Annotated in this window: 53 protein-coding genes (1 of these 53 cut by a window edge); 30 read left to right on the top strand and 23 right to left on the bottom strand. The window is 65.2% G+C overall.

Features of this window, described 5'->3' with window-relative positions; translation table 11 throughout:
- Together recQ and BLEFHOIH_RS12945 are read right to left on the bottom strand one after the other, a co-directional pair.
- Nucleotides 1-1,456, bottom strand: partial view of a DNA helicase RecQ gene (gene recQ / locus BLEFHOIH_RS12950; RefSeq protein WP_088346065.1) — the 5' portion only. The gene continues 401 nt to the left of window position 1, outside the view; only the first 1,456 of its 1,857 coding nucleotides appear in the window; its start codon is at nt 1,454-1,456; its stop codon lies off the left edge, out of view.
- A 415-nt stretch (nt 1,457-1,871) separates the two neighbouring features.
- Nucleotides 1,872-2,240, bottom strand: a complete 369-nt coding sequence (locus BLEFHOIH_RS12945; protein ID WP_088346062.1) for a hypothetical protein — start codon at nt 2,238-2,240, stop codon at nt 1,872-1,874.
- Between the two features lie 185 nt (nt 2,241-2,425).
- Between BLEFHOIH_RS12945 and BLEFHOIH_RS12940 the strand changes: the two genes are divergently transcribed.
- Both BLEFHOIH_RS12940 and BLEFHOIH_RS12935 read left to right on the top strand, forming a co-directional pair.
- Nucleotides 2,426-3,667, top strand: coding sequence for a CoA transferase (locus BLEFHOIH_RS12940; RefSeq protein ID WP_088346060.1), 1,242 nt, complete (start codon nt 2,426-2,428; stop codon nt 3,665-3,667).
- A gap of 77 nt (nt 3,668-3,744) precedes the next feature.
- Nucleotides 3,745-4,728 (top strand): alpha/beta hydrolase, encoded by a 984-nt coding sequence (locus BLEFHOIH_RS12935; RefSeq protein ID WP_088346058.1) that lies wholly within the window; start codon nt 3,745-3,747, stop codon nt 4,726-4,728.
- A 396-nt stretch (nt 4,729-5,124) separates the two neighbouring features.
- Here BLEFHOIH_RS12935 and BLEFHOIH_RS12930 read toward each other — a convergent pair whose 3' ends face one another.
- Entirely contained in the window at nt 5,125-5,535 is a 411-nt protein-coding gene (locus tag BLEFHOIH_RS12930) for a VOC family protein (protein ID WP_088346056.1), read from the bottom strand.
- Nucleotides 5,536-5,634: 99 nt separating this feature from the next.
- On the opposite strand from BLEFHOIH_RS12930, the gene BLEFHOIH_RS12925 reads away from it, so the two are divergent.
- From BLEFHOIH_RS12925 to BLEFHOIH_RS12915, 3 genes are all read left to right on the top strand, one after another.
- On the top strand, nt 5,635-6,615 hold the full coding sequence (locus BLEFHOIH_RS12925) for a CAP domain-containing protein (RefSeq protein WP_088346054.1): 981 nt from the start codon (nt 5,635-5,637) through the stop codon (nt 6,613-6,615).
- Nucleotides 6,616-6,969: 354 nt separating this feature from the next.
- Entirely contained in the window at nt 6,970-7,260 is a 291-nt protein-coding gene (gene infA / locus BLEFHOIH_RS12920; protein WP_088346053.1) for a translation initiation factor IF-1, read from the top strand.
- A gap of 130 nt (nt 7,261-7,390) precedes the next feature.
- Nucleotides 7,391-8,026, top strand: a complete 636-nt coding sequence (locus BLEFHOIH_RS12915; RefSeq protein ID WP_088346052.1) for a hemolysin III family protein — start codon at nt 7,391-7,393, stop codon at nt 8,024-8,026.
- A 104-nt stretch (nt 8,027-8,130) separates the two neighbouring features.
- On the opposite strand, the gene BLEFHOIH_RS12910 is transcribed toward BLEFHOIH_RS12915, so the two are convergent.
- Both BLEFHOIH_RS12910 and BLEFHOIH_RS12905 read right to left on the bottom strand, forming a co-directional pair.
- The gene (locus BLEFHOIH_RS12910) at nt 8,131-8,388 is read right to left on the bottom strand and encodes a hypothetical protein (protein WP_088346050.1); all 258 of its coding nucleotides are present in this window, start codon (nt 8,386-8,388) and stop codon (nt 8,131-8,133) included.
- A gap of 202 nt (nt 8,389-8,590) precedes the next feature.
- Entirely contained in the window at nt 8,591-8,989 is a 399-nt protein-coding gene (locus tag BLEFHOIH_RS12905) for a DUF5330 domain-containing protein (RefSeq protein ID WP_125461691.1), read from the bottom strand.
- 250 nt (nt 8,990-9,239) lie between these two features.
- Here BLEFHOIH_RS12905 and BLEFHOIH_RS12900 point away from each other — a divergent pair, with 250 nt between their 5' ends.
- The gene (locus BLEFHOIH_RS12900) at nt 9,240-10,001 is read left to right on the top strand and encodes a peptidoglycan-binding domain-containing protein (RefSeq protein ID WP_088346046.1); all 762 of its coding nucleotides are present in this window, start codon (nt 9,240-9,242) and stop codon (nt 9,999-10,001) included.
- 142 nt (nt 10,002-10,143) lie between these two features.
- Here the strand turns inward: BLEFHOIH_RS12900 and BLEFHOIH_RS12895 are convergent, their stop codons facing one another.
- The 9 genes from BLEFHOIH_RS12895 to BLEFHOIH_RS12855 form a co-directional block, all read right to left on the bottom strand.
- On the bottom strand, nt 10,144-10,413 hold the full coding sequence (locus tag BLEFHOIH_RS12895) for a SemiSWEET transporter (RefSeq protein ID WP_245296994.1): 270 nt from the start codon (nt 10,411-10,413) through the stop codon (nt 10,144-10,146).
- A gap of 213 nt (nt 10,414-10,626) precedes the next feature.
- Nucleotides 10,627-11,037, bottom strand: coding sequence for a hypothetical protein (locus tag BLEFHOIH_RS12890; protein ID WP_125461690.1), 411 nt, complete (start codon nt 11,035-11,037; stop codon nt 10,627-10,629).
- Between the two features lie 59 nt (nt 11,038-11,096).
- Complete coding sequence (locus tag BLEFHOIH_RS12885; RefSeq protein ID WP_176427228.1) at nt 11,097-11,804, bottom strand: hypothetical protein; 708 nt, start codon at nt 11,802-11,804, stop codon at nt 11,097-11,099.
- Nucleotides 11,805-11,993: 189 nt separating this feature from the next.
- Nucleotides 11,994-12,590 carry a hypothetical protein gene (locus BLEFHOIH_RS12880; RefSeq protein ID WP_125461689.1) on the bottom strand — a complete coding sequence of 199 codons (597 nt, stop codon included), beginning with the start codon at nt 12,588-12,590 and terminating at the stop codon, nt 11,994-11,996.
- Nucleotides 12,591-12,675: 85 nt separating this feature from the next.
- Nucleotides 12,676-13,956, bottom strand: coding sequence for a CsgG/HfaB family protein (locus BLEFHOIH_RS12875; protein WP_245296993.1), 1,281 nt, complete (start codon nt 13,954-13,956; stop codon nt 12,676-12,678).
- A 109-nt stretch (nt 13,957-14,065) separates the two neighbouring features.
- Nucleotides 14,066-14,482 (bottom strand): curli assembly protein CsgF, encoded by a 417-nt coding sequence (locus BLEFHOIH_RS12870; RefSeq protein WP_088346035.1) that lies wholly within the window; start codon nt 14,480-14,482, stop codon nt 14,066-14,068.
- A 330-nt stretch (nt 14,483-14,812) separates the two neighbouring features.
- Nucleotides 14,813-15,190 (bottom strand): hypothetical protein, encoded by a 378-nt coding sequence (locus tag BLEFHOIH_RS12865; protein ID WP_088346033.1) that lies wholly within the window; start codon nt 15,188-15,190, stop codon nt 14,813-14,815.
- Nucleotides 15,191-15,303: 113 nt separating this feature from the next.
- The gene (gene mdoH / locus BLEFHOIH_RS12860; RefSeq protein ID WP_088346031.1) at nt 15,304-17,511 is read right to left on the bottom strand and encodes a glucans biosynthesis glucosyltransferase MdoH; all 2,208 of its coding nucleotides are present in this window, start codon (nt 17,509-17,511) and stop codon (nt 15,304-15,306) included.
- Nucleotides 17,512-17,522: 11 nt separating this feature from the next.
- Nucleotides 17,523-19,079, bottom strand: a complete 1,557-nt coding sequence (locus BLEFHOIH_RS12855; RefSeq protein WP_088346029.1) for a glucan biosynthesis protein G — start codon at nt 19,077-19,079, stop codon at nt 17,523-17,525.
- A 688-nt stretch (nt 19,080-19,767) separates the two neighbouring features.
- Here BLEFHOIH_RS12855 and BLEFHOIH_RS12850 point away from each other — a divergent pair.
- The 11 genes from BLEFHOIH_RS12850 (at nt 19,768) to BLEFHOIH_RS12800 (ending at nt 31,754) form a co-directional block, all read left to right on the top strand.
- Nucleotides 19,768-21,849: a protein-disulfide reductase DsbD domain-containing protein gene (locus tag BLEFHOIH_RS12850; RefSeq protein ID WP_170937138.1), complete on the top strand. Its 2,082-nt coding sequence runs from the start codon at nt 19,768-19,770 to the stop codon at nt 21,847-21,849.
- 2 nt (nt 21,850-21,851) lie between these two features.
- Nucleotides 21,852-22,499 (top strand): thioredoxin family protein, encoded by a 648-nt coding sequence (locus tag BLEFHOIH_RS12845; RefSeq protein ID WP_088346025.1) that lies wholly within the window; start codon nt 21,852-21,854, stop codon nt 22,497-22,499.
- A gap of 1,001 nt (nt 22,500-23,500) precedes the next feature.
- Nucleotides 23,501-23,680: a Flp family type IVb pilin gene (locus tag BLEFHOIH_RS12840; protein WP_088346023.1), complete on the top strand. Its 180-nt coding sequence runs from the start codon at nt 23,501-23,503 to the stop codon at nt 23,678-23,680.
- Between the two features lie 54 nt (nt 23,681-23,734).
- Nucleotides 23,735-24,613, top strand: coding sequence for a Flp pilus assembly protein CpaB (gene cpaB, locus BLEFHOIH_RS12835; RefSeq protein ID WP_088346021.1), 879 nt, complete (start codon nt 23,735-23,737; stop codon nt 24,611-24,613).
- An 85-nt stretch (nt 24,614-24,698) separates the two neighbouring features.
- Nucleotides 24,699-26,174: a type II and III secretion system protein family protein gene (locus BLEFHOIH_RS12830; RefSeq protein WP_088346019.1), complete on the top strand. Its 1,476-nt coding sequence runs from the start codon at nt 24,699-24,701 to the stop codon at nt 26,172-26,174.
- Nucleotides 26,174-26,515: a hypothetical protein gene (locus BLEFHOIH_RS12825; RefSeq protein ID WP_088346017.1), complete on the top strand. Its 342-nt coding sequence runs from the start codon at nt 26,174-26,176 to the stop codon at nt 26,513-26,515. The genes BLEFHOIH_RS12830 and BLEFHOIH_RS12825 overlap by 1 nt, the downstream gene beginning before the upstream one ends.
- A 142-nt stretch (nt 26,516-26,657) precedes the next feature.
- Nucleotides 26,658-27,821: a CobQ/CobB/MinD/ParA nucleotide binding domain-containing protein gene (locus tag BLEFHOIH_RS12820; RefSeq protein ID WP_088346015.1), complete on the top strand. Its 1,164-nt coding sequence runs from the start codon at nt 26,658-26,660 to the stop codon at nt 27,819-27,821.
- Nucleotides 27,822-27,938: 117 nt separating this feature from the next.
- Complete coding sequence (locus BLEFHOIH_RS12815) at nt 27,939-29,255, top strand: CpaF family protein (RefSeq protein ID WP_088346260.1); 1,317 nt, start codon at nt 27,939-27,941, stop codon at nt 29,253-29,255.
- Nucleotides 29,252-30,208, top strand: a complete 957-nt coding sequence (locus BLEFHOIH_RS12810) for a type II secretion system F family protein (protein WP_088346014.1) — start codon at nt 29,252-29,254, stop codon at nt 30,206-30,208. Before BLEFHOIH_RS12815 ends, BLEFHOIH_RS12810 begins: the two co-directional genes overlap by 4 nt.
- Complete coding sequence (locus tag BLEFHOIH_RS12805) at nt 30,208-31,212, top strand: type II secretion system F family protein (protein ID WP_088346013.1); 1,005 nt, start codon at nt 30,208-30,210, stop codon at nt 31,210-31,212. Before BLEFHOIH_RS12810 ends, BLEFHOIH_RS12805 begins: the two co-directional genes overlap by 1 nt.
- A 23-nt stretch (nt 31,213-31,235) precedes the next feature.
- On the top strand, nt 31,236-31,754 hold the full coding sequence (locus BLEFHOIH_RS12800; protein WP_088346012.1) for a tetratricopeptide repeat protein: 519 nt from the start codon (nt 31,236-31,238) through the stop codon (nt 31,752-31,754).
- 382 nt (nt 31,755-32,136) lie between these two features.
- Here the strand turns inward: BLEFHOIH_RS12800 and BLEFHOIH_RS12795 are convergent, their stop codons facing one another.
- The gene (locus BLEFHOIH_RS12795; protein WP_125461687.1) at nt 32,137-33,492 is read right to left on the bottom strand and encodes a DUF1134 domain-containing protein; all 1,356 of its coding nucleotides are present in this window, start codon (nt 33,490-33,492) and stop codon (nt 32,137-32,139) included.
- Between the two features lie 364 nt (nt 33,493-33,856).
- On the opposite strand from BLEFHOIH_RS12795, the gene BLEFHOIH_RS12790 reads away from it, so the two are divergent.
- Nucleotides 33,857-34,327 (top strand): HPP family protein, encoded by a 471-nt coding sequence (locus BLEFHOIH_RS12790; protein WP_088346010.1) that lies wholly within the window; start codon nt 33,857-33,859, stop codon nt 34,325-34,327.
- Here BLEFHOIH_RS12790 and BLEFHOIH_RS12785 read toward each other — a convergent pair.
- Together BLEFHOIH_RS12785 and ribA are read right to left on the bottom strand one after the other, a co-directional pair.
- Nucleotides 34,309-35,838, bottom strand: a complete 1,530-nt coding sequence (locus BLEFHOIH_RS12785; RefSeq protein ID WP_088346009.1) for a glucan biosynthesis protein — start codon at nt 35,836-35,838, stop codon at nt 34,309-34,311. The two genes, BLEFHOIH_RS12790 and BLEFHOIH_RS12785, sit on opposite strands and share 19 nt — an antisense overlap.
- An 83-nt stretch (nt 35,839-35,921) precedes the next feature.
- Nucleotides 35,922-37,028: a GTP cyclohydrolase II RibA gene (gene ribA, locus BLEFHOIH_RS12780; RefSeq protein ID WP_245296992.1), complete on the bottom strand. Its 1,107-nt coding sequence runs from the start codon at nt 37,026-37,028 to the stop codon at nt 35,922-35,924.
- A 124-nt stretch (nt 37,029-37,152) separates the two neighbouring features.
- Here ribA and BLEFHOIH_RS12775 point away from each other — a divergent pair, with 124 nt between their 5' ends.
- From BLEFHOIH_RS12775 to BLEFHOIH_RS12760, 4 genes are all read left to right on the top strand, one after another.
- Entirely contained in the window at nt 37,153-37,833 is a 681-nt protein-coding gene (locus BLEFHOIH_RS12775; RefSeq protein ID WP_088346007.1) for a RibD family protein, read from the top strand.
- Between the two features lie 29 nt (nt 37,834-37,862).
- Complete coding sequence (locus BLEFHOIH_RS12770) at nt 37,863-38,408, top strand: cytochrome b (RefSeq protein WP_088346258.1); 546 nt, start codon at nt 37,863-37,865, stop codon at nt 38,406-38,408.
- Between the two features lie 91 nt (nt 38,409-38,499).
- Nucleotides 38,500-40,125, top strand: coding sequence for a CTP synthase (locus BLEFHOIH_RS12765; RefSeq protein WP_088346006.1), 1,626 nt, complete (start codon nt 38,500-38,502; stop codon nt 40,123-40,125).
- Between the two features lie 555 nt (nt 40,126-40,680).
- Complete coding sequence (locus tag BLEFHOIH_RS12760; protein ID WP_088346005.1) at nt 40,681-41,157, top strand: DapH/DapD/GlmU-related protein; 477 nt, start codon at nt 40,681-40,683, stop codon at nt 41,155-41,157.
- A 25-nt stretch (nt 41,158-41,182) separates the two neighbouring features.
- Here the strand turns inward: BLEFHOIH_RS12760 and BLEFHOIH_RS12755 are convergent, their stop codons facing one another.
- Nucleotides 41,183-42,421: a hypothetical protein gene (locus tag BLEFHOIH_RS12755; RefSeq protein ID WP_088346003.1), complete on the bottom strand. Its 1,239-nt coding sequence runs from the start codon at nt 42,419-42,421 to the stop codon at nt 41,183-41,185.
- 166 nt (nt 42,422-42,587) lie between these two features.
- Between BLEFHOIH_RS12755 and BLEFHOIH_RS12750 the strand changes: the two genes are divergently transcribed.
- The 4 genes from BLEFHOIH_RS12750 to BLEFHOIH_RS12735 all read left to right on the top strand — a co-directional run bounded on the left by BLEFHOIH_RS12750 (nt 42,588) and on the right by BLEFHOIH_RS12735 (nt 45,889).
- A complete protein-coding gene (locus BLEFHOIH_RS12750; protein ID WP_088346001.1) occupies nt 42,588-43,772 on the top strand; it encodes an isovaleryl-CoA dehydrogenase in 1,185 nt (394 codons plus the stop codon).
- Between the two features lie 248 nt (nt 43,773-44,020).
- Complete coding sequence (locus tag BLEFHOIH_RS12745; RefSeq protein WP_088345999.1) at nt 44,021-45,172, top strand: SH3 domain-containing protein; 1,152 nt, start codon at nt 44,021-44,023, stop codon at nt 45,170-45,172.
- Between the two features lie 62 nt (nt 45,173-45,234).
- Nucleotides 45,235-45,495 (top strand): hypothetical protein, encoded by a 261-nt coding sequence (locus tag BLEFHOIH_RS12740; protein WP_125461685.1) that lies wholly within the window; start codon nt 45,235-45,237, stop codon nt 45,493-45,495.
- Nucleotides 45,476-45,889, top strand: a complete 414-nt coding sequence (locus tag BLEFHOIH_RS12735) for a type II toxin-antitoxin system VapC family toxin (RefSeq protein ID WP_088345995.1) — start codon at nt 45,476-45,478, stop codon at nt 45,887-45,889. Before BLEFHOIH_RS12740 ends, BLEFHOIH_RS12735 begins: the two co-directional genes overlap by 20 nt.
- Nucleotides 45,890-45,893: 4 nt before the next feature.
- Here BLEFHOIH_RS12735 and BLEFHOIH_RS12730 read toward each other — a convergent pair whose 3' ends face one another.
- Both BLEFHOIH_RS12730 and BLEFHOIH_RS12725 read right to left on the bottom strand, forming a co-directional pair.
- Nucleotides 45,894-46,253, bottom strand: coding sequence for a DUF1304 domain-containing protein (locus tag BLEFHOIH_RS12730; protein WP_088345993.1), 360 nt, complete (start codon nt 46,251-46,253; stop codon nt 45,894-45,896).
- Between the two features lie 25 nt (nt 46,254-46,278).
- A complete protein-coding gene (locus BLEFHOIH_RS12725; RefSeq protein WP_088345990.1) occupies nt 46,279-47,811 on the bottom strand; it encodes an acyl-CoA carboxylase subunit beta in 1,533 nt (510 codons plus the stop codon).
- 325 nt (nt 47,812-48,136) lie between these two features.
- Here BLEFHOIH_RS12725 and BLEFHOIH_RS12720 point away from each other — a divergent pair, with 325 nt between their 5' ends.
- Nucleotides 48,137-49,108: an alpha/beta hydrolase gene (locus BLEFHOIH_RS12720; RefSeq protein WP_088345988.1), complete on the top strand. Its 972-nt coding sequence runs from the start codon at nt 48,137-48,139 to the stop codon at nt 49,106-49,108.
- A gap of 15 nt (nt 49,109-49,123) precedes the next feature.
- Here BLEFHOIH_RS12720 and BLEFHOIH_RS12715 read toward each other — a convergent pair whose 3' ends face one another.
- Nucleotides 49,124-49,357: a DUF2093 domain-containing protein gene (locus BLEFHOIH_RS12715; RefSeq protein ID WP_088345985.1), complete on the bottom strand. Its 234-nt coding sequence runs from the start codon at nt 49,355-49,357 to the stop codon at nt 49,124-49,126.
- Between the two features lie 169 nt (nt 49,358-49,526).
- Nucleotides 49,527-51,122, bottom strand: a complete 1,596-nt coding sequence (gene xseA / locus BLEFHOIH_RS12710) for an exodeoxyribonuclease VII large subunit (protein ID WP_088345983.1) — start codon at nt 51,120-51,122, stop codon at nt 49,527-49,529.
- 116 nt (nt 51,123-51,238) lie between these two features.
- Between xseA and purD the strand changes: the two genes are divergently transcribed.
- Genes purD through BLEFHOIH_RS12695 form a run of 3 tightly spaced genes read left to right on the top strand, consistent with a single transcriptional unit; the run spans nt 51,239 to nt 54,348 of the window.
- The gene (gene purD, locus BLEFHOIH_RS12705; RefSeq protein WP_088345981.1) at nt 51,239-52,534 is read left to right on the top strand and encodes a phosphoribosylamine--glycine ligase; all 1,296 of its coding nucleotides are present in this window, start codon (nt 51,239-51,241) and stop codon (nt 52,532-52,534) included.
- A complete protein-coding gene (locus BLEFHOIH_RS12700) occupies nt 52,515-53,441 on the top strand; it encodes an alpha/beta hydrolase (protein WP_088345979.1) in 927 nt (308 codons plus the stop codon). The genes purD and BLEFHOIH_RS12700 overlap by 20 nt, the downstream gene beginning before the upstream one ends.
- A 37-nt stretch (nt 53,442-53,478) precedes the next feature.
- Nucleotides 53,479-54,348, top strand: a complete 870-nt coding sequence (locus tag BLEFHOIH_RS12695) for a patatin-like phospholipase family protein (RefSeq protein ID WP_170937136.1) — start codon at nt 53,479-53,481, stop codon at nt 54,346-54,348.
- Between the two features lie 378 nt (nt 54,349-54,726).
- Here BLEFHOIH_RS12695 and BLEFHOIH_RS12690 read toward each other — a convergent pair whose 3' ends face one another.
- Nucleotides 54,727-55,173: a nucleoside deaminase gene (locus BLEFHOIH_RS12690; protein WP_245297001.1), complete on the bottom strand. Its 447-nt coding sequence runs from the start codon at nt 55,171-55,173 to the stop codon at nt 54,727-54,729.
- Between the last annotated feature and the right edge of the window lie 122 nt (nt 55,174-55,295).

The raw sequence follows: 55,295 nt of genomic DNA, 5'->3' as shown, positions 1-55,295 counted from the left end.
AGCGGCCATAGCCCGCCACGTCCATCGACACCACGCCTGCCCCGTAAAGCTGGCGGAAAATCGAGCGCCATTCGTTCTGCGAGCGGTCGCGGCCGACGCCGAAGGTCGGCAGGCGGTCGTGGTTGAACTGCCTTGTCTTGTCGGTTTCCTCTCCGCGCAGGATGGCGATCAGATGTTCGGTGCCGAAACGCTCGCCGGTGCGCAGGATGGCCGACATCGCCTTCTGCGCCTCGATGGTGGCGTCGACGACCTCGATGCCCTCGATGCAGAGATCGCAATTGCCGCAAGGCTGCGTCGTCTCGCCGAAATAGGAGAGCAGGGTCTGACGGCGGCAGCGCGGCGCTTCGCAGAGCGCGATCAAGGCGTTGAGCCGCTGCTTCTCGATGCGCTGCTGCTCTTCCGAGGCGTCGCTCTCCTCGATCTGCACCCGGCGCAGGCGCATATCGTCGAGCCCGTACAGCGTCATGGTGTCGGCGGGGAGGCCGTCGCGGCCGGCGCGGCCGATCTCCTGGTAATAGCTCTCCATGCTTTTCGGCAGATTGGCGTGCATGACGAAGCGCACGTCGGGCTTGTCGATGCCCATGCCGAAGGCGACGGTCGCCGCCATGACGATGCCGTCCTCCTGCAAGAACTGGTCCTGGCTGCGCGAGCGTTCGCCCTGCTCCATGCCGGCATGGTAGTGCTGCGACTTGATGCCTTTCTCGCGCAGGAAGGCGGAGAGATCCTCGGTCTGGCGGCGCGAGGCGCAATAGATGATGCCGCATTCGCCGCCTTGCGCCTTGACGAAATCGAGGATCTGCTTCTTCGCATTGGCCTTGGGGCGCATGGCGAGGCGCAGATTGGGGCGGTCGAAGCCATGCACGAATTGCCGGGGCTCGCGGCTGAACAGCCTCGCCTGGATTTCGGCGCGGGTCGCCGCGTCCGCCGTGGCCGTCAGCGCGATGCGCTGGACATTGCCCAGCGCATTGGCGGCCTCGCCGATGGCCATATATTCGGGGCGGAAATCATGCCCCCATTGCGAGACGCAATGCGCCTCGTCGATGGCGATCAAGCTGACATTGCAGCGGGCGAGCAGGTTGCGCGTCTCCGGGATGGCCAGCCGCTCCGGCGCGAGATAGAGGATGCGCAAGCTGCCATTGGCGAGCCGCGTCAGCGCCTCGCGATTCTCGCCGGACTCGTTGCCGGAGGACAGACTCGCGGCGGCGACGCCATAATTCTGAAGCTGCGCCACCTGGTTGCGCATCAGCGCGATCAGCGGCGAGACGACGAGCGTGACACCCTCGCGCAGCAGCGCCGGAAGCTGATAGCACAGCGACTTGCCGCCGCCGGTCGGCATGACGGCGAGCACATCGCGCCCAGACAGCACGGCGTCGATGATCTCCCACTGTCCCGGCCGGAACGCCTTGAAGCCGAAAGTGGCATGAAGCTGGGCTTCTGCTTGGTTCAAATCCGCCATTGGCACGCTGGTTTGGCCGAGTCGAGGGGGCGAGGAGAATCATGTCTAGCCGAGCCCGCGCCGCCGGGCCAGCCGCGAGGCTATCCGGGTGATTACGGGCTGTGGACAAACCGGGCGGCGGGATGCTTGCCAGGTGATCGAGGCAGGAGCAAGCCGGGCGCGGTGTCACGGTCAGGCCGCATCATTCCAACCCTTGCCATGGAGACCTTTGCAAACCGCCAAACCCAATTCCATCGCCCCGGTCGTCAGACCCGTGGCCTACTCGCCTCTCCGCGAGCATGGTGCTGGTTGTTGGGCCATTGGGTCCCGGTCCGGCCTGACGGCCGCCCGGGACGACGGGAGGAGAGGCGTAGGCGCTGGATGAAAGGGGCCGCGAATTGCGCCAAGCCCCAAACTCCGTCTCACCTCACCGCGCCTAGTCGCGCGAGGCGAGGCAGGGGTCGAGGATGATCCGGTCCGGCCCGGCGATCTGCATGCCGCCGCCGAAGCGCACCACATCTCCCGCCGCCATGCCGTTGGTGCTGTAGGTGACGCAGGTCACCGTCATGCCCGGCGCCCTGCACATCACCAGGAAGGCCAGCACGCCGTCGAACGTCACCTCGCTCAAGGCCCCCTCGATGGCCAGATCGATGCGGATATCCCCCGAGGGCGCCTTCTTCGACCAGTCCGCGATGGTCTCGCAGGTTGCCGTCAAATCGGGCGCCTGGTCGCCATAGGCGAAAGGCGTGTTCCTCAGCTCGACCTCGGCGGCGAGGGCCGCGCCTGCAGCGATCAGGGTCTGCACGCCAATCAGCGCCGCTCGGAATGCGGATGCTAATTTCAATATCTGCCTCATGTTTTTGGGGATTTTCCGTTTACTAGGGCATCATCAGCCAAATGGCCAGCGCCGTGCCGGCGGCCGCGCCGCGCTTGGACCGGGGCCGCGAATTTGCGTAGAGTTCGCCAAAGCCAGCAGATTTGAGCCTCCTCATGCATGCCAAAACACCGCCCTTCGGCGCGCTCGACGGCCTCACCGTGATCGACGTTACCGTGATGCTGGCCGGTCCTTACGCCAGCATGATGCTGGCCGATCAGGGCGCGCGCGTGATCAAGATCGAGCCGCCGGGCGGCGAGGATGCGCGCCGCGTCGGGCCGTATCTCGGCGGCGCGCTGCCGCCGGAGCAAGGCGGCTACGGCGCCTATTTCGCCTCGATCAACCGCAACAAGGACTCGGTCGTCATCGATCTGAAGCAGGAAGCGGGCAAGGACGTGCTGCGCCGGCTGGCGGCGAAAGCCGATGTGCTGATCGACAATTATCGCGGCGGCGTCATGGAGCGGCTGGGGCTGTCATACGAGTCGCTCGCCGAGGCCAATCCGCGCCTTGTCTATGCCGCACTGCGCGGCTTCGGCGACAGGCGCAGCGGCGAGAGCCCCTATGCCGCCTGGCCCGCCTACGATCCGGTCTCGCAGGCGATGGGCGGCATCATGGGCATCACCGGCGCGACAGCCGGCGGGCCGCCGACCAAGATCGGGCCGGGCGTCGGCGACATCATGCCGGCGATGTTTTTGGCCTTCGGCATCGCGGCGGCGTGCTGGCGGGCGCAGCGGACAGGGCGCGGCCAGTTTCTCGACATCGCGATGGTCGACGGCGTGCTGGCGGTGTGCGAGCGGATCGTCTTCCAGTACAGCGCGACCGGCATCGCGCCGAAGCCGGAGGGGAGCGGCCATCCCCTGCTCTGCCCGTTCGGCCTGTTCCCGGCCAAGGACGGCTTCGTCAGCCTCGGCATCCCGAAGGACGAGTTCTGGGCGCCGTTCGTGCGGCTGATGGACCGCCCGGAGCTGGCCGGCGATCCGCGCTATGCGACCAACGCCGCCCGGCTCGAGAGGCGCGACGAGGTCAACGCGCTGATCGGCGCATGGACGGCGGCACGGACCAAGGCCGAGCTGGCGGCGGCGTTCGGCGGCAAGATCCCGTTCGGCCCGGTGCTGCAGGCGGACGACATTTTCGCCGACCCGCATTTCGCCGCACGGACCATGCTGGCCGAGGTCGAGATGCCCGGCGCGGATCGCCCGCTGACCGTCGCCAACACGCCCTTGCGCCTGTCCGAGACGCCGGGCGGCGTCCGCCGCCGCGCGCCGCTGACCGGCGAGGATACCGATAAGGTGCTGGCGGAATTCGGCTTCGACACGGGCGAGATCGCGCGTTTGCGGGAAAGCGGCGCGGTCGGGTGATCGAGCGCCAATCCGGTGGACACGGCCGAACTCCGCCCGCACACTCTCGGTAAAATGTCGACCGGGAGGAGGCGCCGATGAGCGAAGTCAAGCACCGCACGATCGAAACCAACGGTTTGCGGATGCATATTGCCGAGCAGGGCGAAGGCCCGCTGGTCATCCTCTGCCACGGCTTTCCCGAGAGCTGGTATTCCTGGCGGCATCAGATGCGGGCGCTCGCGGAGGCCGGCTTCCGCGCCGTCGCCCCCGACATGCGCGGCTATGGCCAGACCGAAGCGCCCGCCGAGATCGAGAAATACACCCTTTTGCATCTGACCGGCGACATTGTCGGCCTCGCCGACGCGCTCGGCGCCAAGACCGCCGTGATCGTGGGGCATGACTGGGGCGCGCCGGTCGCCTGGCACTGCGCGCTGCTCCGGCCGGACCTCTTCCGCGCGGTGATCGGCCTCAGCGTGCCGTTCATCCCGCGCCGGCCGAACCCTCCGACATCGACCATGCCGCAGGACGAGGCCTCGCTGTTCTACCAGCTCTATTTCCAGACGCCGGGCGTCGCCGAGGCGGAATTTTCCCGCGACCCGCGCGCCACGCTGCGGCGCGTCCTCTATTCCGGCTCGGGCGACATTCCGCGCCGGAGCGGCTCGCCGAGCGGCCTGTCGGGGATGGTGCCGCGCGACGGCGGCTTCCTGACCCGCACCAAGGACCCGGAAGTCCTGCCCGCATGGCTGAGCGAGGCCGACCTGGACTTCTACGCCGCCGAATTCGCCCGCACTGGCTTTCGCGGCGGCCTGAACTGGTACCGCAATATCGACCGGAGCTGGGAGCTGCTGGCGCCCTTCGCCGGGGCCAAGGTGAGCGTGCCCGCGCTCTACATCACCGGCGAGCGCGATCTCGTCGTGCAGTTTCGCGGCATGGACCGGCTGATCCCGAATCTGAAGCTGTTCGTGCCGCAATTGCGCGAGACCATTATGCTGCCCGGCTGCGGCCACTGGACTCAGCAGGAGCGCCCCGCCGAGGTGAACGCCGCGATGCTTGAGTTTTTGCGGGGGTTGCCTGGGGTTTAGCGCCCATCCGGCGAGGCTCCGCCCAACCCACGGCACGACCGTCCCCTCTCCCATGGGGAGAGGGCTAGGGTGAGGGGGTAATGCCTATCGGTTCTTTGCCGGCTCTCAAGCACTCCGAGACACCGCAGCGCATCATCCAAACTCCGTCGCCCCGGCCGAAGAGCCGAAGCCCACTCGCCTCGCCTCTTGCCGCAGCGCTCGCGGATATATGATTGGGTCCCGGCTCACCGCTGCGCGGTGTCCGGGACGACGGGGAGAGGGTGTGCCGCGCGAGGGTGCGAATGAGCGGGCCTGCCCTGCCGATTGTTTGTAACCCCCTCCCCCAGCCGGGAGCGATCCGTCGCGCGTCGAGGGCGGAGGGTCATTGCATTGGTCGGCCGGCGGCAGGCTCGCCCATCAATCCAGCCCCCAGATGCGGGGCTCGGCGAATTCCAGGGCGTTGCCTGCCGGGTCGCGGAAATAGATCGAGCGGCCGCCCTGGGGCCATTCGAAATCAGCCTCGATGGCGACGCCCGCCGCGCCGAGGCGCTCGCGCCAGCGCTCGATCTCGGCGCCGCTGGCCCGAAAACACAGATGCCCCGGTCCGGTCGCGCCATGCGGCGGCACGGGCAGCGCGCCGGGTGGCGGGGCAAGGCTCGTCTCGGCCGGGTTGAAGATCAGCAACACCTGGCCGCCGCAGCGGAAGAACACATGCCGGCTGCCGGCGCGGGCGATGCGCTCGAGCCCCAGAACATCGCCATAAAACCGCTCCGCCGCGTCCAGATCGCCGGCATAGAGGATGGTTTCCAAAATTGCGGTGGGTTTCATCGCGCGGCTCCTTTGCAGCCTCCCGGCTTTGGCGCTATTTGCGCTGAGGCAAAAACCTGTCAGACCGTGACGCGCCGTCAACCTTGGGAGTGAACCCGCATGCCGAAGCCGCGCCGGATCAGCCTAACCGAGATCGCGGGGCTTTGCTGCGCGCTTGTCCTGGCCGCCGCTCTCGCGCGCCCCGCCGCCGCCCAGGACGCCGCGCTCGGCATCGACGCCGCCCGCCAGCGCGCGCTCGAACTGGTCAACGAATCGCGCCGCGCGCAGAAATTGCCGCCGCTGGCGCTGGAGCCCAAGCTCAATCAGGCCGCTATGCGCCACGCGCTCGACATGCTGAAGCGTAATTTCTATGCCCATAACACGCCGGAGGGCAAGACGCCCGCCGACCGCTATCAGGCCGTCGGCGGCAGCAAATGGATGCTGACGGCGGAAAACATCGCCCGCTGCGAGACCTGCCGCCCGCCCGTCACCGACGCCGTGCTGCGCCGGCTCCAGGACGGCTGGATGAACAGCCCCGGCCACCGCGCCAATATCCTGCGCAAGGGCCTGACGACATTCGGCTACGGCATCGTCATGGACGCCAAGGGCGGCATGTACGCGGTGCAGAATTTCGCCGGACCCGGCACCTCGGATGATGCGAAGGGCCCGGCCGATGGCGGCAAGGCGATCCCGCAGGAGGAGCAGGCGCAATTGGCGCTCGAGGCGATCAACAAGGAGCGCGGCAAGGCGGGCCGCGCGCCGCTGAAATTCAGCCAGGCACTGACCCAGGCGGCGCGCGCGCTGGCGCCGCCGTCTTCCGTCTCCACCTTCGGCCAGCAGAAGCCGCCGCCCTTGTTCGACCTGATGCCGGATTCCGAGCGGGAAAATTGGGATGGGCTGGCCATGGTCGCGGCGATCTGCGGCGGCTGCGGCCTCGCCCCGGCGGCGGCCGATGTCGGCCGCTTCACCGCCCAGTGGTTCCGCAATCCCAGCTATTCGGAGACGCTGCTCGATGCCGAGAGCACCCATCTCGGCTTTACCGTCTCGGCCAATGGCGAGGGCAAGAAAGTCGGCATCGGTTTACTCGGCAAAGCCAACTGAGCGCGCTTGACTTCGCCTCCCGCCGCGACCAATTCTCCGGGTGACATTTAGCCCGGCGGCTTCGCGCATTCGGAGCCGCCCGCCCGCCAAAACGGTGGGCGGTTGCTGCTCCGGCGCCGAAAGGATGGCGGCGCACGGCTATTTGTGCATATTAGCGGTGCGGAAATCTGCATAAAGAGCGCGTATTGTCGGCGCATGGCCGGCGGCGCCCAGCGTATAATGTCGGGCGGATCGCCAGAGGGTGCGGACCGGACGCTGGTTGAGCGTTGGGCCGCTTTGCCCGAGCCCGCCGGGAGCCTGTCGCCTGGACATGTCCATGAGGCGCCTCCTGCTGGTCCTAACACAGGAGACGTGATGGCTAAGGAAGAATTGCTGGAATTTGAAGGCGCAGTGACCGACGTTTTGCCGGATGGGCGGTTCCGCGTTCAGCTCGACAACGGACATGAGATCGTCGCCTACACCGCCGGCCGCATGAAGCGGAACCGGATCAAGACCATTGCCGGCGACCGGGTGACGGTCGAGATGACGCCCTATGATCTGGAAAAGGGGCGCGTGGTATTCCGGCACAAGACCGAATCGGGCCCGCGCCCGGGCGGCGCGCGGCCGCAGCGCAGCGGCGGCGGCGGACCTCCCCGGCGTCGGTAATATCGTCGCGCTTGGCTTGAGCCGGAATTGGGCCGCCGGTGGGCTTTGCGCGGTTTTGGATGAGAACGGCGTCGTGCCGTGAGGATGATCACGCGATTTTGGGGGAAATCGCCGATGGCGGAGCGGCCCTGTGTTCCCGGCCTATTCAAGACGCGAACGCGCCGCCGATGCCGTTGTGCATGTGGCGGGAATTGCCTTCGGCATTGCCGGCACCGCCGCGCTGATGCTCGCGGCGCTCGGCCAATTGTCCACGCGCGATGTCACCGGCCTGCTGATCTATAGCGCCGGCATGATCGTGATGTTTTCGGCGTCGGCGGCCTATCACATGGTCGATCGGCCCCGGCTGAAAGGATGGCTGCGGCGCGCCGATCACGCCGCCATCTTCGTCATGATCGCCGGCAGCTACACGCCCTTCGCGCTCAGCAAAATCGGCGGGCAGACGGGGCTTTTGCTGCTGCTGGTGGTGTGGACGGTGGCGGTGCTGGGCGTTGCGGTGAAATTGCTGTTTCCGCGCAGGCTGGACAAGATTTCGGTCGCGCTCTATCTCGCCCAGGGCTGGATGATCGTCTTCGCCATGGGCCCGCTGCTCGAGGCCCTGCCCGACACCAGCTTCCTGCTGCTGGTCATCGGCGGCGGCATCTACAGCGCGGGGGTGATCTTCCATCTGATGGAGCGGATGCCGTTCCACAATGTGGTCTGGCACGTCTTCGTGCTCTGCGGCGCCATTGTGCAATATGCCTCGATCTACGGCGCCGTGATCCCCTAGATCACATGGATCAATCCAAAATCATGACCAGTGATCTCGGTCTTATATTCAGAGAGGGCTGACGGGCGGTAAACCCGTATCGCCTTTACCTCATCCCGCTCTCATCAAGGCGAGGTGCGCCGGATGGCGCGGCCGAAGGCGCCGGGCAGGCGCTTTTCGACGCTGGCGAACACGGCGTTCAGCCTTGGATGTTCGAGCCGGGCCCGCCGGATGCGGCGCGCGGCGGTATCGCTGACCGAAATCAGCAGCGCGCAGCCCGCCAGCAGGAAAATCGCCGCGCCGAAGGGGATCGGCGTCGGGAGGATGATGAGACCGATGAGAATGAGCAGGATGGCGACGCCAATGAGAGCCAGCCTTATCATTCAGATCCTATCCTCAGCCTATGTGAGTTTTGCCGCGTCATTGCGCCATTATCGGCATGGATTATGAACGCGGGCGGTCGATTTCCCCAGCCTCAGCGGCTCTTTAGCGGCCGCTGTCTAAAAATATAGCATAATTGGCGGCGAAGGCTCACGGAGAATCCTCCGAAATCCGCTCCCCGGCACAAGCTGCGGCTTCCGGGGCTCAGATCCGGCCCGGACCGCGCCAGCGCGGACGCAGATCCTCGCTGGTCAGCGTGTCGCCGTTGAGGCTCGAGGTCGAGCTCACGCCGGCATCGCCGCCCCAGCCCTTATGGCGGGGATAGCGGGCCGGGTCGAGGCTGGACTGCTCGTGACGCCGGCTGGCAATGCCGGTCTCGCGCAGCATGTCCTCGATGGTCTGCGCCGTGTTCTTCAGCTTCTGCACGAAGCCGCTGGCGATCGATGAGGTCTTTTCGCAAACCTCGGGATTGCGGGTGCAGAAGCTGCCGATATCGGCGGCGGTACGCTGCACGGTTGCATACAGCTCGTAGCGTTCCTGGCCATTGCTCGGCAGCAGGAGCAGAACGACAGTCATCCAGAAGGCAGCTTTGACGAAAAACATGACGACGCTCACCTTTAACCGCGTAACGAAGCCTCAGTCTTAGCAAAGCAGCGCTAAGCAAATTTCACGATGGGCGGAGGGTTTTTAGCTAAATGTTTTTTGCGCACAGGACCGTCTCGGCGTTTTTGTTGTGGGCGCTGGCGCGTCAGCGCCCGGCTTTCAAGGCGCTGGGAAAAGAGCGTTAAGCCAACCTTTACGCTTTCCCGCTTTATTATGCGGGTCGAAGGCAGGTTTTCTTTACGCTGGTGGCATGACACCTCTCCGATTGCGGCTGTTCGGAAGCGCGTTCGTGGCTGTTGCGGCGGCGATCACCGTCAACGCGCTCTATCTGCAGGAAGCGCCCAAGCTTGCCGGCACGGCCGCGCGCGCCCGCCCGGCCGAGCTCGCCCGCGCGGCTCCCGTAGCGCCCGTCCCGGCGCCCGCGCCCGTTGCGGCTGAGACCACCGCAACCGCGACCGCCGCGCTGCAGAAAGAGGAAGTGAAGCCGGAAGCGCCCGCCGCCAGCATCCCGCGCAGCACGCTGGCGCCGCTCGGCAGTCTCGACGCCGTGGTCCGCGATACCGCCCCGCCGCCGCCGGCAAAGCTGGTGCGGGCGATCCAGCGCGAGCTGGCCGGGCGCGGCTATAGCGTCGGCCAGGAAAGCGGGCTTTTGGGCATGCAGACGCGGGCCGCCATCCTCGCCTTCGAATTCGACGAGGGCTTGCCGCTGGCGGGCGAGGCCAGCGAAGCGGTGCTGAAATCGCTGATCTTCGGCAAGGCCGCCGGCAAGCGCGGGCCCGGCCCCGACGGCCGTTTCGAGGGCCGGCAGGCGCTGGTCGCCGGGGTGCAGGACATGCTGGCCCGGATGGGCTACACTTCCGGGCCGGTCGACGGCCAGCTCGACGGCAAGACGCGCGACGCCATCCGCAAATTCGAGAGCGACCGCCATCTGCAAGCCGAGGGCCGGCTGACCGAGCGCGTGCTGCTGGAGATGGTGATCGTGACGGGCCGGCCGTTCGATGCGGATGGGTAGTCCGCGCGGGCTTGGCGCGCCGGCTTGCGGCGGCGTAGACCGCGCTGCCGCGAACAGCCGCCTCTGCCTGACTTGACGCGGAGGCCGCGCTTGTGTCGGGGCGGCGGCGAACCAGCGGTGCCTCGCCAGCGCCGCGCCAAATTCACTTCGAGCGCTGCGCCCGCAAGATCATCGCCATGACCAGGCCTTGGGGGACGAGCGCGACCGCATTGGCCAGGATCAGCGGCCAATTGCCGAGGAAAAGCCCGTAGAGCAGCCAGAGCGCGACACCCGTCACCAGCAGCGTATACATGGTCAGCGACAGGCCGCTAATGTCACGGGTGCGAAGGGTTTTGATGGCCTGCGGGAAGAATGCCGTGGTGGTCAGGAGCGCAGCGAGTGCTCCGACCAGGTCGATCCATGCCGAATTCACGCGCGCTCCTTCGATTGGCCCGGCGTGGCGCACCGTGCGGCGCCGCAATAGCATTGAATGCAGGCCGGCGGAAGAGCGTTTATCTACAGTGGTAGCGAAGGGATCTTTGCAATTTGCGCTACAATCCCTGGCGGAAACCGGGGTCGGCGGGCGCACAGGCTTGATGCATAAGCGGAAAGCGCACGCGAGCCGCGCCCCGCTCTCCGCCCCGGCCTATCGGCGCGGACCGAAGCGGCGGAAAAATTCATGGCGCGGGTGGCGCTGGAGACCGTAGAGCAGCGCGATCGGCGGCACGTCGTCGACGGCGGGGATGCCGAGATCGAAGAGAATGGGCCGCGTATCGGGGTTCGGCACTTCCAGCAGCGCGTCCAGGAAGCTCTTGGGGTTGCGCCGCGCCCGGCGATAAGCCACCGCATCCTCGGGCCCCGTATAGAGCGCCTCGAATTCCCGGCTATAGACCACCCGGCGATGCGCCCAAGCGGCGCGCGGCACCTGCTGTACATAGGCGATGCCGTGGAAATTCGGCGCCTTGGCACGGCGGCGGGGCTGCGAAGCCTCCGCATCGCCGGCTTGCAGGCCGATGGCGACGAAGCCGATGCCGATCAAACGCCAAACCATTACCATCGGATAATCTCCGGAATGCACCGCAGTCACGGAGAAGGCCGATAGGGCCGGCGGTCCGGTCAGAATTGGGTGATGACCACTCCGCCGCCCGAACCGAACTGCTCCACCGTGATCCCGCCAGGGGGACCGGACTGCTGGATCGACCAGCTATTATTATCGCCGAATTGCTTAAGAACGGCCTTCTGGTCGCTGTCATTTTGCTCGATCGTGCCGCTATTATCCGAGCCTTGCTGCAGGATCTCGGCCTCGTGGCCGCTGCCGTTCTGGACGATCGCGGCGGCATTGCCGCTGCCGGTCTGGCCGATGGCGGCATAGTTGCGGCGGGTCTGGTCGGCGACGGCGTTCTGGCTGATGCTGGCATTGTTCAGGACGCCCTGCTGCAGGATGCCGGCGAAATTGACGCTGCCCGCGCCGCCCTGCTCGATGGAGGCGGCGTTGCCGTCGCCGGTCTGCGAAATCAGCCCCTCATTGGCGAGGTCGGCGCCGGACTGATCGACTTGCGCCTGGTTGCCCGTGCCCGCCTGATAGGTGCCGGCAAGGTTTCTGCCGGCGGCGCCGGTGCCGTCCTGCGCGATCGCCGCCGCATTGCCGCTGCCCGACTGGAACGCCCGGGCGCTGTTGAGCCGGAGAGTCCCCTGCTGCGCGATTTCGGCGATCTGATCGGTGCCGATCTGTTCGATCGAAGAGATGTTCTCGGCGGCGCCGGCCGGGCTGGGCACGGCGGCGGCAAGAACGGAGATCACGAGGAGCGAAGGCTTGCTGGTCATGCGCATGCACCCTTCCTGCCGAAGTCGGCTTCGTTCGTTCACCCTGGAGCGGGATGAGGTAAAATGGTCATCCCGCTCGAAATTTAAGAACGAGATCACCGTCCACGATTTTAGATCGATCCAACCCAAAATCATCATGATCTAGGCCCAGCCGGCCCGGAGGCCGGCTGGGATTGGCTGGTCTGCCGCTTAATGCTGGTTGACCGTCGCGGTCAGGCCGCTGCCATTTTGGCCGACGCCGGCGACATTGAAATTGGCGTCGCCGCCCTGGGTGACCGTGGCGACGTTCAGGCCGCCAGTGCCGAACTGATGGATCTCGGCGCTGTTCGAGGTACCGACGCCATCCTGAGTCAGAGTGGCCTCGTTCTCGATGCCGTCCTGGCCGATAAAGCCATAATTGGTGCTGCCATCACCGCCCTGGCTGATTTCGCCGGTATTGTCGGAATTGTTCTGCTTGATGTGAGCTTCCTGCACATTGTCGGTGCCGCCCTGGGTGACGGTGGCAAGCAGGTTGTCGCCCACGCCGAACAGGCCCTGATCGATATTGGAGACGCTGGTATTGCCGCTGCCTTCCTGGGTCGCGGTGGCCACCAGATTCGCGCCGATCTGATCGATATTCGACGTGTTGGTGTTTCCGTCGGCCAGAGCGGGCGTTGCGGCAAGCATAGCGAAAAGAGAAACTGCAACAAAATTCTTCATATCATTCTCCATTAATTTAAGGGAGGCACGCTGTGCATCCCGGGGGTGAGGGCATTGTTGCCCTTCTAGTTCGAGAAGCAGCGACATTCAGTCCAGATCCGGAATGTCTCTGCCTCCCCTTTCTTCGCCAGAAGGCGAGAAACCGGTCGCGTTCGGCGCGTTGGCGCCGGGGTCAATTGCTGGTGACCGCATGTTCGAATCTTTCCTTCACCGTGACGGGGGTGGTGGCCCATCCTCCACCGGGCATGCGCCTTTCGCGGCGCGCGGAACCGCTGCCGCCGGGCGCGTCGCGCGGGCGCGGCTCAAGGCTGGAGATCGATGGCTTCCATGATCCGCCCCCGCTCGCCGCCGGCGCCGCGCCGGGAGCGGCCGGGGCCAGCGGTTCCTTGGCCGCCGAGGCGGCAGGCGGCGGGGCCGAACCGCCGGGGCCGGCGACCGGGCCGCTGCCCGTCGCCGCCGTCGCCGCTGGAGCGGCCGGGGCGGCGCCCTCCTTGCCGGCGGTCTTCACCGGCGCCGGGGTGGCGGTTGCAGCCGTGGCGACCTTGGCGTTGGCGGTCGCCGGATTGCCGTTGCTGGCGAATTGGCGCGCCTCGTACTGCTCCGACTTATATTCATGGATCAGCCTTGCCTGACTGGCGGCATCGGCGAAGGACCAGACATCGGTCTCGGCGCCTTCGATGAGGATGGCGTAGACCGCCTTCTCGATCGCCTGCTGCACGGCAAGCTGCTCCGGCTCGTTCTTGGTGAAGCCGGCCTCGCCCTCGAGGATCTTGTCGACGGCGATGAATTTGAACACGCCGCCCTGCAGGCCGTAGGAGGCGATGGTCTTATGCGTGGTGACCGAGCCCACCACCTGCCCGGTCTTGGTGCTGACCGCCCGCAGATAGATGGTGATGGTGTCCAGCCGGTATTTCAGGTCGCCGCCGATGCCCAACAGCCGGGCGCCGAGACCGCCGGTCTGGATGTTGCTGTCGAAGCCGATGATGCCGCCCTCGAAGATGATGCCGGCAAAGAGCAGAGGCGGCAGCGCATTGGGATCGATCCGGGTCTCGCCGAGATAGGTCATCCGCATCTGCGTGATGATCTTGCGTTCCTTCAAGAGGTTGTCGATCTTCTCCCGCTCGACGACGGTGAACCAGCTCCCCTGCCCGACATCTTGCAGCGCCTTGATCAGGATCGAGGTGGCGCCCTGGGTGACGGCCTTGGAGAGGGTCTGCGTGGTCTCGGACGGTTTGAACTGCCCGGTCTGATCGGCATAATTGTAGACGGCCACCACGACTTTGCGGGACGGGGGCGGCAGCTCGCGCAGGCTCAGATTCGCCTCGGTGAGGGGATTCATAACCGGCGGCAGAATGCCCGCCGAGAGCGTTTCCTCGGCGATATCCTGGGTGCTACAGCCCGCCAGCCCCAAGACAAGGGCGGCGGCCATCCCCAATTGGCCAAGCTTTGTCATCCGTTGCATCTGCTGCCTTGCCTTGTAAGACCTTCACGCCGATAGAACTCGATCCGGGCCCGAACGCGATCGACTCGCGGACAGGACGGCGAAATCTGCCTGCGCAGGGCTATTCCGTGGACAAGGTCGGGATAGTGATGTTGGTGACCTTTCCCGTACTGAAATCGGTAACGGTCATCTGAATTTGCGTGCCGGTATTGATAAAGGTGATCTGCTGGTTGTCGAACACGATCGTACCGCTGGGCTGGGCATCCTCGCCGAAGATCGCATCGGCCACCTGGCCGGCGAGAGAGGAATAGAGCCGCGATTGCAGCATGGCGATGAAGCGCTCGGACGTGCTTTGCGAGGACGATGATTCCTCGTGTTCCTTGAACTGCTTCTGAGCGGTCGCCAGGTTCAGGAGATGGGCGGAGTTGAAGGGTTCGCCGCCGAATGACGGATTGATCGGCCTATAGATCAGGTCCGCAACGGACGTGTCGCAGGACAACAAGACAAGAACACCCGCAAGAATAAATTCCCGCCTCATGGTCGAAATCTCCAGAAATCAAATTCATACAAATCTTTACAAGTCTAAAGAGACGTCTAATGACGATTGAAAATGTCAATTCCCGTTGATCGCGACATTTTTTTCTCTTTTTTGCGATATTCGGTGTTCGGAGCAGATTCGGTAAATTCTCGAGCTCCGGCGTACTGAGCGCGTCAAATGCCGAACATCACGATGTCCGGTTGCATGGATCATCGATTACCAGCGGACGTGGAACCGGTCAATTGCAACCTGCCGCCACGTTAACAGGTTGATCACTATCTGTGATTGAAATGCATCAGTCGCGCGGTCCGGCGGCCCGGGAGGCCGGCGTCAGACATGCGCCATCACGATGATGAGCAGCACGATCAGCATGTTGATCTGCTCGGAAACCGAGGCGTAGCCGAGCGGGATGCGGCGCTGATATTCGCGCACGATCCGCGTCTGCGGCTGCGGCATGACGATGGGCGCATCGCCGGGACGCCCTCTGATCCAGCGCCAGAGGAAGGCCAGGCCGTAGCGGCCCCAGCGCAGCACCGCGAGCGAGCCGTGGCCGAAGCTGCGGTAACGCAGCACGAAGGCGAGCCAGACGGCGATGCAGATCCAGAGCAGCGTCGACAGGAGGTCGCTGAGGATGAACCAGATCAATCCCCAGAGAATGCCGACAATGAAGCTGACGATCGTCCAGAGGACGCTAAGGACATCGGTCATCGGCGGCGTTTCCTGAATGTTGGGAGGCTTGACGCCTTCCTCGTATTTAGGGTCGGATTGCGCAAGCCTCTATCCGGAAATTGCCGGGACCGGATTAAAATTCAGCCATGGCCTCAGATGCGCTCGCCCACATGCACGGCCACGGTTTCGGCCGGTTTCGCGGCCGGGGGCGGCGGGATGAAGGGCAGGATCATCTGCTCGAGCCGGGCAAGGCTTTCCGGATCGGAGAGCAGCGCCGCCTTCTCGTTCGGCTTCAAAAGGCGCAGCAATTCCGGCAGATCGGCGGAAATCTCCAGCTTGGCGCGGCCGACGGCGAGGCTCGGCGAAATGCGCGCCTCGCGGGTAACGGGCTGAAGCTCGATGAGCTGGCGATGCAGATGGCGCAATTGCGGGTCGCCGGCAAGCTGCGAGATCGCCTCGTGTTTGGAGAAGTCCAGCGCCAGCATTTCGGAATGCTTGCGCGCGGACAAAAGGATGGCGGGCGGGCGGCGTTCTTCGGCGATGGCGAAGATGCCGAGATATTTGAAGCGTTCGCCCCATTTGCGCGTCGCCGACGCCGCCGAAAGCGGGCCGGACAAGGCAAGGCCGAGCGTCGCCGGCAGCAGCCAGAGGAAGAGCGGCAGCGAGGCCATGAAGGTGAAGATGCCGAGCGCGGTGCCGATGGTCATGTGCAAGAGGTGATAGCGCACCACCCAGCTCATCGGCAGCGAGCCGTCATCGCGCCGCTGCGGGTTCCAGCCGCTGTCGCGGCCGCGCAAAATGTCGAAGATGGCAGCCGACTGCACCATCATCATGACATGGGCGAACAGCGAGGACAGCACCGTCTCCATGACGACGCTGCTGCCGAGGCCCCAGATGCCGCCGAAGCCGCGCCGCTTCTCGCCGCTGAACAGCGCCAGCACCAGCCCGAACAGTTTTGGCAAAAGCAGCAGCGCCAGCGTCCAGAACAAGAGGCTCATGGCGCGCTCGCTGTCCTGCATCGGCCAGGTCGGGAACAGCGTCTGGTCGCCACCGAAATAGATCGGCTTGGCGGTGAGCTGCTGGATGGTCAGCAGGAGCGCGGTGATGAGGAAGAGCAGCCAGATCAGCGCCGACAGATAGGCCATGATGCCCATGCCCAGATGCACCCGGCTCATCGGCCGAAGGCCCTTGGCGCCGATGATGCGGCTGTGCTGGAGATTGCCCTGGCACCAGCGGCGGTCGCGGGTGGCGAAGTCGATGAGGCTCGGCGGGATCTCCTCGTAGGAGCCCTTGATCTCGGGCGCCATGCAGACACGCCAGCCCTGGCGGCACATCAGCGCGGCCTCGACGAAATCATGGCTGAGGATCTGGCCGCCGAAGGGCGGCGAGCCGGGCAGATGCGGCAGTCCGGCCGATTCCATGAAGGCGCGGACGCGAATGATGGCGTTGTGTCCCCAGAAATTGCCGGTGCCGCGATGCCAGAAGGCAAGGCCGGAGGCCATGATCGGGCCGTAGAGGCCGCCGGCGAATTGCTGCATCCGGGCGAACAGCGTGTTGCGCCCGATGGTGACGGGGACGGTCTGGATCAGCCCGGCCTCGGGCTTCTTGTCCATGATATGGGCAAGCTGCACGATCGAGGCGCCGGTCATCAGGCTGTCGGCGTCGAGCACGATCATATAGTCGTAGGCCGGGCCCCAGCGGCGGCACCAGTCGGCGATGTTGCCGGCTTTCTTGCCGGTATTGGCGGCGCGGCGGCGGTAATAGAGGCGCGGGCCGTTGCCGGGACGGGCACGGGCAGCCTTGAAGGCGGCCTCCTCATGCACCCAGATGTCGGGGTCGGTGGTGTCGGAGACGATGAAGACGTCGAAACTCTCGCCGTGGCCGGAGGTCTCCAGTTCCTTCATGGTGGCGAGCGCCATGCCGAAGATGCGCTCCGGCGCCTCATTATAGGTGCAGACCAGAATGGCGGTGCGCCCCTCGGGCAGGTGCTTGGCCTCCTCCTCGCTGACCATGCTGACAATGGATGGCTTTATGCCGAACAGCACGACGAGGAAACCCGACAGCGCCGTCATGAAGGAAAGCGACAGCCAGGCGATGTTGAGGACGAACAGGCCGATCAGCACGATTTCGAGCGCGGCGAAACCGCCGACGCTGAGCACATGGATCAGTTCGCTGGTGAGATAGGCGGTGAGCAGGACCATGCCCGCGAACACGAAGATGCGGCGGAAGACGCCGTTCACGTCGGGCCGGACCTTGCGCCGGCTCGCCTGATCGAAGCGCCAGAGATCTTGCTGTGGGAACCTCTCGCCGGATTTTTCAGCCGGTAGAGGCGCCGCAAATGCCGTATTCATGTCTTGCATCGGGTTGAGCCTTAAGCTGTCCAGCGATAGATCCAGGTTTCGGAAATCGCTTGGCCGTTCTGCTTCAGCTCACAGCGAACATCCGTTTGCTCAACCCTCCCAGGCCGAAACTCGAACGTGACGCGCTGCCCTCCCGTCGCCGCATTAAACCGCACGGCGACATTTCTTATTTCGCCGTCACCGGCGCGTACATCGGCCGAGAATGGCGGCACATTACAGCCATTGCATGAACCGGCGCTGACAAAGTCGATCACGAAGAGCCGCACGTCGGGCGATCCGCGCGACCCGACACGGGTCTGCACGGCTTCAGCCCTCGTGCTGCGGACGGGCGGCTCCCAGCCCCAATGCAGGCGATAGCGGAAATAATGGCTAGCGATTTCAGCAAGAGGCGACTTGGGCCGCCAGAACGCGACGATATTATCATAGATCTCGCTTCGCGTGGGCAATTCGATCAGGTCGATGGCGCCTTCTCCCCAGTCGCCGACGGGCTCGACCCAGACGCTCGGACGGTCGCCGAACCGGGCGTCGATATCCTGGTAATCGTAGAAGGCGCGGCTGCGCTGCAGGAGGCCAAAGCCCTTCGGCGCGCGGTCGGAGAAAGCCGAATATTGCAGCCGCTCCGGATTGACCAGCGGACGCCAGATCCACTCGCCGGCGCCGTTCCAGATCTGCAGCCCCTCCGAGCTATGCACATTCGGGCGGTAGTCGTCCGGCCGGGTTGAATCGGCCGAGCCGAAGAAATACATGCTCGTCAAAGGAGCGATGCCGACATGGGTCAGCACTTTGCGCGGGAACAGCGTGCACTCGATGTCCATGACGGTGAAGCGGCCCGGCTCGGCGCGGAATTTATAGACGCCGGTGAGGCTCGGTCCGTCGAGCAGCGCATAGATGAGGAGCTGGCGTTCGCCCTCGGCGGGCTTCTTGATCCAGAGCGCGCGGAAGGCGGGGAATTCCTCGCCCGAGGCCTGTGCCGTGTTGATGCTGATGCCGCGCGCGGAGATGCCGAAAGCCTGGCCGGTGGCGACGGCGCGGAAATAGCTGGCGCCCTGGATCGACAGGAACGGGTCCATCGATTCCTGGCGGTGTACCGGGGCGTGGACCCGCAGGCCCGAGAAGCCGGCCTGGGAATCGGCGGGCGGCGTCGCGAGCGGCGCGCCGAAATCGAACAGGCCCGGCGAATATCTGAACGGCCGCGCATTGCCGCCGTCGATCAGGAACATGTCGACCGGCACCTTATACTGGAAGCCGGTATGGTAAAATTGCAGGTCGAAGGTGAAGGGGTCGTCCTTCCAGACCGCGGCGTCCGGCTTGTACTGGATGGCGCCATAGCGCTGCTGGTCCAGATCGGCCAGTTCGGACGGCAGGTTGAGCTCAGGCTCCTGAAAGGGCTGGCGGGCGAGATTTTCCGCCTTGGTGAACAGCCACTGCTCGGAAAACGGGGTCTCCTCGCCCGGGGCGGCCGGCTGCACCGCCGGCGCTTCGCCAGGCTGCGCGGTCACGCCTTCCGAGGAAAGCCCGTTGGCAAGCGAAAAGGCGCTCGCAAGCTTGATGAAGTTGCGACGATTCATCGACCCTCGGCTCACCCGGTTTCGGAAGCCGCCCCAATGTAAAAAAGATTGGCACCCGACAATAGTGCAACTCGGCCACGGGCAGCGTACTTCCCCCAGAACCCGCGGCCAGATTGCTCGTAGAGGTCATCAGACCTTTCGTCTTTTTTAGGCGAATTTGAGGCGTCTGCACACCGCAAAACACCATATTCCCGCCGGACTTTAGCGCGGCCTGTTAATGGCTGCATCCTGCGCCTCCCGAAAAGCGGAAATTTAACGGCACTTCCAACGGCCCTAGACCCTCGCGCTTTTGCTTCGCCACCTTGGCGCGCTGCACACAGCTTCTACACGTCCTCAAAAAACTGTGAGGCAATGTTTGTTCCGGCCGCGCCAATTTTATGATCTAAACTCATAATCGAACCGCGACGCCGTTCGATGCGTTGATCTTGCGGCCCGTGCCTTTGGCGGTGCCCCTCGCGGCCGTCACCGATATTGCCGCTGACTTCAGCCACCGCCTGACCCGGAGATTGTTCGCAGCGTGACCACCTTGATGCTATTCCCTGCGATGATGCAACTGGCTGGAAAGCGAAGAGTTCCGGCCGTTCTTCTTTATCTCTTCACGTTGCTCGCGGCCATGAGCATGAGGCCGCAGGCGGAGGACGCTTTCGCGAAGGCGGGCCCTCCCAAGCCGCCTCTCGTGCAGGCTGATTTGATTGCGGATAAAGCCGCCGTCCGCCCCGGCGAAACGGTGACGGTGGCGCTGCGGCAGCGTATCAAGCCGGGCTGGCACACCTACTGGACCAATCCCGGCGACAGCGGCGAGCCGACCCGCATCGACTGGGCGCTGCCCGAAGGCGTCACCGCCGGTCCGATCCAATGGCCGACGCCCGGCGCCATTCCGGTCGGCCCGCTGGTCAATTTCGGCTATTCCGGCGATATCCTTCTGCTCTCCGACATCACGATTCCGGCCTCCGCGACCGGCAGCTCGGTCGATCTGGCGGCAGACGCAAAATGGCTGGTTTGCGAACAAATCTGTGTTCCCGAAGAGGCAGCTTTGCGGCTAAGCCTGCCGCTCGTCGGCGAGACGGTTTCGGTCCGCCCCTCCCCCAATGCCGCCGCCATCGCCGCCGCGCGGAAAGCCCTTCCCGAGCCCGCGCCCTGGCCGGCCAGTTTCGATGCGCGCGGCACGCCGCTGACGCTGAAAATCGCCAATGCCGCCGCGCAGGTGCCGGCGGGCGCGACGGTGCGCTTCTTCCCGCTCGAATGGGGCAAGATTGACCATGCCGCGCCGCAAGCCGCCAGCGTCTCCGGCGACGACCTGATCCTGCGGCTGGCACCGGGCGAAGCCAGCAAGGCGGCTCAGTCCGCGCCCCTGGGCGGCGTGCTGTCCATCGAGACGCGCGGCGCAGGCGGCGAGATCGAACGGCGCGGCTTCGGCATCAACGCCTCGCCGGCGGAATTCGCCGCCAGCGCGGCGGATGAATCGCCGCTCGCCGGCACCGGACCGCCGGCTCAGGGCGAGGCCCCGCCTGCCTTCTCGCTGGCGCTGGCGCTCGGCTTTGCCTTTCTCGGCGGCCTGATCCTCAATCTGATGCCTTGCGTCTTTCCCGTCCTGTCGCTGAAGGCCCTGTCCCTCGCGCGCGACGCGGAGAATAGAGAGACGCGCCGCGCCAAGGCGCTGGTCTATCTGGCAGGCGTCGTCACCAGCTTCATCGCCATCGCTGCCGTCATCGTCGCCATCCGCGCGGGCGGCGGCGCCATCGGCTGGGGCATGCAGTTCCAATCGCCGACCTTCGTCTTGGCGATGATGGCGCTGTTCCTGGCCATGGCGCTAAAACTGTCCGGCGTCTTCACCATCGGCCACAGCATCGCCGGGCTTGGCGACGGGCTGACCCGCAGCGAGGGCCTTGCCGGAGAATTCTTCACCGGCGTGCTGGCGACCATCGTCGCGACGCCCTGCACCGCGCCCTTCATGGGCGCCGCCATCGGCTATGCCTTCGTGCAGCCCGCGCCGACCATCTTCGCCGTGCTGTTCACGCTCGGCCTCGGCTTCGCGGCGCCGATCGTGCTGCTCAGCCTCTCCCCCGCGCTCGGCCGCTGGCTGCCGCGCCCCGGCGCCTGGATGGAGACCTTCAAGCAGCTCATGGCCTTCCCGCTCTACGCGACCGCCGGCTGGCTGCTCTGGGTCATCAGCGTGCAGCAGGGCAGCGACGGCGTGATGGCGGGCATTGTCGCGCTGATCGGCGTCGCCTTCGCGGCGTGGCTCTATGGCCGCTCGCACGAAGAGGCGAACTGGCGCGGCATCGCCGCCGCGCTGATCGCCATCGGCGCCATCGGCCTCGGCGTCATCAGCCTGCCCGAGGCGGGCCAGCGGCAGACCTCCGCATCCGCGCTCGGCGGGGAGAGTGCCGGACCGCGCGCCGAGCCCTTCACCCAGGCGCGCCTCGCCGAGCTGACCGGCCAGAACAAGCCGGTCTTCGTCAACCTGACCGCCGCCTGGTGCATCACCTGCAAGGTCAATGAGCGCGTCGCCCTGCGCTCCGACCGCATCGCCGAAGCTTTCGCCGCGAGCGGCATCGCCTATCTCGTCGGCGACTGGACCAATGGCGACCCGGAAATCACCGCGCTTCTGAGGACTCACGGCCGCGTCGGCGTCCCGCTCTATCTTCTCTATTCCGGCGCGCCGGGGTCCGCGCCCGAAATCCTCCCGCAATTGCTGACGGAATCGATGATTCTGAACCGGCTTGCGGCCCTCGCCACCCCCAACAAGCAAGCCAAAGGAGACCTTTGACCATGTTGCTGGCCAGACGGAACATTCTCGCAATCGGCGCCGCCCTCGCGCTCGGCAGCGTCACCGGATTTGCAACCGGCGCCTCGGCCAAACCCGAAATCGGCAAGCCCGCGCCCGATTTCAGCGCGGTCGACACCAAGGGCAAGACAGTCGCGCTCAGCGCCTTGCGCGGCAAGACCGTGGTGCTCGAATGGACCAATGCCGATTGCCCCTATGTCCGCAAGCATTATGGCGCGGGCAACATGCAGAAGCTCCAGGGCGAAGCCGCCGCCGAAGGCGTGGTCTGGCTGTCGCTGATCTCCTCCGCGCCCGGCGAGCAGGGCCATGTCTCGCCCGCCGAGGCCGACCAGCTCACCGCCAGCCGCCATGCCGAGCCCGCCAGTGTCCTGCTCGATGAGAAGGGCAAGATCGGCCGCGCCTATGACGCGCGCACCACGCCGCATATGTTCGTCATCAATGGCGACGGCACGCTGGTCTATATGGGCGGCATCGACGACAAGCCGACCACCAGCCAGACCGACATCCAGGGCGCGACCAACTATGTCCGCCTGGCGCTCGACGCAGTGAAATCCGGCAAGCCGGTCGCCACGCCGGTTTCGCGCCCCTATGGCTGCTCGGTCAAATACAGCCCGCAGGACGAGCGCTCCTAGTCGCACAGCTCCGGCCTACTCCCTCTCCTACATGGAGAGGGAGTCATCCCTCTCGCCGCCTCGGCCGGCCTCCGCCTTGCGGAGAGTACTTATGGCAGCACGGATTTCAGGATTTCGCTCCCCATTCGGCGACGCCCTCGCCATCCCCGCGCGCCGCCGGGGCGAGTCTCGCGTACCGGCATTCGCCGAGATCAGCGCAGACACGCTGCCTCCAATACCAGAAAAATCACATTTCACTACCGAGTAACCTACAGCATTGTGCTGAAGATCATATTCGGCGCTTAGCATATCCCTCGCGACTACTCGCGAGATCCTTCGGCTTCACATTCTACGATAACCAGCAAGTTACGGTGGCCACGCCATTAACCATAGTTTGGGCTCCCCCGTTTTTTACACCCCCTTTTGCGGAGGAGCTGTAATTCCGCAGGCGATGTGGCTACCGCGCCACAGTAGCTTTACCTAGTGGTTTTGCACACAGGGGGTGAACGTCCTATCCCAAAACAGCGCTTCCGGCGAATCGACTAAATCGCCGATTGCATTCATAATCAGGACGGTTGTGTTGCAACATCGGCCTATCCCATATGTATTATGACGTAGCATCGTTAGGAAAAGCGACGCATAAAAGCCGGCAATTTTGCTTTAATGGATGATTACTTATATTAAGAGATCATTGTTACGACAAATCGACGGAATAGATTTTCAAGTCAAGCGCGCCATTCATCTCGGCGCTCACGTCGCAATCTAGCCACCGCCACAGTTCAGCCCGAATGCGTGACAGAAGCGTGATTTTTTAGTTGCGCTCGACTTTTCGGCAACCGGAGCGGGCTTGGGGATGCAGAGCGCAACCCGGATGGCGTTGCGAGGCCCTAGGGGTTTCCTCTTAGATGCAAATGGGCGCCGGGAGATCCCCTGGCCCAAATGAATTGGGGGGCCAACGCCTGCGAAGCTCGACCCCCCAAAACTACCCAACCTGTCGTTTGAAACAGTCGGAGTAACTCCTCATGGCAACGTCATTTGCTGCGCTTGTCAAGCGCTTCGCCCGCGACGAACGCGGCGCGTCCCTCGTCGAGTATGCGGTTCTGATCGGCATCATCACGGCCGGGCTGGTGACCGCGATTACTGCACTTCGCACCGAAATCATCGGTTCATTCACGGCCATCGGCGCGCTTCTCCCAGGCTAAGCCTCATCGATCGTTGATGATCCTTGGCTTTTTGACAGCGTGGCGGAGGCGGCAATGCGTATGAGCAACGTGGTCATGCTTTTGATCGCGTTCCTGTGTGCCGCCACAGCTGCATTGCTTTCGCGGGCCTGGCTGGTCGGCCAGTCCGCCCGGGCACCCGCCGAAGTGCAAAGGATCGCATCGCGTGCGATCGTGGTGGCCGCGCGCGATCTCAAATATGGGGAGAAGCTGACCACCGATGCGGTCAAGCTGGTCCAGTGGTCGGGCGACACCATGCCGAAAGGCGCGTTCCTGACCAAGGACCAGGTGATCGGCCCGGCCGGCGGCCGCATCGTGCTGTCGTCGGTCTCCGAGAACGAACCGATCCTCGAACAGAAGCTGCTGGGCGCGGAATCGAACAGCGCCCTGTCGGCCAAGCTCACGCAGAGCATGAAGGCCGTCACCATCCGGGTGAACGACGTCGCCGGGGTGGCCGGCTTCGTTCAGCCGGATGACCGCGTCGATGTCTTCCTGACCTATGGCGGCCAGGGCGCGGGCGAGACCACGGTGGCGGCGAAATCCGCCGTCGTCGTGCTTTTGCAAAATTTGCGCGTGCTGGCCACCGATCAGGTGACCCAGCGCAACGACCAGCCGACCCCGGCCAAGGCGGTGACTTTGGAAGTGACGGTCGAGGAGGCGCAAAAGCTGATCCTGGCCGGGCGCGTCGGTGAGCTGTCGCTGGCGCTCAACCGTATCGCCGATACGGGCGATCCCCAGGCGACGGGGACCATCGCCTTCGACGATCTGATGGAGGCCGAACGCGGGGCCAAGGGCAAGGCCAAGCCGGGCGGACCAGTCGTCGGGGTGACGCGATCGGTCGAACGCAAGGAATATCAAGTGCTTCCCGACGAGAGGCGCAACGAACGGCGATACGAGATTTTGAGCCACCAGTGAAACCGGGCCGCAAGCGCGGGGCGTATGCGTTAAAGACGACCGGCGGTCTGGCACGGCGCATGAGGGGCTGAGGGAAATTCCGGACATGAATTGGGCATTGAGGATTTTGGGCGGAGGAGGAGCGGAGCGACAGCGCGGCCGCGCCGGCCGCCGCCTGCTTTCGGGCATCGGACTTGCGGCGCTGTCCGCATTCGCCGCCGCGCAAAGCTTTGCCGGGCCGGCCAAGCTGGCCAAGGATGAGGGGGCAGGGCGCACCGGCATCTACCATGTCGAGCCGACCGACGACCGCATCGACATCAAGGTGACCCTGCACAAATCCGAAACTGTGCGCGTCGGCCAGCCCTTCACAGAGGCGCTGGTCGGCAATGCCGAGGTCGCCGATGTGGTGCCGCTCACCGACCGCGCCATCTACATTGTCGGCAAGAAGATCGGCGTCACCCGGCTCGCCCTGCTCGACAAGGACAAGCAATTGCTCGGCGTCGTCGATGTCGAGGTGACGCATGACCTCGTCGGCCTCAAGAAGCGCATGAACACCAATCCGGCTCTCAAGAACGTCAAGGTCGAGTCGGTCAACGGCAAGATCCTGCTGACGGGCGTCGTCCCGGATTCGCTGGCCATGCAATATGCCATGACCCTGGCCAAGCAGGTCTCGGCCGACGAAGTCACCAATGCCATGCGGGTGGCCGCGCCGCAGCAGGTCATGCTCGAAGTCCGCTTCATCGAGGCCCAGCGCAGCGCCGGCCGGGCACTCGGCGTCAGCGGCTACGTGCAGGGCGGCGACGTGGACGGGTCATTCACCGAGGGCGGACTGGGCCTGATCACGAATTCGGTCCCCTTCGGATCGCTCTCGGGCAGCATCATCACCGGCGGCACCAAGATTTCCGCCACGGTCGAGGCGCTCGAGGAGCGCGGCTTGGCCCGCCGCCTCGCCGAGCCGAACCTGGTCGCGCTCTCGGGCGATACCGCGAGTTTTCTGGCGGGCGGCGAGTTTCCGTTCCCGGTGTCGGCCGACAACGACAAGGTGACGGTCGAATTCAAGAAATTCGGCGTCGGCCTGGCCTTCACCCCGACCGTGCTCTCGGAGGGCCAGATCAACCTCAAGATCGAGCCTGAGGTCAGCGAGCTCGACCCCAATGGCGGCATCACGGCCAACGGGCTGAAAATCCCTGGCCTCATTGTGCGCCGCGCCTCCACGACCGTGGAATTGCGCGACGGCCAGACCTTTGCCATGGCGGGCCTGCTGCAGAGCAACAACGCCAAAGCCTTGCGTCAGGTGCCGTGGCTGGGTGACGTGCCGGTGCTCGGAGCGCTGCTGCGGAGCGCCAATTTCGAGAAGAAGGAGACCGACCTCGTCATCTTGGTCACGCCGCGCCTCGTCCAGCCGCGCGCGCCCGGCCAGAAGATCGCGACGCCGCTGGATAAGACCCTGCCGAGCAATGACCGCGAATTCTTCCTGCGCGGCAAGCAGGAGGTGAACATCGGCAAGCCGGAGGATTTCACCGGCCACATCATCGACTGGCAGGACGAGGCTCCGGTCAGCGGCTTCAAAGGAGCGAAATAATGATGACCCGCATCAAGAAGCGCTCTGGCCTCGCCGTGGCGGCCGCCGCCCTTCCCGCGATCCTGCTCTCGGGTTGCTACGAGACCGACTATGAATCCCGCCGCGACACCATCTCGCTCGGCGCGGGAGACGCCACCGCGACCAACGCGGTGACGCAGACCATCGATCCCTGGAACAAGAACGTCAAGAACACCAAAATCCACCAGGAGGGCGAGCGGGCAAGGGTGGCCATCGAGCGCTATCAGCAGAACAAGTCGATCCCGCCGAGCGGCTTGAACACGACCGAGATTTCCGGCCAGTCGGGTCCGGGTAGCCAAGGCAGCACGCAGGTCAAAGACTAGTTTTCGCGCCCCGGCTTAACCCTCTGGGGCCGCGTATGTTAGCGTATGGTCAGGTTTCGAAATGGCGATAATGGAAAAGTTCCGGCCTGCCGTGGCTAAACCTGCCGACGGCCGTGGCATGTCTGGGACCGGGCTCGATGACATGGTCAGACAGAGCGCCTTGCGCGGCGATCAGCAGGTCGACATTCTCCTCGTCAGCGAGGATGTCGAGCTGAAGGAGATGCTCGCCAAGGGGTTTGCCGAGAAGAAGCATTTCGTCATGCGCACGGTGAAGGGGACCGTCGCCAACACCGAGAAGATGCTCGGCATGGAAGGCGTGCCGGGCGTGCTGCTGGTCGATCTGAAAAGCGCCTCGCCCGAGGATCTGGCGGCGCTGGAGCGGATCAAGCGGGGGCGCTTCGCCGCGACGCCGATCATCGCCATCTCCAGCTATCTCGACCAGGAAATCGTTCGCCGGCTGGTGCAGATCAAGGTCGACGACTGGCTGCCGAAAGACAGCCCCTTCGTCGACATCTACCGCTCCTGCGAGCGGCTGAACCGCACGCCGCAGGTCGAGGGGCGCAACAAGGACGCCGTCTGCTATTCCTTCTTCCCGGCCTCGGGCGGCGCGGGCAATACGACGCTCGCCATCCAGACCGCCTTCCAGCTCGGCCGCACCAGCCGCGACATGGCATCGACCTGCCTCGTCGATCTGAATTTCCAGGACGGCTCCATCGCCGATTATCTCGACATCGCCCCCGCCTTCCGCATCGAGGAGCTGGCCAATGCGCCCGGCCGCCTCGACGGCCAGCTCCTCGACGTGATGCTGACGCGCCATTCCTCGGGCCTCTCGGTGCTGGCGACGCCGCGCGTGCCGGCGAAATATTTCGAGATCAGCGAAGGGCTGATCGGCGCTGTGCTGGGCCTTCTGTCGCGGTCCTTCGACAATGTCGTCATCGATCTGCCGAAGAACTGGTACCCCTGGACCGACAACGTCATCTGGGGCTCGAACCAGGTCTATGTGGTGACGAATTTCACCGTCCCGGCGCTGCGCCACGCCCGCTACATGATCGACGCCATCTCGGCGAAAATCGTCAACGACGCCAAGGTGTCGGTGATCGTCAACAAGCATCGCGAGAGCATGTTTGGCGCGGGTTTGAAGAAGAGCGACGCCGAGCAGATGCTGCGCAATTGGCTCGCCGGCTTCATCCCCGACGCGCCCGATCTGGTGCAGGAGGCGATCAATCGCGGCGTGCCGATCTCGGACATCAATCGCGGCAGCAAGGTCGAGAAGGCGCTGGAGCGCATTCTCAAGAACAAGGGCTGAGGGCGCCTCTAGCGGATCGGGGTCAGGGCGATGTCGAACAGATTTTTGCCGGGCGCGAATAAGGGCGGCGGCTTCGAGCAGCAGCCTTACGGCGTCAAGCCGCTCGATCCCGCGCCGATGGAGCGCCGCCTCGCCGAGCTGAGCGAGACCAACAAGCTCGTCAAGGAAGAGCTGATCGAGGCCAAGGTCCGGCTGCACCGCAAGCTGATCGACGATCTCAACCTGCCGATGATCGAGCGCATGAGCAAGGAGGAGCTGCGCGGCCAGATCTCCGAAATCGTCGCCGATTACGTGCGCTCCGAGCGCATCCTGCTGAACGCGCGCGAACTCGAAAGCTTCACCACCGAAGTCCTTGACGAGCTGACCGGCCTCGGCCCCATCGAGCCGCTGCTGAAGGACCCGACCGTCTCGGACATCCTCATCAACACGCATGAAAAGGTCTATGTCGAGCGCTTCGGCCAGCTCGAACAGGTGCCGGTGCGCTTCAAGGACGAGGCGCATGTCTTGCGCATCGTCAACAAGATCGTCAGCGCCGTCGGCCGGCGGGTGGACGAATCCCAGCCGATGATCGACGCCCGCCTCGCCGACGGCTCGCGCATCAATGTCGCCGTGCGTCCGATCGCCGTCGACGGGCCGCTGGTGTCGATCCGAAAATTCGCCGAGCAGGCTTATGACATCGAGGGCCTCGTCTCGGTCGGCAGCCTGACGCAGCGGATGGCCGACCTGCTCTCCGCCTGCGTGCGGGCGCGGCTGACCATTCTCGTCTCCGGCGGCACCGGCTCGGGCAAGACGACGCTGCTCAACGCGCTCTCGACCAGCATTTCCCACCGCGAGCGCCTGATCACCATCGAGGACGCCGCCGAACTCCGCCTGCAGCAGCCCCATGTAGGGCGGCTGGAAACCCGGCCGCCGAACATCGAAGGGCGCGGCGAAATCCGCCAGCGCGAGCTGATGAAGAACGCCCTGCGTATGCGCCCCGACCGCATCATCATCGGCGAAGTGCGCGGCGAGGAAGCCTTCGACATGCTGCAGGCCATGAACACCGGCCATGAAGGCTCGATGGCGACCATCCACGCCAACAGCCCGCGCGACGCGCTCGCCCGGCTGACGCAGATGGTCGGCATGGCCGGGCTCAACATGACCGAGGCCAGCGTCAAGACGCAGATCGCCTCGGCTATCGCCGTCATCCTGCAATTGCAGCGCTTTTCCGACGGCCGCCGCCGCATCGTCAGCCTGACCGAGATCACCGGCATGGAGCGCGACGTCATCCAGATGCAGGAGATCTTCAAATTCGTCCGCACCGGCACCAGCACTGACGGGCAGGTGCGCGGCGATTTCCGCGCGACGGGCCTGCGCCCCGGCTTCATGGATGAGTTGCAGGTGAAGGGCTTCGGCTTTCCCGGCGACTTTTTCGATCCGGGGATGCCGCTATGACCGCCGTGCAACTGGTGCCGATCCTCGTCTTCATCGCCGTGCTGCTGATCGTGACGGCGGGCTATCTGGCCGCCTCCGCCCAGCGCACGCGGCGGAAGACGGTGAGCCGCCGGCTGACCGATTTCGGCCCGGCGCAAGCCAATCAGGGCGAGCTGATGCGCATCCGGCGCGGCCGCAGCCTATCCACCGACGGGCATTACGCCCTGCCCTTCATCCCGCTGAACCAGCTCATCCTGCAATCCGGCGTCACGGTCGGCATCCAGGGCATCCTGTTCTCGATGCTGTTTTTGTTCGCCGGCGTCTATTTCGTGCTGGCGATGCTGAAGGCGGGCGCCGTGATCGCGGTCGCGGGCGGCATCGTCGCGGGGCTGGGATTTCCGGTGGTGGTGCTGCGCTCGATGCGCGCCTCCCGCCAGCGCCGTTTTGAAGAGCAGCTTCCCGACGCCATCGACATCCTGGTGCGCGGGCTGAAGGCCGGCCACGCCATCCCGGTCGCGCTGGCGACGGTCGGGCGGCAGATGGCCGAACCGCTCGGCGGCGAGTTCAGCATCACGGCGGGCGAGCTGACCTACGGGCTCGATCTGGAAACCGCGATGGTCAATCTGCGCTCGCGCGTCGGGCAGGCCGACTTGTCGCTGATCGTGCTGGCGGTGTCGATCCAGGCCAAGATGGGCGGCAACCTCGCCGAAATCCTCAGCAATCTCTCGCGCGTGATCCGCGACCGCTTCAAGCTTCGGCGTAAGGCCAAGGCACTCTCGGCGGAGGGCCGCTATTCGGCGATCTTCCTCAGCGTCATGCCCATCGCGCTGTTCGGCGTTCTGGCGATCATTTCGCCCAGCTATTACGGCCAGATCTGGAATGAAGCCATCGTCAAGCCGGTGCTCGGCGGCGCCGTCGCCTGGATGATGTTCGGCAATTACATCATGTATCGAATGGTAAAGTTTAACATCTGATGCAATCGATATTGGCCTTCATTTCCGGCGGAACCAATCAAGCTGATAGCGCCGTGCTGCTCGGCGCGATCTTTTTTACCTTCATGTTCATGTTCTTCTTCGTGCTGGCGGTGACGGATGTCGCCCAACGCCGGAGCGACATCCGCAAGCGCACCGCGATGGACCGGGTGCTGACCTCGGGCAATATCGCCCTCGAGCAGGAATGGGAGACGACCGGCCGCTCGCTGCGCTTCCAGTCCTATGCGGAGAATTCGGCGCTGCTGGCCAAGGTCGAGCGCGGCCGCAAGAGCCAGGAATGGCAGAGCGAGAAGACCAGGCTGCAGCGCGATCTCGTCGGCGCGGGCTATTTCGGCCCGAACAGCGCGCTGTGGTTCCAGGGCATCCGGCTGGCGATGCTGGTCGGGGCGCCGCTCGCCGCGCATCTGCTGATGGGCGCGCTCAATATGAGCTTGCAGCCGACCACCAAGCTCGGCCTGCTGGCCGCGATCGGCGGCGTCGCCTTCCTGCTGCCGGGGCGATATCTCGTCGCCCGTCGCAAAGCCTATCAGCGCGAATGCCGCGAGGGCTTTCCCGATTTCATGGATTTGATGGTGGTGTGCTCCGAAGCCGGGCTCAGCCCGCGCGCCGCCATCGACCGGATCAGCCGGGAGATCTCCTACAGCTACCCGTTTCTGGGCGCCAATCTCTACTTCATGAGCCTGGAATTGCGGGCCGGCGCGACGCTCGCCGAATCCGTCGAAAGCCTCGCCCTGCGCACCGGGCTGGAAGAAGTCGTCAATCTGGGGTCGCTGCTCTACCAGACCGAACAGTTGGGCACGAGCATCGGCGATGCGCTCCGCATCTACAGCGAAGAAATGCGGGACAAGCGTCTGTCGCGCGCCGAGGAGAAGGCGCATTCGCTGCCGGTCAAACTGACATTGCCGCTGGGCTTGTTCATCTTCCCGGTGATGCTGGTGGTGATCGGCCTGCCGGTTTTCATACGAATAAAAAACGCGTTGTTTTAGATTTTGCCTCGAAGGGGAAAAAGATGAGGGGACATATCTTGAGATTGCTGGCGGTGGGAGCGCTGGCCCTTGCCGCGGCGGGGTGCAAGACCGCGCTCGACGGCGCGCCGGAAGAGGAATTGACCACCGAGATCACCGACACCTCGTCTTTCGGATCGGCCCCGGAGGCGCAATGGCTGGAAAAGGCCAAGACCTATTACCGCAACGGCAATTACGGCCTCGCCGAGCGCTATTACCGGCAGGCCATCGAGGAGCGGCACAACAATGCCGAGGCCTGGCTGGGGCTCGCGGCGTCTTACGACCGGCTGAAGCGCTTCGACCATGCCGAGCGGGCGTATAACCAGCTCATCAAGCTGGCAGGCAACACGCCGACGGTGCTGAACAATCTGGCCTACCACCAGATGCTGAAAGGCGATTTCGCCGGCGCGCGGCAGACCTTGCAGGCTGCGGCGTCGCAGTCGCCGAACAACCCGTATATCCGCAACAATATGGATTTGCTGAACCGCTGGGAGTCGCAGGCCGGGGGCAATCGGGAAGGGTGAGGTTCGCGGCTGGAAGCAGCGGAGCAAGCGGCCGGGCTACGGACCAACGGATAGGCAGTACCCCCTCACCCCAACCCTCTCCCCCTGGGAGAGGGAATCCGGTTGCGGCGTAAGGATGGCTCGTTCGCTCCTAAACAGACAATGACTCCGAAATCCCCGCGAAGGCGGGGATCCAGTACGCCGCAGCATTTGGGGTTGCGCAGAGTGCGACCGCTAGCGCTGGGATTACTGGACCCCGCCTTCGCGGGGATTTCGTTGAGGGGTGCATTGGTTTCGGTCATTCGGCCTCGCCCAGCCCTCTCCCATCGGGAGAGGGCGGCGCGTTAGCGCCGGGTGAGGGGGTTATGCCTCGCCGTTGACCCCAACGCCGAGCGGGCCACCCTCAGAACGGGTTCCAGGTCTGGCGCTCGGTGAATTTCAGGTAGGCCAGGTTCGCTCCGAGGCGCAGGCCGATGCCGGAGCGGATCGGGACCATGACCATGCCGCTCTTGCCGAGCACGTTCAGGCCGACGCCGCCAGCCACATAGGCCGAGCCGCCGATGCCGCTAAAACGGCCGTAGATCAGGTTCGGGTCTTCGAGATTATAGACCAGGAACAGGGCGTTGGACCCTTCCGCGCCGAGATCGTAGCCGAGCGAGGGGCCTTGCCAATAGATCGGGCTTTCGGGGGCGGTCTTGCTGTGCAGCGTGCCCTTGCCATAGCGCAGGCCGGCCAGGATCGCGGCGCCGCCTTCGCTGCCGGTGATATAGGCGTTCGGGCGGCCGAATTGCTGGAAGGCGTAATTGATGGCGCCGCCGAATTGGGCGGTGATGGTGCCGAAAATGCCCCGGCCGGCTTCCTGGATCTCGTCGATGCTGTAGGTCGCCTCGATGCGGTCGCTCGGCAGCGGCAGCGGCTCGCCGGGCGGGGGCGGGGCGAGCATGGTCGGCGGCTCGGGATTGTTGCGGTTGTCGGCCAGGACCTGACGGCGCTCGGCGGCGGGCGGCGGCGCGATCGGCTGCGGATCGGGCGCCCAGTTCTTGGCGGTCTGCGCCGGACCTTCGCGGCGGGCGGGCAGGCCCGGATTGAGCGCAGGCGGCGGATCTTTCCGCGCGGCTTCCTTGGGCGGCTCGGGCGCCACCGGCTTGCTGGTGACGATCTCCTCGCGCGGCGGCGGCGGCACGGCGGCGGTGGTGCGCTGCTCGGCCTGAGGCGCGGGCGCCGGCGTGAGGCGATCCTCTTTGCTGGTGGTGGTCGGCAGGGGCGCGTCCTTCGGCGGCTTCACCGCCTCGCGGGCCTCGGTCTTCGGGGGCGTCGGCGCCGCGCCGCTCGGGCGGTCGAATTCGATATCGGCCTTGGCGAGCATATAGCCCGATTTCTGGCCCATCACCGTCAGCAGCCGGTCGCGGACGCGCTTCAGCTCCTCCAGCTTGTCGCAGGTGATTTTGTCGTTCGGCGTCGTGCTGAGACTGTCCATCTGGCCGACCAGCATTTCAATCTCACGATTGAAATCGCTCATCTTGTCGTCCTGCAGCGACTCGGCGCGCTGCTCGATCTCCTGGTCGCTGAGATGATGTTTTTGCCGCAGCGCATTCAGCTTCGCCTGATAGCGCTGGGCGCCGTTGACGTTGAGGTCGCGCAGGGCCTGCGCCGTCTGGTCCACGACCGCGCCGAAATCGGCGGCGTTGCAGGCCCGCGCGCCCGAGGCGGCGAGGCCGGAAAGGGACAGGGCCCCCGCGAAGACCGCGAGGCGAACCATAGAGGATCGTTTCAATCGGCGCATTGTCTTGCCCGGCAAAGGTTCAAACATCCAGGAGTCTAAAATCAGCAGGTGTCTAACCCGCAAACGGCGCCAACAGTTCGCTGTATTGAGCGCGGACTGCCGGGCGGTTTTTGCCGTACCCCTAAACTATGGCGACTTTCAATGTGTCGCGATTCTTGGCCGGCCGTATCGAAACTGCAGCCTGCGTTGCATCGCGTTTACACAACTTGCGGCGCATATGCATCGAAAAAAGATTGCGCTCTTCCGATCATCACCGCGAAGACCGCGTCGCATGGGCAAAATCGCGCGCGCCGCTATCATCCTCAAGTGAAATTTTGGCAATATACCCGATACTCTCCGGATGGACAGGAAGGCTCTCGCCCATACTCTGATTTCGGCCGCATGCGGGGGCTTCGGCATTGCCGCGATGCTGACGCTCGCCGCCCTGTCCGGCACGCCGCTCGGCGCCATTCCCTTCGCCACCTCGATCGTGCTGGTCGCCGGCGCCCCGCGATCGCCGCCGGCGCGGAGCAAGGCGGTGATCTTCGGCCATCTGATCTGCGCCAGCGCCGGCATCGCCCTGCATTATAGCGGCTTCGAGGGCATCGCGACGGTGGCGGCGGTGGTCGCGCTCAGCATCGCGCTGATGCTGGTGTTCGACGTCTTCCACCCGCCCGCCGGCATCACGCCGCTGGTGATCTACAATTCGTCGCTGGACTGGACCTTTTTGTTCATGCCGGTGCTGGCGGGGGCGCTCTGCGTCATGCTGCTGGCGCGGACGTCGGAGCGCTTGCAGGCGATGGCTGGGGCCGGTCAGGGCGCCCAGCGATAGACCCATTTCTCCGTCAGCTTCTTGCCGAAACGGCTGATCTGGAAGGCGAGATCCGCTTCCTTGCTGCCGTCCGGGTGGTATTCGATGCCGACACGCTTGCCGCCGGTGAAGGGGTTCGGCGCGATCGTATAGGCCTTGATATAACCGGCGCTGGCGGTGACGTCATAATCCCAATGCTCATCATCGGCATCGGCATAGAGCTCGCCGCCCGCGAAATCGATCATGATATAGCGGCTGCCCGGCGGCAGGCCGACGCCGCTGCGGGTGCGCAGCACCTGCGCCACGGGGCGCTCGCCCGGCACATGCCAGCACCAGGTCAGGCGGTAGCGGTAGTCGTAGCTGCCGCCGGCCTGGAGCGGGTCCTTCGGCCGCCAGAAGGCGACGATATTGTCGGCATATTCGGTGCCGGTCGGCAGCTCGATCAGGTCGACGCTGCCGTCGCCCCAATCCGACAGCGGCTCGACCCAGGCGCTCGGGCGGCGCTCATAGGCGGCGTTGATGTCCTGGTAATGGTCGAAATCGCGCTGGCGCTGCATCAGGCCGAAGCCGCGCGGCGATTTGTCGGAAAACACCGAATAGAGGATTTGCGGCGCGGTGACGAGCGGGCGCCAGATCCAGTTGCCCTCGCCGGTGAGCAGCAGGAGGCCGTCGGAATCATGCACGCGCGGGCGGAAATCATCGTGCGGGGTGTGATCGGCCGGGCCGAAGAAGAACATGCTGCTGAAGGGCGCGATGCCCGGATATTGGATGGCCTTGCGCGGATAGATGGCGCAGTCGACATCCATCACCACATCGACGGCGCGGCCGATGACGAAGCGGTAGGCGCCGGCGACGCTGTCGCTGTCGAGCAGCGCATAGACGGTGACGGTGTGGGAATCGGCCGCCGAGGTCTCCACCCAGAAGGCGCGGAAGCTGGGAAATTCCTCGCCGCCCTCGCGCGCGGTGTTGATGGCGAGGCCGCGCGCGGAGAGGCCGTAGGTCTGCCCCATCGCCTTGCCGCGAAAATAGCTGGCGCCCTGGAAGACCTGGAATTCCTCGAACACATTCGGCTCATGCACCGGCGCGTGCAGTCTGAGGCCGGAAAAGCCGGCATCGTCGGGCAAGGGCACGCGCTGCTCGGCGGGGCCGAAATTGAACATCGACTTGTCGTAGCGGATCGGCGCCGCCTTGCCGTTCTCGACCAGATAGATGTCCATCGGGTCGCGGTAGATATAGCCGTTATGGAACAGCTCCATCCGGAACGGGATCTGGGTGCCGCTCCAGATCGCCTTGTCGCTGTCGAATTCGATATTGCGGAACTGGTCGTAATTGAGGTCGGCGAGGGCGGGCGCGATCTGGCCGGCGGCGGAGCGGTAAGGCTCGCCGGCCAGCGCCTTGGCTTTCGCCTTCAGAATGTCCCAGGAAAAATCCGTGGCGGGCCCGGTCTCGGCCAGCGCCGCCAAGCCGCTGCGGCCAAGCGCGGCGGCGAGGCTGCCGAGCCCCGCAGCCATCAGGAAAGCGCGTCGATTCATGCTCGATCCCTCAACGGCGGGGCAATTGGCGATGCGTCAGGGGAAGCCCGCAAGGCATCCTTGCGGTGAATGGACTGGTTACGTCAGTATTTCAAGTCTTCTTCGATCATATGGCCGGCGTGATCGCGCTTGGCGGCGAGATAGCCGACATTTTGCAACGTGAACCGGGCCTTGGCGCGGTGGCTGGAGACCACATCGAGACCGGCCGCCTGCAAGGCCTCGACCTTGGCGGGATTGTTGGTGAGCAGGCGGATCGACTGATAGCCGAGCTGCTTCAGCATGGCGGCGGCGAAATCGAAGCGGCGCTGGTCGTGATCGAAGCCGAGAATCTCGTCGGCGTCGAACGTGTTGTAGCCGGCATGCTGCAACCGGTAGGCGCGGATCTTGTTGGCGATGCCGTTGCCGCGCCCCTCCTGGTCGAGATAGAGCAGCACGCCGCCGCCATTCTCCGCCATGAATTTCACCGTGCCGCGAAGCTGGTCGCCGCAATCGCATTTCAGGCTGCCGAACAGATCGCCCGTCAGGCAGGCCGAATGCAGCCGCGCATAGACCGGCTCGCCCGGTTTGGGTTTGCCGATGACGACGGCGACCTGATCGCGCATGCCTTCGCCGCCGCGGAACACCACGAATTCGGTCTCGCCGATATCGTCGAGCGGCACCGGCGCGCGCGAAACGATGCGCGGCGAGGTCAGGACATGCTCGCGGTAATGCTTTACTGACTCTACCTCGACGCGCACCAGTGTCGAGGCGGGCGCGTTCGGCTCCTGCCGCATTTCGACGACGATCGCCGCCGGCAGCAGATAGGCCAGGCGGACGAGGTCGAGCGCGGCCTTGTCGGCTTCGCCGGCCGGCTTCGGGGCATGGCCGTTCAGATGAATGTCGGTATGCGCGACCAGCGCATGAATTTCGGCGGCGTTCATGCCCTTGACCGGGATGATGCCGGCATCGTCGCCCTTATGGCCGAGCAGGCGCAGCCGCGGCCGCGACAGCACGAGCTGCGGCTGGGCCTTGCTCGCCGCGCGGATCGCGGCCAGCGCCTCGTCGTCGACGGTTTCGGGGCTCATGACGAGATAGTCGGCACCTGCGGCGCTCAGCAGGACGGGACGGCCGGAACGAATTTCCGCCAGCGCCCGTTCAACCCGCACTTCATGCGGATCGCCCATCAGGTCCATTAAACTCTCGCTACCCATCTCAGTTTTGCTCCCCTTCATGATCCGCATGCATTAACACGTTTGCTTGGCGGACTATTCTGTACGCTAGTGAAAAAAAAGGCGTGATCGATTGTCTGATTCAACGGAGCGTCCTTCATTGACGATGAACAACGACCCAACATCAGCCTTGGATCCGATCGCCGCGAGCGATCCGGCCCGTCCCTATGTGGTGGCCCAGCTAGGGCAGTCGCTCGATGGCCGCATCGCCACGCCGACTGGGGCTTCGAAATATATCAACGGGCCAAGTGCCCTCGATTTCCTGCATCGCTTGCGCGCCTCGGTTGACGCCGTCGTCGTCGGTATCGGCACCGTCATTGCGGACGATCCTCTGCTGACCGTGCGCCGCGTGGAGGGACGGTCTCCAGCGCGCGTCGTCATCGATCCTAATGGCAGGTTACCAACAGGGGCGAAGTGTCTATCTGATGACGGCACAGCAATTTATGTAGTGACGCCCCTAAAAAATTGCGACTCGCCCGCCGCCAGCACGATCTGCGTCGACGCCGGGCCGGACGGGCTCGATCCGCACGCCATCGTGCGCGCCCTGCACAAGGCCGGCCTCAGGCGCATCCTGATCGAGGGCGGCGCCAAAACGGTGTCGCGATTCCTCGCGGCGGGGGCGGTCGACAGGCTTTATTTGCTCGTGGCGCCCATGATCCTGGGTTCGGGGCAGACCGGCCTGGAACTGCCGCCGATCGAGGAAGTTGACGAAGCGCTCACGCCGGTAACGCGCTCCTACGCGCTTGGCGGAGGGGATGTGTTATTCGATTGTTGCTTTAAATCTTAAATTCGAGGAGGCGGCAAATGACAAACGTCATGAACGAACGCATAAGTTTGGCGGGTGATAAATATTCCGGCTTCGCCATATTCATGCATTGGCTGATCGCGGTGCTGGTGCTCGCCATGATCCCGATCGGCATCATCATGGGCTCGCTGGATGCCGGTCCGCTGCAGGACGGCCTTTATACCATGCACCGCTCCTTCGGCATTCTGGTGCTGATGCTGATGCTCGTGCGGCTGGGCTACAGACTGATCCATGGCGCACCGCCCCCCGAGCCGACTTTGAACGCGGCCCAGCGCACCGTCTCCCATATCGTCCACATGGCGCTTTACGCCCTCATCATCGCCCAAGCCCTGATCGGATGGGCCGCAACCTCGGCCTATGGCGCGGCGATCTCCTTCTTCGGGCTGTTTACGGTTCCGCCGATCCTCGCCAAGGACGAGGCGATCTCGACATCCCTCTTCTTCACCCACGAGCTGCTCGGCTTCACCATAGCTGGGCTGCTGGTTCTGCATATCGGCGCCGCGCTCTACCATTTCGTGGTCCGGGGCGACGGCGTATTGCAGCGAATGGTTCCATAATAGGACGTTACGGCAAGCGATCCGGCCAAACTGTTGGCAAGCGGCAATTTCGCGCTTCGAATCGCCATGGGTTTGTGTATTCTGCAGGCCCATGGCGCGATATATTTTCATAACTGGCGGCGTGGTTTCCTCTCTGGGAAAAGGTCTCGCATCCGCGGCGCTTGGGGCATTGCTCCAGGCGCGCGGGTTCAAAGTGCGGCTGCGCAAGCTCGATCCCTACCTCAATGTCGATCCGGGGACCATGAGCCCCTATCAGCACGGCGAGGTCTTCGTCACCGACGACGGCGCGGAAACCGACCTGGACCTTGGTCATTACGAACGCTTCACCGGCGTCTCGGCGACCCGCGCGGACAATGTCACCACCGGCCGAATCTACCAGGACATCCTCACCCGCGAGCGGCGTGGCGACTATCTCGGCGGCACGGTGCAGGTCATTCCGCATGTGACGAATGCCATCAAGGAGTTCGTGCTGGCGGGCAATGACGACGTCGATTTCGTGCTGGTCGAGATCGGCGGCACGGTCGGCGATATCGAGGGGTTGCCCTTCTTCGAGGCGATCCGCCAGCTCGGCAACGAGCTGCCGCGCGGCCACGCCGTCTACATCCATCTGACGCTGCTGCCCTATATCCCGGCGGCGGGCGAATTGAAGACCAAGCCGACCCAGCATTCGGTGAAGGAGCTGCGCTCGATCGGCATCCAGCCGGATATCCTGCTCTGCCGCTCCGACCGCGCCGTGCCGCCGGAGGAGCGCCGCAAGATCGCGCTGTTCTGCAATGTGCGCGAGACGGCGGTCATCCAGGCGCTCGACGTCCCCAACATCTACGACGTGCCGGTCGCCTATCACCGCGAAGGGCTCGACCGCGAGGTGCTGGACGCCTTCGGCATCGAGGCGCCGATGCCCGATCTCACCCGCTGGATCGAGATTTCCGAGCGCATCGCCAGCCCGGACGGGCACGTCAACGTGGCCGTCGTCGGCAAATATACCGGCATGAAGGACGCCTATAAGTCCTTGATCCAGGCGCTGATTCACGGCGGCATCGCCAACCGGGTCGGCGTCAATATCTCCTGGATCAATTCCGAGGAGCTGGAAGCCGGCTCGCCCGCGGCCTCCTTCGAGAATGTGCATGGCATCCTGGTCCCGGGCGGCTTCGGCGAGCGCGGCACCGAGGGCAAGATGGAGGCCGCCCGCTATGCGCGGCTGCGCCATGTGCCCTTCCTCGGCATCTGCTTCGGCATGCAGATGGCGGTGATCGAGACCGCCCGCCATGTCGCGGGGATCAATGGCGCCTCGTCCACCGAATTCGGCGAGACGCAGGCGCCGGTCGTCGGCCTGATGACCGAATGGATGCATGGCGACGCCATCCAGAAGCGCCGCGCCAATGGCGATCTCGGCGGCACCATGCGGCTCGGCTCCTACCCGGCCCATCTGGCGCCGGGGAGCCTCGCCCAGCGCATCTACGGCTCCTCGCAGATCGTCGAGCGGCACCGCCACCGCTACGAGGTGAACATGAATTACCGTCCGCAATTGGAGGCGGCGGGGATGAAATTCTCCGGCGTCTCGCCGGACGGCACCCTGCCGGAGATCGTCGAGATCCCGAACCACCCGTGGTTCATCGGCGTCCAGTTCCATCCGGAGCTGAAATCGCGCCCCTTCGCCCCGCATCCGCTCTTCGCCGCCTTCATCGAGGCCGCCGTGGAGCAAAGCCGCCTCGTTTAGTCTCGACGGACCGCAAGGCTGGGGCGGAGCAAAAGCGCCCCCCGGGAGCCGCTATGCATGCATCGGTTTAGTCGGAAACCGACGCCCATAACCAATCCGCAGCCTAGCTCCCTCTCCCATGGGGAGAGGGCTGGGCTCTCGCGACTTGGAAGGTTGAGAGACACCGCTCTGGCTGAGCCCGACTCATGCGATGCGCTCAGACGCCCCACCAGAACACGGCCACATTCCCGCCGCGATCCGGCAGGACGAACGCAGAACGAAAAATGAATCTTAGATAAAATTTTATTAAGCGCCGATTTTTTCCGAATTGGCTCGAGTTGTGGACAAACGCACTCTACGTATAGGGGTTGCAGTTATTTCCTGATAATAAGGATCATCAATTTTGGCCTCCGGCTGTCCGGATTGCTGCTTCGCAGCGGCCAAAAATTCTAGCGATGGGCCGATCTATGCTCGAGCCGTTTGCCCCCGACGTCGGCGCTTCCGGCAATCCGAAATCGACCCCATTGGGGCGCTAACCCCGAACCGCCACAAAGAATTTGTCCTCCGAGGTTACAAATGCGTTTGCTGCGGCATCCCCGGCTTTTCGTGCTCGGGATTAGGCGATGGTATCTTGCGAAAATCTTTGGAATGGACCTGCACCCGACCTGCTCCATTTCCCTGAAAGCCAGACTGGACCTGGACAATCCCCGCGGCGTGCATATCGGCGCCTTCAGCTATGTGGCCTTTGAGGCGACCATCCTTACCCACGACATGACCCGGGGCTTGCGTGCCGACACTTATATCGGCGAGCGCTGCTTCATCGGCGGCCGCTCGATCATCCTGCCGGGGGTCCGCATCGGCAACGGCTCGATCGTCGGGGCGGGCAGCGTGGTCACGCGGGACGTGCCGCCCGGATCGATCGTGGCCGGCAACCCCGCCCGGGTGATCCGCTCCGGCATTCAGACGGTCAGAGGCGGCTGCCTGAAGGGGGCCGGCTATCTGGCGATCAGCGATCCCTGGCTGGCGGCGGCCGAAATCAATCGCGCCAGCTAAAACAGAGCCGGCCTGCGGTGCTGCTTCAGGAACTCGGCCCGAGCTTCTGCGTCAGGCTCTCGAACTCCTTCCGCAGCGTCTCATTGCGGAAGACCTGATCGAAGCCCGGCGCTTCCAGCCGCTGCAGGGCCTCGAACGAGGTTCGCGCGTCCTCCATCAGGTCGTGCAACTGGAAGCTGGCCTCGACCGTCTCGAACGTGTTGTCCGCAATCGCCAGATCGCGCAGCGTCCGGTCGCGCGCCTCGGCGAGCTGGCGGCGCTGGGTCAGCAGATAGTCGCGGTAGAAGCTCGCCACCTTCTCGGAAAAATTCTGCGCCGCCACATTGGCGTCCAGCGCCCGCTTCTGGTCCGGCCGGTTCGGCTCGCCGAGCAGCCGCTTGCTGATCTCGCGCGTCTTGCGGATGTCGCCCAGAATGCCGCGCAGCTTGGTGATATAGACGTCGTCGATCTTCTCGATCAGCATGTCCTGCGCGTGTACCATCATCGCGAACAAAGCGGCGTGCATGGCGAAATAGCGCCGCGCCGCTTTCACATCCTCGTTCGACTGGCCGAGCAGCGTGCCGAGCTGGTCGTCAACCGCGCGGGCCGCCTGGAACGCCGTCACCAGCCGGATCAGATCGCTGCCGAGCACGCTGTCGAGCAGCAGATCGAGCTGGGCATCGCTCATCTCGACGCCCGATTTGGTCAGCGCCGCCTTGATCTCCAGCTTGACCTTGGCGATTTCCTCTTCGTTCGCGGCGATCCGGCCTTGCAGATCCGCGATCTTGCCGTCGATCGAGCTTTGCGTGTCCGTCAAGATGCCGTTCATCAGCCCGCCTTCGGGCGCGCGCAGCCGCTTTTCGCGCAAGGCGGTAATCTGGTCCTTCAGATCCGAAATCGAGCGCCGGTGCTCCTGCAGCTTGGCCTGCATCTCGACGACCGGTGCGTCGCTGACGATTTCCAGCACCGAATCCAGGAGCTTGCGCACCCGCTTTTCGCGGTCTTCGCGCGTTTCCTTCCACAGCGGCGGGATCACATAGGTGTCGCGCCGGGGCAGGTCCTTGAGCTGCGCCCTCTCCTCCGCCGTCCGGCTGAGCAGGCTGTCGATGGCGTCGAGCAGATCGATGGCCTTGCGGTCGGTCATCACCGTGCGCGGCTCGGGCACGGGCGCCGCCTGTTGCGCGGGCGGCGGGACCGGCGTCTGCGCGATGAGCGGGGCCGGGGCCAGCATCAGGCCGCCGAACAGAAAAACCGCCGCCGCCGGGGAGATATCGCTCATGCGCATGGCAAACTCCTTTACGTGTGGCCGCAATCGTGCCCGCCCCATGATGAACCGATCATGAGACCGCCATCCGGCCCTCCCCGGCCGCGAGCAGTCTTCCAGCTTGCGCGCCCACCGGGCAAGCTTATTGTGGTAGCGAGATTGGCTTTGGTGAGAAGCGAGAGAGCAGATGCGACCGGCAGCCGGAAGAAATCACCGCAGCGGGCTCAATTTCGACCTCGGCGAGACCGCCGATCTCCTTCGCGACACCGTCGCCGATTTCGCCGCCAACGAGATCGCCCCGCGCGCCGAGGAGATCGACCGCAGCAACCTGTTCCCGCGCGACCTCTGGCCCAAGCTCGGCGATCTCGGCCTGCACGGCATCACCGTCGAGGAGGAATTCGGCGGCTCGGGCCTGGGGTATCTGGAACATTGTGTGGCGATGGAGGAGGTCAGCCGCGCCTCGGCCTCGGTCGGCCTCTCCTACGGCGCCCATTCCAATCTCTGCGTCAACCAGATCCGCCGCGCCGGCCGCGAGGAGCAGAAGCGCCGCTACCTGCCGAAGCTGATCTCCGGCGAGCATGTCGGCGCGCTGGCCATGTCGGAGGCCGGCGCCGGCTCCGACGTCGTCTCGATGAAGCTCAAGGCCGAGAGGAAGGGCGACCGCTACGTGCTGAACGGCACGAAAATGTGGATCACCAACGGCCCGCATGCCGATGTCCTCGTCGTCTACGCCAAGACCGATCCGGACGCTGGCCCGCGCGGCATCACCGCCTTCCTGATCGAGAAGGATTTCCCCGGCTTCACCGTCTCGCCCAAGCTCGACAAGCTCGGCATGCGCGGCTCCGACACCGCCGAGCTGGTCTTCCAGGATTGCGAAGTGCCGCTCGAGAACGTGCTGGGCGACCTCAATGGCGGGGTCCGCGTGCTGATGTCCGGCCTCGATTATGAGCGCGTCGTGCTGGCGGCCGGGCCGCTCGGCATCATGCAGGCAGCGATGGACCTTGTGCTGCCCTATGTGCATGAGCGCCAGCAATTCGGCCAGCCGATCGGCGCCTTCCAGCTCATGCAGGGCAAGCTCGCCGACATGTACACCACGATGAATGCCGCCCGCGCCTATGTCTATGCCGTCGCCCGCGCCTGCGACCGGGGCGAGACCACCCGCAAGGACGCCGCCGGCGCCATCCTCTACGCCGCCGAAAAAGCCACCTGGATGAGCCTCGAGGCCATCCAGATCCTCGGCGGCAACGGCTATATCAACGACTATCCGACCGGCCGCCTGCTGCGCGACGCCAAGCTCTACGAGATCGGCGCCGGCACCAGCGAGATCCGCCGCATGCTGATCGGCCGCGAGCTGTTCGAGGAAAACTCTTAAGCGCAGACGCCCCCCGAAAAACTGTTCCCAACTGCCTCGCCTTACGGCATTATTCCGCCCCGAGGATCGGGGACTTGCGGTTGACACCTAGGACGCGCTCACGGCAAGCGCGGGTCCGCCCGCAAGACTCGGCCAGCCAGGACTGATAAATCGCCACAGGTACCATCGCAGGGCAGGAGATCGTCTGGCAGAAGCCCGAGTTTCTGGCGATCGGGCGGGTAAGCTTGTGTGCGTTTGGGAGCGTTTTGATGATCGTGCGGCGTGGACTCGCAAAGCTTGCGGCGGTCTCACTGCCCCTATTCGGCGCCTTGATGGCCGCGGCGCCCGGCGGCGCCGTGGCGGAGACCTGGCGCGCGGCCAATCTCAATTCCGAGGCCCGCATCCATCTGCGCACCCATCCCAACAACCGCGCCAAGATCCTCGCCTACATCCCCGGCGATGCGCGCGGCCTCGAAGGCGGCGCCTGTTCGGGCAATTGGTGCCCGATCGAATTTCGCGGCATGAACGGCTGGGTCTACCGCCATTTCATCGAGCCGGATGACGACGACGACGCGGATACCGAGGCGGCGGCCAAGCCGAAACCGGCGCCGGCTGCCGCCCCGCTCCTCTCCGAGTCCGAGCCGGTGCTGGGCGCGGGGCTGAAGAAGCCCTTGCAGCTCGTCAGCACCGACGGCCGGCCGATCCCCATCTACGCCTTCCCCAATGACGCCTTGCCGGTCGCCGGCCGCCTCTCCGCCGACACCGCCGTCGTCGAGGGCCTCGGCTCCTGCATCCGCACCTGGTGCAATGTACGCGCCGGCGAACTGGTCGGCTGGATCAGCAACAGCAATCTGAAGCCCGAGGACGCGGCGCTCGCCCATGAGAGCACCGCCGCGCTCGCCCCCGCCGAGCCCGAGGACAAATCCCTGAGCCGGACTTTGCCGACCGCCGCGCTCGGCCCCGCCCTCGCCAAGCCTCTCGGCGACACCGACACCAAGACCTACACGCTGGCCGGTCTCGCCGGGCAAAGCTCGCTGCCGATGCGGGCGGAGCCGGGCAGCAGCGCCGCCATCGTCGCCTGGATCCCCAACGACGCCAAGGATGTCGAGGGCCTGCGCAAATGCGTCGATAGCTGGTGCCTGGTGCGCTATGGCGAATCCACCGGCTGGGTCGCGCGCCGCCATCTGGCCGACGCCGCGATCGAGGCCTCGCAATCCTTCCAGGTCAGCGGGCTGGCCCTGTGGAACGCGCTCGACGTGCTCGATTATCCCAACCCGAACGCGGTGGTGGTCGGTCAGATCCCGGCCTATGCGACCGGCATCGTCCCCATCGGCGGCTGCGACGACGATTGGTGCCACATCCGCTATCTCGGCATCGCCGGCTGGGTGAGGGCCAGTCATCTGGAGCCGCAGAAGAAGTAGCGCCCGGGCGCCTTCCCTGGGTGGGCCGCATGTGCTATCATCGTGATAGCATGGAGGTTCCGATGGGTCAGATCATCGTAAGAAATTTGGACGATCAGGTGATCGCGCGGCTGAAGGAGCGGGCGCAGAGGGCCGATCAGTCTTTGGAGCAGACCGTCCGCGATATTCTGGTCGAGGCGGCGAAGCCGTCCAAGACCGACCTCTGGGCGGAAATCGACGCGCTGAGACATGCCGCCGCCATGAGACAGGGGCCGGTGCAAACGGCGCTCGACCCGACGGTGCTGATCCGGGAAGACCGAGACAATGACGAGCCTTATCGTTGACGCCAGCGTCGCCGTCCGCTGGTTCGTGCCTGCCTGGCATTGGCCCTCGGCTCAGGACGCCGTGCAGGACAGGGCGCTGCTTGCGCCGGATCTGATCCTTGCCGAAATCGGCAACGCCTTGTGGAAAGCCGTCCGCGCCGGCCTGATGGCCCGCCGCGATGCCGAGGCGGCGCTCAAGCGCGTGCCACCGCTATTCGACCACCTCGAGCCGCTTCCCGCGCTCCATCTCGATGCCGCGCGCATGAGCTATGACCTCAACCACCCGATCTACGACTGTTTCTATCTGGCGCTTGCCGAACGGGAAAGCGCGGCGCTTTTGACGGCGGATCGAAAAATGGCTGTGGTCGCCCGAAAGCTGTCCGGCGTCGAGGTCCAGTTTCTTGATGGGTCTTAGCCTCTCAAGACAGCACCACCGCACCCAGCGCCAGCGCCGCCGGCACGGTCTGGACGAACAAGATCCGCGGCTTCACCGTCAGCGCGCCCCAGATGCCGGCGACGATCACGCAGGCCAGTCCGAATAGTGTAAAGGCTTCGGCGACCTTCGGGTCCGGATAGACGAAGCCCAGGACCAGCGCCGCGACCAGGAACAGATTATAACAGCCCTGGTTCGACATCGCGGGCGCCATCTCCTCGACGCGGGTTGGTGGGATGCCGAGCACTTTTGCCCCGCGCGTCCGGAACAGCACCGTCTCGATCAGCACGATGTAAACATGGATCGCCAGGACGATCCCGGTCAGAATCACTGCCGCGATATCCATAATTCCCCCTCCCCTGCTCCGCCCCCTAAAGCGGAATATTATCGTGCTTCTTCCATGGGCTCTCGACGGTCTTGCTGCGAAGCATGTTCAGCGCCCGCGCGATCCGGGTGCGGGTGTTGCGCGGCATGATGACTTCGTCGATATAGCCGCGCTCGGCGGCGACGAACGGGTTCGCGAAGCGGTCTTGATATTCCTTCACGCGCGCCGCAAGCTTCTCAGGATTACCGAGCTCCGACCGGTACAAAATCTCCGCTGCCCCCTTCGGACCCATCACCGCGATTTCGGCGGTCGGCCAGGCGTAATTGACGTCGCCGCGAATGTGCTTGGAGGACATCACGTCATAGGCGCCGCCATAGGCCTTGCGGGTGATCAGCGTCACCTTCGGCACGGTCGCCTCGGCGAAGGCGAAGAGCAGCTTGGCGCCGTGCTTGATCAGCCCGCCATATTCCTGCGCGGTGCCGGGCAGGAAGCCGGGCACGTCGACGAAGGTGATGATCGGGATGTTGAAGCAGTCGCAGAAGCGTACGAAGCGGGCGGCCTTGCGGCTGGCATCGCTGTCCAGTACGCCGGCCAGCACCATCGGCTGATTGGCGACGAAGCCGACCGTATGCCCCTCGATCCGCCCGAAACCGGTGACGATGTTGCGCGCGTAAGCCTGCTGGATCTCGAAGAAATCGCCTTCGTCGGCGACCTTCAAAATCAGCTCCTTGATGTCGTAGGGCTTGTTCGGATTGTCGGGGATCAGCGTGTCGAGCGAGGGCTCGGAGCGGTCGAAGCGGTCCTCGGTCGGCACGACCGGCACGCCCGACTGGTTGTTCGACGGCAGGAAATCCATCAGCCGCCGCATCTGCAGCAGGCATTCGACGTCATTGTCATAGGCATGGTCGGCGATGGAGGAGCGCGTCGTGTGGATGCTAGCGCCGCCCAGCTCTTCCGCCGTCACCTCCTCGTTGGTCACCGTCTTCACGACGTCCGGGCCGGTGACGAACATGTAGCTGGTGTCCTTCACCATGAAGATGAAGTCGGTCATGGCGGGCGAATAGACGTCGCCGCCCGCGCAAGGCCCCATGATGACGGAGATCTGCGGGATCACGCCGGAGGAGATCACATTGCGCAAGAACACTTCGCCATAGCCGCCGAGCGCCGCGACGCCCTCCTGGATGCGCGCGCCGCCGGCGTCGAACAGGCCGATGACCGGCGCGCGGCTCCTCAGCGCCATGTCCTGGATCTTCATGATCTTCTGGGCGTGCGCCTCGGAGAGCGAGCCGCCGAAGACGGTGAAATCCTTGGCGAAGATATAGACAGTGCGGCCGTTGATGGTGCCCCAGCCGGTGATGACGCCGTCGCCGGGGATTTTCGTTTCCGCCATGCCGAAATCGGTGCAGCGATGCTCGACATACATGCCGTATTCTTCGAAGGACTTGTCGTCGAGCAAGAGTTCGATGCGCTCGCGGGCGGTCAGCTTGCCCCGCTTGTGCTGCGCATCGATGCGCTTTTCGCCGCCGCCGAGACGGGCATTCGCGCGGCGCCGCGCCAATTCTTCCACAACCTGCTTCATGTCTTCCCGATCCCGCTCCTGTGACGGCCCGTTATTATCATGCGCCCCGTTGGCAAAACATCCACTTAATTGGCGCCGAAGCCGGCGCGCGCGTCAATCCGACCTTCGGTTTCCCGGCATATTCCTGGGCGCGACGATCCGGCATAATGGGGCCAGAGCGGGCCTCTCGGATCGGCGCCATTAACGGGATCGCCACGATGCGGCCCTAAAGTCGCCCGCCGGACATCGCGCGATCCACGCGGAGCGGCCATGCGTCATCGGCGCGCCGCGATTTGGATGCATTCATGATGCAGTCGGCCCGCATGCGGCCAGGACGTGGGAGGAGATGCTGGCTTCGATCATCGCCATCGCGCTGAGCATCGCCGCGATCTTCCTTGCGGCGCTGGCCGTGAGCGCATGGCGCATGGCGCGCCGGGTGGAGCGGGCGCTGCCGCCCGCCGGCCGCTTCGCCGAGATCGACGGGGCGAGGCTGCATTATGTCGATCGGGGCGAGGGCGCGCCGGTGGTGATGATCCACGGTCTCGCGGCGAATTTGATGCAGTTCACCGCCACCATCCTCGACGACCTCGCCAGGACCAACCGCGTCATCGCCATCGACCGCCCCGGCTGCGGCTATAGCGGGCGCGCCGGGCCGGATGCCAGCCCGGCCGCGCAAGCGGCGATCCTGCAAAAGCTGCTGGATAAGCTCGGCATTGCCGACCCGCTGATCGTCGGCCACTCGCTCGGCGGCGCGGTGGCGCTCGCCCATGCGGTGCTGCATCCCGGCAAGGCGCGCGGCTATGCGCTGCTCGCCCCGGCGGCCGCGCCGCAGCGGGATCCGCCGCCGATGTTCCGCTATCTCGATGTGCCGTCCCCGATCATGCAGCATCTGATCGCCTGGACGGTCGGCATTCCGTCTGCGATCAAGAACGGCCCGGCGATCACCGCCGCCGTCTTCGCGCCGCAAGCCGTGCCCAAGGATTTCGGCATGGCGAGCGGGGCGCTGCTCGGGCTGCGGCCCATCAGCATCGTCACCAATTTCAAGGATTTCATCGACGCGCGGTCCACCGCCGGCGAAATCGCCGGACGCTACCCGGAGATCGCGGCGCCGGTCATCTGCCTGTTCGGCACCGAGGACCGGGTTCTCCCGCCGGAGCTGCATCTGCACGCGCTCGACCGGCTGCGCTCGGCCGAGATCCAGGTGCTGAAGGGCGCGGGCCACATGCTGATGCATGTCGAGGGGCCTGCGGTCATCGAGGCGATCCGGAAACTCGACGCCCAGACCGCCGCCGCGCCGCGCGCGCGGGCGTCCTCCTGAGCAGGCCGCGAGGCGTCAAACGCCCCGACGGCGGTTCTTGATCTCGAGGAAGCGCTGCAGCGAGGCGGCGGCGTCGATATAGGCTTCCTGCAGCTCGACGCTCCAATAGCGCAGGTTCTCGATGGCGATGGGCTGGCCGGTCACGGCGCAGCGCACGAAGCTGCCGGGCGAGAGGATTTGAAACTCGCCGTCGAGATAGCGCAGCTTCGCTTCTCCCGCCTGCCCGATCTGTCTCTCAAAGCGATTCATCGACACCGCGTGCTGATTGGAAACTCATTCACAATATCCGGTATTCATATTTCGTTGTACAGATGAAGTTCTCACCCAGTATTTTCAACCGTGGTGAATTTTTTCTCACCGCGCAGTCTCGAACGGGCATTTTCACAGATCGCCGCCATGCGGCACACGGTGCAGGGCGCTAAAAGAGCTGGCCCTGCTTGTCCTTCGCCTTCTTGGGCTTGCGGTTCGCCGCTTCGCCCGCGCCGGCGCGTTGCGGCACGCGCTCGCCGTCTCCCGCCACCAATCCGGGCTCGATCTCGGCGCCGACGCGGCCATCGCAAAATTCCAGTTCGGCCCAACCCGCCGCTTCCGCCTCGGCGGCGCGGCGCAGCATCCGGCCCTCGCTGTCGCGCACCAGGGCAAAGCCCCGATCCAGCACGCTTTTATGGCTCAGCGAGCGCAGCAATTGCGCCAGCGAATCGATGCGGCGGCGGCGGCGCTCGGCGGCGACCGTCAGGCATTGTCCGGCGCGCGCTGCGAGCACATCCAGCCGCTCGCGGCCCCGCAGCGCCGGATAGCGCAGCAGCCCCGGCTGCAGACGCGCGCCCTGCTTGCCAAGCTGTACATGACGCTGCTGCACATGGCGCCGGACAACTTGCCTCATCTCGCGGTCGAGCGAGCGCAGCCGCTCATGGCAGCGTTCGGCGCGCTGGGTGATGAGCCGCAAGTCGAGCCGCCCCTGCCAGCGCTCCAGCCGCCCGCGCTTCTCGGAGGCAAAGCCCCGCAGCGCATGGCGCAGACGGCCGCTCGCCCCGTCGAAACGCTGGCGGGCGAGGCCGATCAGGTCCTGCGGCTTGGGCAGCCCCCGCGCCGCCGCGCGCAGATCGGAGCGGTTGCCCTCGATGGCGCGGATGACGGCATGGCGCTGGCGCTGGCGCAGCTCGGTCATGCGGGCGATCAGTTCGCTATGCTTGGGCACGGCCCATTCGGCGGCCTTGGTCGGCGTCGGCGCGCGGGCGTCGGCGACGTAATCGATGAGCGTCCAGTCGGTCTCATGCCCGACGGCTGATATCACCGGAATGACGCTCGCCGCCACGGCGCGCGCGACGATCTCCTCGTTGAAGCCCCAGAGGTCTTCCAGGCTGCCGCCGCCGCGCGCCACGATGATGATGTCGGGACGCGCCACCGGACCGCCCGGCCCGAGCCGGTTGAAGCCGTGCAGCGCCGCCGCGACTTCCGCCGCGCAGGTCTCGCCCTGCACCCGCACCGGCCAGATGAAGACGCAGGCCGGCGGGAAGCGCTCGGCGAAGCCATGCAGGATGTCGCGGATGACCGAACCGGTCGGCGAGGTGATGACGCCGATGACGCGCGGCAGGAAGGGCAGCAGCTTCTTGCGCGCCTCGTCGAACAGCCCTTCGGCGGCGAGCCTCTTCTTGCGCTCCTCGAGCAGGGCCATCAGCGCGCCGATGCCGGCAGGCTCCAGCGCCTCGATGATGATCTGGTAGCTCGACTTGCCGGGATAGGTGGTGACGCGGCCGGTCGCGATCACCTCCATGCCCTCTTCGGGCTTGAAGCGCAGGCCGGCAAAGGTGCCCTTCCAGATCACCGCATCGATCTTGGCGCGGTCGTCCTTCAGCGCGAAATAGGCATGGCCGGAGGAATGCTTGCCGCGAAAGCCGGAGATTTCGCCGCGCAGCCGCACGTAGCCAAAGCTGTCCTCCACGGTGCGCTTGACCGCCATGGACAGCTCGGTGACGGTGTATTCCGCGACATTGCCGATGGGAGTATCGTTCATCGCTGTTCAATCTAGAGGATGATTCACAAAATTCCAGTCCCCGCCGAGACGGTGCATTTTTAAGCCGATTCGTGCTATCAGCCCTTTCGCATGACCCTTGTAAAACTGCTCAGACGATGAACGTCCTTATCATTGGCTCCGGCGGGCGCGAACATGCCCTGGCCTGGGCGATCAGCGCCAGCCCGATCCTGACCAAGCTTTATTGCGCGCCCGGCAATGCCGGCATCGCCGACTGCGCCGAATGCGTGCCGCTGGATGCCGCCGATCACGGCGCGGTCGTCGCCTTCTGCCGCGCCCAGGCCATCGAACTGGTCGTCGTGGGACCGGAGGCGCCGCTGGTCGCCGGATTGGCCGACGATCTGCGCGAGGCCGGGATCAGGACTTTTGGGCCGGGCCGGGCGGGCGCGCAGCTCGAAGGCTCGAAAAGCTTCACCAAGGAGCTTTGCGTCACCGCCGGCATCCCGACCGCCGGTTTCGGCCATTTCGACAGCCGCGAGGCGGCGCTCGGCTATCTGCGCGACCGGACCATGCCCATCGTCATCAAGGCGGACGGGCTGGCGGCGGGCAAGGGCGTCACCATCGCCGAGACGCTGGCGGAGGCGGAGCGCGCCGTCGAGGACTGTTTTGCCGGCGCATTCGGCGAGGCGGGCGCTTCGGTCGTCATCGAGGATTTCATGGACGGTGAGGAGGCGAGCTTCTTCGCGCTCTGCGACGGACGCAACGTGCTGCCGCTCGCCAGCGCCCAGGACCACAAGCGCGCCTTCGACGGCGATACCGGCCCCAATACCGGCGGCATGGGCGCCTATTCGCCCGCCCCGGTGATGACGCCCGAGATGACCGTGCGCGTCATGGACGAGATCATCCTGCCGACGGTCGCCGCTCTCAACGCGCGCGGAATCGCCTATCAGGGCGTGCTGTTCGCCGGGCTGATGATCGGCGCGGACGGGCCGAAGCTGATCGAGTACAATGCCCGCTTCGGCGATCCGGAATGCCAGGTGCTGATGCTGCGTCTGAAATCCGACATGCTGGCCGCGCTGCTTGCCACCGCTGACGGCGTGCTGGGCAATTTCGACCTGCGCTGGAGCGATGAAACCGCGCTGGCCGTGGTGATGGCCGCGAACGGCTATCCCGGCGCTTACGAGAAGGGCTCCGAGATCGAGGGGCTGGACGCGGCGGCCGAGATCAAGGGTGTCACCATCTTCCACGCCGGAACCAAACGCGATGGCGCGCGCGTTCTCTCGAATGGCGGGCGCGTGCTGAATGTCTGCGCGCTCGGGGCGACCGCCGCCGAGGCCCGGACCCGAGCTTATGAGGCCGTCGATCGGATCGACTGGCCCGGCGGCTTCTGCCGCCGGGACATCGGCTGGCGCGCCGTCCAACGGGAGACCCCTGATGCAAAACAGCCTGCCTGACCTCTTCCCCGGCTTCGAGAGCCGCCGCTTCAAGACGCGCGGCGCGGAGATTTTTGCCCGCATCGGCGGCGAGGGCCCGGCGCTGTTCCTGCTGCATGGCTACCCGCAATCCGGCGTGATCTGGCACAAGGTGGCGCCGGCCCTCGCGGCGCATTTCCGGCTGATCATCTGTGACCTGCGCGGCTATGGCGCCAGTTCCGTGCCCGCCGACGAGCCGGAGAATTTCAGCTATTCTAAGCGCGCCATGGCGGGCGACATCATCGACATCGCCGATGAGCTCGGCCTCGATCGCTTCCTCTATTGCGGCCATGACCGGGGCGGCCGCGTCGGCTACCGGCTGGCGCTCGACCATCCGGAGCGGGTGGAAAAGCTGATCACCATCGACATCGTGCCGACCTATGACATGTGGCACCGCATGACGCGCGATCTCGCCATGAAGAGCTTTCACTGGGCGTTTCTCGCCCAGCCCGCGCCCTGGCCGGAAGAGATGATCGGCCGCGATCCGACAGGCTGGCTCGATCACAAGCTGGCGCTGTGGGGCGGCTCCGGCGATCTCAGCGTCTTCGCGCCCGAAGCGCTCGCCCATTACCGCGCCGCCTTCAATCAGCCGGAGCGTCTGCACGCCACTTGCGAGGATTACCGCGCGGGCGCCGGCTATGACCTCGCCGCCGACGAGGAAGACCGCAAGGCCGGCCGCCGCATCACCTGCCCGACGGCGGTGTTCTGGGGCGACAAGGGCATCCCGAGCAAGACGGGCGGCACGCTCGGCATCTGGAAGGAATGGTGCGACGATGTCGTCGGCCATTCGCTGCCATCCGGCCATTTCCCGCCGGAGGAATGCCCGGAGGAGACCATCGCCGCCATTGCCGGCTTCATGAGCGGGGCAAAGCCCGATGTCCCGCGCTAGGCCCCGCCGCCCTTTTTCGGCAGGGGACCTGCACGCCGTGCCTCCCGCCGCGACGCCGGACGGCCAGCCGTCGGACGGGGCCGATCCGAGTTTCGCTCTAGCGCTCGGCGGCGGCGGGGCGCGCGGCTTCGCCCACGTGCTGATGCTGGAAGCGCTCGAAGAGCTCGGCATCGTCCCGCGCGTCATCGCCGGGACCAGCATCGGCGCACTGATCGGCGCGGCCTATGCGTCCGGCATCAGCGGCCCGGACATCCGCTCCTATTGCGAAGAGCTCTTCCATAAGCGCACGCGGATCGTCAGAAGGCTGTTTTCGCGCTGGAACGCGCTTGGCGAGCTGCGCAGCGGCGGCGGTTCGGTCTTCTCCGGCGAGCGCATCCTCGAAGCGCTGCTGCCGGAGACCTTACCGCGCAGCTTCGAGGCGCTGAAGATCCCACTGATCGCGGTGACGACCGACTATTACCTGCAGCGCCAGCATCTCATTAGTACCGGGCCGCTCGTCCCCGCCATCGCGGCGAGCTGCGCCCTGCCGGGCGTGTTGCGGCCGATCAAGCTGGACGGGCGGGTGCTGGTCGATGGCGGCTTCGTCAATCCGGTGCCGTTCGACCTGCTGAAAGGCCGCGCCGACATTGTCGCCGCCATCGACATCAGCGCCGGGCCGCAGCAGAGCCGGGGCCAGATGCCGTCGCTGATCGACTCCATCATCGGCTCGAACCAGATCTCGATGCGCTCGGTGATGCGGGAGAAGCTGAAATCCTCCGCCCCCGACATCATGATCCGCCCGGATATCGGCCATTTCCGGGTCTTGGACTTCTACAAGATCGACGAGATTTTCGCCGAGTCGATCAGCGCCAAGGACCATTTCAAACGCGCCTGCGAAGCCGCCATCGCGGCGCGGCGTCGCGCCTAGAGCGGGATCGGTTTAAACGGATCCAATCAACGCCCCCAAATCACGATCCGCAGCCGGACTCCTTCTCCCTCGGGAGAGGGCGGGGGTGAGGGGTTCGTGAGCGAGCCGCGAGTCCGCAACCCCTCACCCGGCACGCTTCGCGTGCCACCCTCTCCCCTTGGAGAGGGTTGGGCTGCGGCGAGGCGCGGCGCGTTGCCATCAAAATCACCCGCTCTGATGGACCGCTGCGGCATCGCGGGCGTAAAGGCGCAATCCCCTGCCGACGCCCCGGCCGTCAGAGCCGGGGCCCAGTCGCCTCACATCTTGCCGCAGCAATCGCGGAGATATGATTGGGTCCCGGCTCACCGCTTCGCGGCGTCCGGGACGACGAGGAGTGCCTCACCGCCGCGACTTGAAGAATGCGCGCAAGAGCGCCGCCGATTCCGTCTCGGCGATGCCGCCATAGACTTCGGGCGCGTGGTGGCAGGTGGCTTGCGCGAAGAAGCGGACGCCATGCTCGACAGCGCCGCCCTTCTCGTCGGGTGCGCCGAAATACAGCCGGCCGATGCGGGCGAAGGAGATCGCCGTGGCGCACATGGTGCAGGGCTCCAGCGTGACGTGGAGCTGGCAGCCGGTCAGGCGCTCGCTGCCCAGGGCGGCGGCCCCGGCGCGGATCACCAGCATTTCGGCATGGGCGGTCGGGTCGCGCAATTCCAGGACGCGGTTGCCGTCGCGGGCGAGCACGCTGCCGTCAGGTCCGACCAGCACGGCGCCGACCGGCACTTCGCCGCGCAGGGCGGCGGCCTTGGCCTCGTCGAGCGCCAGGGTCATGAACGAGGCTGACATCATGGGAGTGAACGCGCGAAACGGCCCGGTCCTGGGCCGCGAGCCTGAAGCGCAAAAGCGAGTCCCCGCGTAGGCAGGGATCGTACCGGTGTGACGGCAAGGCGTGTCGAAGCAAAAGGCAG

The organism is Rhodomicrobium sp. R_RK_3, assembly GCF_002198715.1.
Taxonomy (GTDB): Bacteria; Pseudomonadota; Alphaproteobacteria; order Rhizobiales; family Rhodomicrobiaceae; genus R-RK-3.
This window is presented reverse-complemented; position numbering and strand designations above follow the sequence as displayed.

Excerpts from the sequence above, each read along its gene's own strand:
- BLEFHOIH_RS12940 (WP_088346060.1), top strand. The coding sequence starts at position 2,426 with ATGCATGCCAAAACACCGCCCTTCGGCGCGCTCGACGGCCTCACCGTG.
- BLEFHOIH_RS12935 (WP_088346058.1), top strand. The coding sequence starts at position 3,745 with ATGAGCGAAGTCAAGCACCGCACGATCGAAACCAACGGTTTGCGGATG.
- BLEFHOIH_RS12930 (WP_088346056.1), bottom strand. The coding sequence starts at position 5,535 with ATGAAACCCACCGCAATTTTGGAAACCATCCTCTATGCCGGCGATCTG.
- BLEFHOIH_RS12925 (WP_088346054.1), top strand. The coding sequence starts at position 5,635 with ATGCCGAAGCCGCGCCGGATCAGCCTAACCGAGATCGCGGGGCTTTGC.
- infA (WP_088346053.1), top strand. The coding sequence starts at position 6,970 with ATGGCTAAGGAAGAATTGCTGGAATTTGAAGGCGCAGTGACCGACGTT.
- BLEFHOIH_RS12910 (WP_088346050.1), bottom strand. The coding sequence starts at position 8,388 with ATGATAAGGCTGGCTCTCATTGGCGTCGCCATCCTGCTCATTCTCATC.
- BLEFHOIH_RS12905 (WP_125461691.1), bottom strand. The coding sequence starts at position 8,989 with ATGTTTTTCGTCAAAGCTGCCTTCTGGATGACTGTCGTTCTGCTCCTG.
- BLEFHOIH_RS12900 (WP_088346046.1), top strand. The coding sequence starts at position 9,240 with ATGACACCTCTCCGATTGCGGCTGTTCGGAAGCGCGTTCGTGGCTGTT.
- BLEFHOIH_RS12890 (WP_125461690.1), bottom strand. The coding sequence starts at position 11,037 with ATGGTAATGGTTTGGCGTTTGATCGGCATCGGCTTCGTCGCCATCGGC.
- BLEFHOIH_RS12885 (WP_176427228.1), bottom strand. The coding sequence starts at position 11,804 with ATGACCAGCAAGCCTTCGCTCCTCGTGATCTCCGTTCTTGCCGCCGCC.
- BLEFHOIH_RS12880 (WP_125461689.1), bottom strand. The coding sequence starts at position 12,590 with ATGTCGCTGCTTCTCGAACTAGAAGGGCAACAATGCCCTCACCCCCGG.
- BLEFHOIH_RS12875 (WP_245296993.1), bottom strand. The coding sequence starts at position 13,956 with ATGACAAAGCTTGGCCAATTGGGGATGGCCGCCGCCCTTGTCTTGGGG.
- BLEFHOIH_RS12870 (WP_088346035.1), bottom strand. The coding sequence starts at position 14,482 with ATGAGGCGGGAATTTATTCTTGCGGGTGTTCTTGTCTTGTTGTCCTGC.
- BLEFHOIH_RS12865 (WP_088346033.1), bottom strand. The coding sequence starts at position 15,190 with ATGACCGATGTCCTTAGCGTCCTCTGGACGATCGTCAGCTTCATTGTC.
- mdoH (WP_088346031.1), bottom strand. The coding sequence starts at position 17,511 with ATGCAAGACATGAATACGGCATTTGCGGCGCCTCTACCGGCTGAAAAA.
- BLEFHOIH_RS12855 (WP_088346029.1), bottom strand. The coding sequence starts at position 19,079 with ATGAATCGTCGCAACTTCATCAAGCTTGCGAGCGCCTTTTCGCTTGCC.
- BLEFHOIH_RS12845 (WP_088346025.1), top strand. The coding sequence starts at position 21,852 with ATGTTGCTGGCCAGACGGAACATTCTCGCAATCGGCGCCGCCCTCGCG.
- BLEFHOIH_RS12840 (WP_088346023.1), top strand. The coding sequence starts at position 23,501 with ATGGCAACGTCATTTGCTGCGCTTGTCAAGCGCTTCGCCCGCGACGAA.
- cpaB (WP_088346021.1), top strand. The coding sequence starts at position 23,735 with ATGCGTATGAGCAACGTGGTCATGCTTTTGATCGCGTTCCTGTGTGCC.
- BLEFHOIH_RS12830 (WP_088346019.1), top strand. The coding sequence starts at position 24,699 with ATGAATTGGGCATTGAGGATTTTGGGCGGAGGAGGAGCGGAGCGACAG.
- BLEFHOIH_RS12825 (WP_088346017.1), top strand. The coding sequence starts at position 26,174 with ATGATGACCCGCATCAAGAAGCGCTCTGGCCTCGCCGTGGCGGCCGCC.
- BLEFHOIH_RS12820 (WP_088346015.1), top strand. The coding sequence starts at position 26,658 with ATGGTCAGACAGAGCGCCTTGCGCGGCGATCAGCAGGTCGACATTCTC.
- BLEFHOIH_RS12815 (WP_088346260.1), top strand. The coding sequence starts at position 27,939 with ATGGAGCGCCGCCTCGCCGAGCTGAGCGAGACCAACAAGCTCGTCAAG.
- BLEFHOIH_RS12810 (WP_088346014.1), top strand. The coding sequence starts at position 29,252 with ATGACCGCCGTGCAACTGGTGCCGATCCTCGTCTTCATCGCCGTGCTG.
- BLEFHOIH_RS12805 (WP_088346013.1), top strand. The coding sequence starts at position 30,208 with ATGCAATCGATATTGGCCTTCATTTCCGGCGGAACCAATCAAGCTGAT.
- BLEFHOIH_RS12800 (WP_088346012.1), top strand. The coding sequence starts at position 31,236 with ATGAGGGGACATATCTTGAGATTGCTGGCGGTGGGAGCGCTGGCCCTT.
- BLEFHOIH_RS12795 (WP_125461687.1), bottom strand. The coding sequence starts at position 33,492 with ATGGTTCGCCTCGCGGTCTTCGCGGGGGCCCTGTCCCTTTCCGGCCTC.
- BLEFHOIH_RS12790 (WP_088346010.1), top strand. The coding sequence starts at position 33,857 with ATGGACAGGAAGGCTCTCGCCCATACTCTGATTTCGGCCGCATGCGGG.
- BLEFHOIH_RS12785 (WP_088346009.1), bottom strand. The coding sequence starts at position 35,838 with ATGAATCGACGCGCTTTCCTGATGGCTGCGGGGCTCGGCAGCCTCGCC.
- ribA (WP_245296992.1), bottom strand. The coding sequence starts at position 37,028 with ATGGGTAGCGAGAGTTTAATGGACCTGATGGGCGATCCGCATGAAGTG.
- BLEFHOIH_RS12775 (WP_088346007.1), top strand. The coding sequence starts at position 37,153 with ATGAACAACGACCCAACATCAGCCTTGGATCCGATCGCCGCGAGCGAT.
- BLEFHOIH_RS12770 (WP_088346258.1), top strand. The coding sequence starts at position 37,863 with ATGAACGAACGCATAAGTTTGGCGGGTGATAAATATTCCGGCTTCGCC.
- BLEFHOIH_RS12765 (WP_088346006.1), top strand. The coding sequence starts at position 38,500 with ATGGCGCGATATATTTTCATAACTGGCGGCGTGGTTTCCTCTCTGGGA.
- BLEFHOIH_RS12760 (WP_088346005.1), top strand. The coding sequence starts at position 40,681 with ATGCGTTTGCTGCGGCATCCCCGGCTTTTCGTGCTCGGGATTAGGCGA.
- BLEFHOIH_RS12755 (WP_088346003.1), bottom strand. The coding sequence starts at position 42,421 with ATGCGCATGAGCGATATCTCCCCGGCGGCGGCGGTTTTTCTGTTCGGC.
- BLEFHOIH_RS12750 (WP_088346001.1), top strand. The coding sequence starts at position 42,588 with ATGCGACCGGCAGCCGGAAGAAATCACCGCAGCGGGCTCAATTTCGAC.
- BLEFHOIH_RS12745 (WP_088345999.1), top strand. The coding sequence starts at position 44,021 with ATGATCGTGCGGCGTGGACTCGCAAAGCTTGCGGCGGTCTCACTGCCC.
- BLEFHOIH_RS12740 (WP_125461685.1), top strand. The coding sequence starts at position 45,235 with ATGGGTCAGATCATCGTAAGAAATTTGGACGATCAGGTGATCGCGCGG.
- BLEFHOIH_RS12735 (WP_088345995.1), top strand. The coding sequence starts at position 45,476 with ATGACGAGCCTTATCGTTGACGCCAGCGTCGCCGTCCGCTGGTTCGTG.
- BLEFHOIH_RS12730 (WP_088345993.1), bottom strand. The coding sequence starts at position 46,253 with ATGGATATCGCGGCAGTGATTCTGACCGGGATCGTCCTGGCGATCCAT.
- BLEFHOIH_RS12725 (WP_088345990.1), bottom strand. The coding sequence starts at position 47,811 with ATGAAGCAGGTTGTGGAAGAATTGGCGCGGCGCCGCGCGAATGCCCGT.
- BLEFHOIH_RS12720 (WP_088345988.1), top strand. The coding sequence starts at position 48,137 with ATGCTGGCTTCGATCATCGCCATCGCGCTGAGCATCGCCGCGATCTTC.
- BLEFHOIH_RS12715 (WP_088345985.1), bottom strand. The coding sequence starts at position 49,357 with ATGAATCGCTTTGAGAGACAGATCGGGCAGGCGGGAGAAGCGAAGCTG.
- xseA (WP_088345983.1), bottom strand. The coding sequence starts at position 51,122 with ATGAACGATACTCCCATCGGCAATGTCGCGGAATACACCGTCACCGAG.
- purD (WP_088345981.1), top strand. The coding sequence starts at position 51,239 with ATGAACGTCCTTATCATTGGCTCCGGCGGGCGCGAACATGCCCTGGCC.
- BLEFHOIH_RS12700 (WP_088345979.1), top strand. The coding sequence starts at position 52,515 with ATGCAAAACAGCCTGCCTGACCTCTTCCCCGGCTTCGAGAGCCGCCGC.
- BLEFHOIH_RS12690 (WP_245297001.1), bottom strand. The coding sequence starts at position 55,173 with ATGTCAGCCTCGTTCATGACCCTGGCGCTCGACGAGGCCAAGGCCGCC.